The following is a 47,427-nucleotide window of genomic DNA, read 5'->3' as shown; positions in this document are numbered from 1 at the left end:
GCGTCCTACCTTACGGATCACATTAAAGGAGCGTCCAAATAACGGATGGCTCGGATCCAGCACCTCGATCTTGTCCGGTGATGATTCGTCAGACTCACAAGCAGGGATATTTCTGTAGGCCTTCGAGGGACTGCGCCACGGCCTCTCGTCCGGCTCTTCAGAGCGACCACGCCCGCTTCAATATCTGCCGAGGCCACTGTTCTGGGGACGCCCAGAAACTGCGCGGTACGCAAACCGCCTTTGGGGACCATGCCTTTCGCGATCGTGTTCGCGATATCGCTTGCGCCAGTAAAGTCGTCGGCGATCACTCCCAAAAGCACTTGCTACTCCCTTCTTTCCCTCGCCGAGCCAGGAGCCTGCTACCCTCGCTCCGCCGCCATCCTGCTTTCAACGCGTGTTAGGGTGGCCGCCTACCGGCCAGCCGTCTCTTTAACCGTTAACATTTCCTCGGCACCGGAGCGGGCATTCAAGGCAGAAGCGACGCGAAGCACACCGAGTTCGGGGCTGGTCAGTATCGGCACCCTGGTCTCGCTCATCTCATTCAGGGCATTTGCCATCGATGCCTGAGCAAGAACAACCACATCAACGCTGTCGACCAGAGAAGCAAGGCCTTCGCGGATCATTGCATCATGTGCCGCCCTGTCCCCGCTTCGCAATTTATCAAAGGCCCCCTCGCAAAGACGGTTGGTCAGCGAGACATGGAGGCCCATCCTCTCGGCATGGCGTTCAATCAAGCCGGTCGTGGGGCGCAGCGTGGTTGCCAGGGTCGCCAAGACGCCAATTCGGTTGCCGAGCTGCAGCGCCTCGATTGCCATCCCATCATCAACGCGGAAGAGCGGTACCGGACACAGGGGCAACGCGACGTCGACGGCGGGTCCGAGCGAGGAACACGTGACGAGCACTGCCGAAGCCCCTGCATCCACCGCAGACCAAATCTGAGTCGAAAGTCGCCGGATCGCCTGATGTGATAGCGCGCCTTCGCGGATCGTGTTTGCCAGCAAGCTCTCATCCACCATGTTGAACGAGCGCCAGTCCCGCAGATGCAGACCTACGAGTTCATTGAACACGGGAATAATACCGGGGACCGTATGGATCATCGCGAGCTTGGGGAGCTCATCATAGTCAGTGGTCATGGCGTTTAGACTCTGCTTCTGTTCGTGCTGCTCTTCAATCTGAATTCATGCAGACGGGAGTGAATGAGACTGATCGAACCTGCCCTGGTTGGCCCGGAATGGGCTCGAGGGACGCTGTCGACGATGTTCCGTAGCCTATCGTGCTCAGTGCAGTAGTTTTTGCCGTCGCCGCCACCGGAAACGGAATTTCCCGCTGTCTGTGCATCCCCACTCGATGCATTCTGCGCTCTGACCTCAGATAACTTTTAGCCTCATGCCAAGGTCACTTCAGGTCAGCGATGTCTCCACTTCTCAAACGAATCCACAGCGATCAAGGGCTCCCCGCCAAGGCGGACGTCGTCGTCATCGGCGGCGGCATTATCGGGGCAACGGCGGCATTCTTTCTCGCAGAGCGGGGCTTATCGGTTGCTTTGGTAGAAAAGGGTCAGGTCGGCTGCGAGCAGTCGAGCCGCAATTGGGGCTGGTGCCGCCAACAAAATCGGGATGAGCGGGAGCTGCCGCTATCAGGTGTCGCCTTGCAGCTGTGGAGCGAGTTTCAGTCCAAGATCGGCGAGGACGTTGGGTTTCGCCGATGTGGTTTGCTCTACGCCACAGACAACCCCAAGCAACTGGCGGAATGGGAAAGCTGGCGTGACTTGGCCCGGCGCTTCAACGTCAACACCAGGATGCTCAGCGCCCAACAGGCCGCTGCGGCGATCCCGGCAAACGGCCGGCGATGGCTCGGTGGAGTCCATTCTATCGATGATGGGAAAGCTGAGCCCGCAATCGCCGCGCCGACGATCGCTGAAGGTGCGCGCAAACTCGGCGCGACGATCCACCAGGAATGCGCTGCGCGAGGCCTTGATCTGACAAACGGCGCGGTGTCCGGGGTGATAACCGAAAAGGGCGTGATCCGAACAGAGGCGGTTCTCTGCGCGGGCGGTGCCTGGACGTCGATGTTTTGCCGCCAACACGGCGTGCTCTTTCCACAAGCGAGCGTGCGTCAGACGGCGCTTCGTACCCGGCCCACCTCCGATCTCGGTGAGGCAATCTATACGCCGGAAGTTGCGCTCACCCGCAGGTTGGACGGTAGCTACACGCTGGCGATCAGCGGCCGAGCGATGCTCGACATAACGCCACAAGGTCTTCGCTATGCGCGCTGGTTCATGCCTATGTTCGTGAAGCGTCTGAAGGCGGTCCAGTTCGGGATCGGCGAATCCTTTTTCAAGGGTCCGGAAGCGCTCGGAAGCTGGAAGGGGAACGGAACGTCGCCGTTCGAAAAGACGCGCGTACTTGATCCGTCCCCGAACCGTCGAACGGCCGCCGCCATCCTGAAGCGGGTAAGGGAGCAATTTCCGGCTTTGGCTGGAGTGGAAATCGCCGACAGCTGGGGAGCCTATGTGGATTTCACGCCCGATGCGGTGCCGGTCATCTCGCAGGCCGACGGCGTCACTGGTCTCTATTTGGCTGCGGGCTGCTCTGGTCATGGCTTCGGACTTGGGCCCGGCATCGGCCGGTTGGCCGCGGACTTGGTTGCCAACGATACGCCTTGCGTCGATCCTACGCCCTTCCGCCTGTCGCGCCTTGTCGACGGTTCGAAAGTCAAAGTGGGTGCTATCTGATTGGCAAGCCGATCCCAGGCCTTGAGATGATGTCTTAGGGACGAACCCGCCAATGGATTCTTACGTGATCGTCGTCGGCGGGCACTTTGACGTGCCCCCAGAAAACGCCAGGGCATAGACACCCTCTGATGGCCGCTTAGAGCCGACACCAGAATTTCCGGTCTGTCTCCACGAGCGACTGCAACGTGTCCGGAGCCGCTCCTCACGAGCTCTATGCACGGCTCGCTGCGAGGATGTTCACGTTCTAGGCCAAGAAGATCGCATAATGTATCGACTGCGATCGCGAGTGCTGGTGTTCGCGGCTGTATCCTAAGACAGCATTTCGAGACCGTGCTTCTGGACGATTGAAAGTAGCTTCAATGCTGGGCCGCTTGGCCGCTTGGCGCCGGTTTCCCACTTTTGCACCGTCGATTCACTGGTATTTAGATAGCGCGCGAACACTGGCTGGCTGACATGATTGTTCTCGCGCAGCGCCTTGATCTCGCTTGGCATCAGCTCCTGCGGGATGGACAGGCAAGTGTCATCGAAGGTTTTCATGGTCGCCTTGTCGATCCTGCCTGCCCTATACATGTCTTCGACGGCGCTATGGATCGCCTCAAAGGCATCGCTCTTGAACTTGCGCTTAGTTGCCATTGCAAATCTCCAATAGGGCGCCGGTCTTGATTTCGACATCAAGCTCGGCCTGCGTCTTGCGCCGATAAAGATCGGCGAGCTTCCGAAAAGCCAGGAGCTCGTCGTCATCGATGTTTGCGCCATCCTTTTTTGCAAACAGATATGTGAACACCCAGTACTCACCGGCTTTCGCCAGAACGACCGAACGATGCATGTTGTCGTTGGGCCGCTTCTTGAACACGCCGCCAACCGAGATCATCAGCCTCTCCGCGTGCGACTTGCGCAATCGCCTTGCAAAGGGCATTGTCGGAGATCCGCGGCTTTTTTCGCTGCTTTGGAAAACCGTTTTAAAAGTCCGTTCTGACATCGCTTTATATAGCACTTAGTGCTACGCCTATCAAGTTGTCGGGAAGAATCGTAGAGACTACGCCGCTTCCCATACCTGATTCAAAATCCGGGCGGCAAGCGCCGCCTTATCTTGGGGCAGGAACCGACCGTAGTGATTGGCGACCGTCTCCGGTGTGTCCTGGATTGCGTAGCTCGCCTGCTCATAGGATCCGGTCGGCTTGAGGATACCCGAAGGGTTGCGCGCCTTTGTTGTGGGTTCGCGTATCGTGCTGCGGGGCCCTTTGGATCAGTGGTGTGGGCGCGGGGTGATCATGCTCGATCGGTCGTTCCTGGTCGACCCAGCGGATGACCGCCTCGAGGCTGGATCGCAGGCCTCTCTTGAGCGCGGGCGTCATTTCGTCTTCCAGCCCGCAGGCGTCGTAAACGGATCGCCAGTCTATACGGCCCATCCGCGTCAGCGGATGTTTTCGATGAAGGATTAAGCTGGAGAGATAGGGCTTAATGTTCTCAAGAGCCCGCCGAGATACAAGCGGGGAGATGGGGACATCGCAGTCGGTCATCCAGGCATCGGCCCCGGCGCATATCGTCGAAAGCGACATTCCGACAGAAGCGCTGCTCGCCTATATCGCGGTTTCCAAATATGGCGACGGGTTGCCGCTTTATCGACAGGAGGCGATCTTCCTGCGCGAACATGTCGAAGTCGACCGCGGGATTATGGCGCGGTGGATGGGCAAGCTCGGGTGCGAACTCGAGATCCTCGCGGACTACATCTCAGCCAGAGAGGCGAACGAATATTCGCTGACGAGACGACATTGCTCACTTGTTCCCGGATCGGGGTCGGCAGAGACAGCGTATTTGTGGGCGTACGCGCGGGACGACCGACCGTTCGGTGGCAGTGGACCGCCTATGGTTGCCTATCGCTTTGAAGACAGTCGATCCGGTGATTGTGTTGCTCGGCATCTCGAAAGCTATCGCGGCATCCTGCAGATTGACGGATACACTGCCTATAACCGTGTTGCCCGACCTGACCGCGGAAACGACGGCGCTCTTTTGGCGGGGTGCTGGGCGCATAGTCGACGTCGGTTTGACGAGCTGCACGCAAACGACAGCTCAAAGGTCGCAACGGCGACAATCGAAAAGATGGGCGCACTTTGGTCGATTGAGGAAAAGGTGCGCGGACAAAGGCCCGATGTTCGCGTTGCCGCCCGTCAGGAGGCCTCCGTTGCAGTCGTTGCCGATCTCTACACACTCTGGCAGGACACGCTGCCCCGCATCTCTGGAAAATCAAAGCTCGCCGAGGCCATTCGCTATGCCCTTAATCGGCGGGAAGCCTTCGAACAGTTCCTCCATGACGGCGCATCGAGATAGACTCCAACATTGTTGAGCGTGCAATCGGGCCTCAAGCAATTGCTCGGGAGAATAGCCTATTTGCCGGAAATGCCGGCGGCGGAAGAACTTGGGCCACGCTCTCTACGCTCATCCAGTCCGCCAAGATGAACGAAGTCGATCCGCTGGCCTGGCTGACGCAGACGCTTCAGCGTATCGCCGCAGGTTGGCCATCGAGCGATCTCGACGCTCTGATGCCCTGGAACTTCAAGAAGTAACGGCCTCACGTCACCGCTTACGAGGCATACGGGGTCCTAAATGACGTTTTGGTTGGTGCCCTAGCATCGACCTCGACGGTGATGATCGCAGCACGACAGCTGGGAGTGTCCGAGCGAACGCTTCACCGGCATGTGCGCAAGCGAACCGGGGAAGCACCTTCGTTCTGGATAGAGCTCGCACGCGCACGGCGTGCTCTTCGCGCTCTTCGCGTCGGATTGCCTCTCGCGGAAGTCGCATTCGACGCGGGCTATGCGGATCAGGCGCACTTCACCAGAGCGTTCGGTGCACGCTTTGGCTGTTCGCCCGCAAAGTTCCGGCGAAATCCTCTCCTTATGCCCCTCGCCGGTCGGTCGGGCTTCGCTGGATGAACTGCCGGAATTCGTCGGACGGCGGTATTTCCTTGTGGCAGTAGACGATCACTCCGGCCGGGTCGAGCACGCCGAAGCCTCGATCTCCCCAAGGGTTGTCGGCTAGCGGAATGACCACTGTCTCGCCGGCCGCGGACATCCGCCTGTGATCTCGTCGACGTCCGCGACGATCAGATTGAGCATACCGCCTGTGCTGAAGCTCTGCGCTCCATCCCGCGGCTCCATGAAGCCGAGTTCCGGCGCATCGGGAGTTTTTCCCAGCCGCATAAGAACGTACCATCCGCAGTCGAATGGATACCAGGTATCGAAGAAGCGGTCATAGAAGCTGCGCACCGCCTCCACTTCGCTGGTGATGAAAGTCATAGAATAGCCCGAGATATTCATGAGGAGCTCCGTTGCTGTTAACGGCACCATATGCCGACGCTCGCGCCGCGTCTTGAACGAATCGGACAAGCGGCTGCAGCGCGAAACCGATCAGATCCGGGAAATGCTCTGAGGGGAGCCTCTCATCACGGAAAGCCCCGAAGCGGGCGAGCTCTCTGGCAGGCGTCTGGCAGTTCAAGCTTCATGATTGGCAGCCCGATTGAAGACGGCGGAATGTGTGTTCGGCTGGCAAAGAGTTCCCAAGCTTAGCCCGCGTGGTTGCTCTGACCATCAGAGAAGCAAGACGTCGGAACGCGCCCGATTCTGTTGGAACCCGATAAGCGGGAACTCCGCATTCCAAAATCGTCTGCTTTGACTAAAGTCGGCGCAAAAGCCGCCGTTCCGCTTCCCATTCCAGTGGCACGCGTTCCGCGTCATAACGCAGCTTGGTTGACGGACGATGGGCATTCGATCCCATTCCAGCCATTCGGAGCGAGATTGTCGGTCTGCTCGGCCATAGCGCCGGGGGGCCGACCGGGCGAGCGCCTGATGCGACGGCTCGGCGTGCCGGTCAGCGACGACACGATCCTGCTGCAGCTGAAGCGGGATGCCGCGCTCGTTTCCTGCGATGCCACGATCCGGGTCGTTGGCATAGATGATTGGAGCTGGCGACGATCGTGGCGCTTGCATCCTCGAAAGGGCAGTGCACATAAAAAACCCCAACGGCTACCTGCGTGATCTCACGCGAAGGGCGGCGCGCGGCGAGTTTTCGCTCGGGCCAATGCTGATGGCACTGATGCGGGCGAACCAGGACGCGGGCCGGAAAGCCGGATAGTGCGATCGCAAAGTGGCTGTTAAGCTTCGCTGCGTCGAGGAAAGGAAAGCGCGCCAATGGTGTCAGTCTTGCAGGATGCCTCATGTGCGACTATATTTCGCCTCAAGTGAACGGAGATGAGCAATGCTAGCTTTTGAAAATGTTGCCGATGTCTTGGGTTTGCCGGCGAAGGAAGCAGCAGCGCGTTCTCCGCTCGGGCTGATTACGCGCATAGAGGGAGGCTTGCCCGTTGCGGCATTGGAGCGCGTGGTCCACCTTCTGGCTCCAAATGACAGCCAGTTCAAGTATCGCTTGGTGCCGAAGGCGACCTATGAACGCCGAAAGACGACGCTTCGGCTCTCACCAGACGAGGGGATGCGCGTCGCGCGTGTCGCCAGGGTCTGGAATCTGGCCCTGGATGTTTGGCAAAGCGAGGAGGAGGCCCGTGACTTCCTGTTTCGGCCCCACCCCATGCTCGAGGACAAACGTCCGATTGATGTGGTCATTCAGAGTGAGATCGGCGCCGAACTCGTGCTGGAAACCCTCGCAAGCCTGAAATACGGCAGTGCTGCGTGAGCGCCCAGATTCTTGATCGCACGCTGTTGGCATTTCGAATAGGCGACCCGAAAGGGACCTATCCCATATTCCACGCAACCGGCTCAACCATAGCCCCGGGGCGCTGGAACACGCCGGCAAGCCCGATCATCTACAGCAGTGAGCACTATTCAACGGCGGTACTCGAAAAGCTGGTGCATGGCAGCGGTCGATTGCCACCAAACCAGCACTACGTGGAAATCACAATACCGCGCGGCTTGACTTACGAGGTCTTTTCGCCGCCGGGCCTGCCAGGCTGGGATACGATGCCGCCAACAGTGAGCAAGGGATTTGGCGAGCAATGGTGTCTCGAAAGGAGGAGCGCAATCTTGCTGGTCCCCAGTGTTGTCGCCCGGCTCGACCGCAATGTCTTGATAAATCCAACTCATCCCGAGTTCCCTGAAATTCAGTTCAGCCCTCATCAGCCGGTTTACTGGGATCGACGGCTCTTCGGACCGTAAACTGCGCAGTGCGTCTTGCCTGCTCGGTTCGGATAATCAACTTCGCCGCTCGGCCGTTTACGTGCAGCGTTACTGTAATAGCTTGCCGCCTGCGTGACCGACTTTGCTTTTGTCGTTTCCGCAGGAACTCTATCGCGATTCTGCCATTCTTATCGGTCAATTCCTAATGAGGAATTCCGAGGAGGAGGGATCGTGGAAGTTAGCGCCAGTGACCGCGAGCTCATCGCGGTGATGAGACATTATTTTGCGGCCAAAGCCGAGCTGGAGAGCTTGAAAGCACAACTGGAGGCGGCACGACAGGCAGCGGGCGAGGCGATCGGCGTATTCTACGATCCCCGCCAAAACGCTGAGCACGCCTCCGACCTGGAGCGCTCGCATCGCCTCAAGGGAGAAATGGTGGCGCTAATGCAGCGTGCTGAAGCATGGGGCAGGTCAGCATTGGCCGTTGACCAGAACGATGGATCGGAAGCGGAACCGGAAGAATGGCACTCGTTTGAGAAGCGAGCCGATTCACTCTTCGGCGCATAGCGTCGCTTAGACGATCAGCCGGGCCGCTCGTCCATTCTTTCGTTCCGCGTTGTTGTAATAGCTTGCTGCCTGCGTCACCGATTTGTGCAGCGACTGCTGCATCGCTTCGGCCAGCGGAATGCTACGGTTCGCCGCCTCGGTCAGATAGCCGGATCTCAACCCATGTGCCGAAAACAGCGCCGGATCAAGCCCCGCCTGTTTGCAACGACCTTTCGGGATCAGATTGACCGACTGCGGCGTCAGCGCCCGCCGGTCGACATTACCCCATTGATCGATGCGCCGGAAAAGGGGCCCGTCCGTGATTTGCGCGTCGGACAGCCATCGCTTCAACGCGGTCACCGGCCGACCGATCAATAGCACATGCGCGTTATCGTCGGCGGCGGTGGTCTTGGTGCGGCCGAGGCGGATCGACAGACAGGGCAGGGGAGGGAATTCTTGTCCGACGGATCGGCGCGGACCGGCTCCTCGTCGGCGAGATCCTCGACGCGCAACGCCGCTACCTCCGAGCGGCGGCGGCCGCCGGAGGCAAAGGTGGCCAAGAGCAGTGCGCGGTCGCGCACATCGACCAGCCGATCGCCTGCACAAGCCTGAAGCACCTTCGCCAGGACGTCGTCGGTCACTGCCCTCTTGCTCTTGCGCTGGCGCGGCCGGTTAATCGCCTTCACCGCCAGCCTCAGCGCGCTCTTCAGCGACGGCGCACCGAAGGCGCCGGTGAGACCGCGCCAACGGGTCAGGATCGACCAGGAGGTCAGCCGCCGCCGCACCGTGCCTGGCGTGTGCGGGCCGGGGGCTCTGAGCAGGCGCTCGTCGCGCAATCCGGCCTCAATGTCCGTCGGCATGCCGTGGGCCGGATCGTCAGCGCGCTTCACCGGATCCCAGAGGTGATGCGCGACAAATTTCAGCAGCAACGACTCTGGCGCCGGCCACGGGAGGGGGGAACCGCTCGCCAGCCGGCACCAAGCCTCGAGGTAGCCGAGGTCGGAGGCCAGCGCGCGTAGCGTATTCTCGCCCATGCCTTCGCTTGCGAGATGTTTCAGGGTCGCGACGTCGTCGTCGGTCAGCAGCGCGGCGAGATGGTCGCGTCCGTCGAACGGCAGGATGGCGTCGAGCGCGTCGAGCCCTTCGGCGCGGCGCAGGATTGCATCCGCGCCGATTGTCACAGGACAGTTTCCCTTTGCCACAAGAACGCCTTTCCGTTTGCACCTCCTAACGGTCTTCACGCGTATGCCAGAGCCGCAGCACGTAGATCGTCGACTGCCGGATCTCATACCGTATTTCGTAATGGCCAACGAGAATTCGCCGAACCTCTCGCGAGTCGAATTCCTCCAGCCGTTCGCCGATACGCGGTTGTTCGAGCAGGCGTGCTGGAGCGCTCGTCAACGATTGCACAGAACGAGCCGCAGCTTGCCGATTTACCGATGCCAGGAAATCATAGAGGCGCCCAAGATCGGCGACTGCCTTACTCGTCCACCCAAGCTTCATCACAGCGGCAAGGATAGCGGCTTGTCACTATCAAGACTGTCGGCCCAGGCCTGGACGGCCTGGTGATCGATAACGCGGCCAGCGTCGACGTCGGCAAGCGCTTCGAGCGTCAAGCGTCGGCGCTCCTCTTCCTGGTCGACCCAGGCGGTCAGCGCCTGCTTGACGATCCACCCGCGCGAGCGCTCAAGCCGGGCCGCGATCTGATCGACTTTCTCGGCGAGCGGCAGTGGTACGTGCGCCGTCAGCACCTTCGTTTCCATGTTTAGCTCCCGCCGATTCATTTTCAATCACAAAGATTATTATTGATTATCATTGAAGCGAAATCAAGGGTTGGGGCGCTGCCCGGACATCGCTTGGGACAGGCTCCATCCTCGCGTCGCCCTCATCGTGCCTGCGCGGGAGCGCCTTCCCCTGAGGCGGACGCTGGCGGTTGGCTGGCAGTGATCCGCCATACCGTATTCGCCAGATCGTCTGCGACGATCAGCGCGCCGCGCGGGTCCATCGTCACGCCCACGGGCGGGCTGCGATTCCAGCTTCCATGCTCGCCCACGAACACGCCATCCGCGAATTTTGCGCCCATCGCCGGCGTCGAGAATGACGCGCCAAGCGCTGCCACATGCGAGCCGAGGCTCTAGTCGGGGCGGATCGCGGAGGCCACCTCGTCGGGGTCCTGCGGCTGCACGCGGGGGTCAACGTTCTGGCCCCAGTAACTGTAGGGCCACCCGTAGAAGCCGCCCTCCTGAACCAAAGTTAGATAGTCCGGGACAAGGTTGGTCCCGATCTCGTCCCGCTCGTTCACCACGGCCCAGAGCTGGCCCGTTCCCGGCTGGATGGCGAGCGCGGTCGGATTGCGAAGACCGGTCGCATAGGGCTTGTGTGCTCCCGTCTGCACATCGCTCTGCCACCCCATTGCCCGGTCGACAGGGCAAGGTGCATCATCCCACCAGCGCTGACGATGCCGCAAGGTGGTGGTGCAAAGCAGCATCAGCGTCACAAGCATTCCGGCTTCTTGCAACCACCGGCTCAGGCCGGGTGGAACTTCCAGCCTCCAAGCTTGTTTTCTGAGTCACGCCCGTTGACACAGCCGCTGCCTAGGGAGGGTATATGAGGAAGCCAGAAGAAGCTGGTCAGCGTCCCGAGATGCCCGGCAGGACCAGTCTGACTCTCATCGGCGATCGTTGCGAACTGTCCAAAACCGCCGCCTGCAAGGGCGCGTCCGTTCGCTCCCATGCCAACGAGGCAAGTGTGTGATGGAGGCCCTGCAGGGAACCTTCTGCGGCCCCGCGCCGGTGCCGGCGGACATCTGGCTGCGCTGGAATCTCGACCCGTCGTTGCTTCTCGCGCTAGGTCTCCTGGCCCTCGCGGTTGGGAGGAGCAGAGCGGGGGCACTCGCCGTGGCGGTGCTGGCAACAGCCTTCGTTTCGCCGCTCTGCGCGCTCTCGGCGGCGCTGTTCTCGGCGCGGGTGATTCATCATGTCCTGATGGTGGCGGTGGCCGCTCCACTCCTCGCGCTCGCCTGGCCCGGACGCAGGCCGGGGTCCCCGTCCGTGTCGTTTCTCGTCTCTACGGCGGTGCTCTGGGCCTGGCATTGGCCTCCGGCGTACGACTTGGCGCTGTCGAACAAAGCGGCCTACTGGGCAATGCAAGTTACGCTCCTCGGTTCGGCCTTCGCCTTTTGGCGGGCGGTCCTCCACCGCGGGCAGGCGGCGGGCACGGGCCTCCTCTGGGTGCTGGTGGGCTACCTGCAGATGGCCCTCCTCGGGGCACTGCTCACCTTCGCGCCCGAGGCTCTCTACGCGATCCATGCGGTCGCGCCGCTGGACTGGAACTTCACGCCGCTCGGCGACCAGCAACTGGGCGGGCTTATCATGTGGGTTCCGGCAGGCCTGCCCTTTGCCGTCTGGGGAGGCTTTGTCGCGCGCCGGGGATGGCAGGCGGTGACGAAAGGGCTCGCATGATCCCTTGGCTCGAGGGCGCGATTCCCTATCTGAAGGCACTCCATATCGCCGCCCTGGTGATCTGGTGCGCAGGGCTGTTCGCGCTGCCCTTGATGCTGGCCCGTCACGACCCGGCGATCGGGCAGGCGGACTACAGCAAGATCAGGCTGGCGACCCATTATGCCTACACGGCCGTGGTCACCCCCGCCGCCCTGCTCGCCATCGCCGCGGGAACTCTCCTGATTTTCCTACGCGACGTTTTCGTCGTCTGGATGTTCGCGAAGCTTGTCTTCGTGGCGATTCTCATTGGCTTTCATGCCTGGGTGGGCGGCACGATTGTCGCCGTCGCGGACTCCGAGGGCGAGCACCAGACGTCCGAGCCGCTGGTCCCGATGCTGATCCTGCTGATCCCGGTCGTCGCGATCCTGGTCCTGGTGTTGTCCAAGCCCCCGCTTGAGGCAATTCCGCTGCCAGACTGGCTGACGACGCCGAGGGGCGGTCAGCTTCCGTTCGACGTGCCTCCTAAGTTGTAATCGAAGACGAGCTTGCCGCCATGCCACCCGGTCACCCCTACCATGAGGACGCAGAGGCCCGACAGCAGGATGCCGTAGGGCAGAACGGCCGTCTCGTAGCCGTGAAGCCGGAAGCCCCAGTTCGCACCCAGAAGCGACAGGAGCACCGTCGCCACGGCGGCGTGGGTCCAGGCGGAGGCCCTCGCACGGATGCCTGGGACCAACAAAAGCTCTGGCAAACCCGTGGCGGCTGCGCCGAGGCCGAAGAGGAAGGCCGTGCCGGCGGCCCATGCGCCGGCCCGCGCCCAGAACACGTCGCCGGTCCACCAGTAGAGCGCGTCCGCCCCGAAGTTGCAGAAGGTCAGCGCAATAGGGAAGGCTACGGCCATGGCATGGATCGGATGGCCCGCGACCGCGATCTTCGACGCGGTCTCTTCGAAGCCGGGAGTTTGGGCGATCGGATCGATCGGCGTCTCGTCGTTCGGTTGCCTCTGGGCCTCGGTCATCGGTGCTGTCTCCTGTGGGGTGTGGTCGGGACCCTAACGCTCATCGTCCTGACTGGTTGCGAGCAGAGGCTATCGACCGTGCATCCGGCGGGCCCGGCTGCGGCAGCGATCGCTACGCTGTGGTGGGTCATGCTGATCGGGGCGACCGCAATCTTCGTGCTCGTCATGGCGCTTCTCATACTGGGGCTACGCCGCCGCGAAGCCCCGGACACACCCGAGGCGGAATCCCGGCGCGAACGGGTCTTTATCCACGGACTTGGCCTCGGCTTCTCGCTCACCATTCTCGCTGCACTCACCGTCTATGGGCTCGTGATCGGCGAGCGGCTGTTGCCGAGGCCCGAGCCCGGCCTCGTGACCGTCCGCGCCGAGGGGGCGCAATGGATGTGGCGCTTCTCCTATGCCGACGTGCCCGGCCGCGTGACGGAGGGCGTCCTCCACATTCCCGCCGGCCGCCCCGTGGACGTGCAGATCACGACGACCGACGTGATCCACAGCTTCTGGGCGCCGCGTCTTGCGGGCAAGCTCGACGCAATTCCCGGCCATGTGAACGTCTTGCGGATCGAGGCCGATACCCCCGGCGACTATGCCGGCGTCAGTGCCGAATTCAGCGGCCCTGGGTACACCGCGCACCGCTTCACCGTGCGGGCGCATGACGAGGCCGCCTGGGACACCTTCCTCCGCGGAGAGACTGAATGAATGCCCTGCGCCGCCACCGCGAACTCGAGCGGATCTGGGCGTCCCGTCCGGGCTGGCGCGGCAAGCTCACGACCGTGAACAACAACGATATCGGGCTGATGTTTCTGGGCCTTGCGGTGACGTTCTTCGTCATCGCGGGCATCCTCGCGATGATGATCCGGGCACAACTCGCCACCCCGGGCTCGGTCTTCATGGGACCTGAGATCTACAACCAGGTCTTCACGATGCACGGGACCATCATGATGTTCCTGTTCGCAATCCCGCTCTTCGAGGGGCTGACAATCTATCTCCTGCCCAAGATGCTCGGCACGCGTGACCTGGCCTTTCCCCGGCTCAGCGCCTTCGGCTTCTGGTGCTACGCCTTCGGCGGCTCTCTCCTGATCTTCTCTCTCATCGCAGGGATAGCGCCGAAGAGCGGCTGGTTCATGTATCCGCCGCTCTCCTCGACCCTCGGGTCGCCGGGCATCAATCCCGACTTCTGGCTCCTCGGCATAACCTTCGTGGAGATCTCCGCCATCTCGGCGGCTGTCGAGATCATCGTAACAGTTCTCCTCTACCGCGCGCCGGGCATGTCGCTCGACAAGTTGCCGATCTTCGCCTGGTACATGCTGGTGGTGGCGGTGATGATCCTGACCGGGTTTCCGCCGCTGATCCTGGGCTCGATCTTGCTCGAGCTCGAGCGCGCCTTCGGGATGCCCTTTTTCCAGGTCGAAGCTGGGGGGGACAGCTTGCTTTGGCAGCACCTCTTCTGGCTCTTTGGCCACCCAGAGGTCTACATCATCTTCCTGCCGGCCGCGGGGGTGGTCTCCACGGTCCTGCCGGTGATGGCGCGCACGACGCTCCTAGGCTACGGCTGGGTGGTGGCGGCGGCGGCATCGCTCGGCGTGCTGAGCTTCGGGCTCTGGGTGCATCACATGTATGCGACCGGCATCCCCCATATGGGGCTGGCCTTCTTTTCGGCGGCTTCGACGCTGGTGGCGGTGCCCACGGGGGTGCAGATCTTCGCCTGGATCGGGACGATCTGGAAAGGCCGGCCCGAGATGCACCTGCCGATGCTCTGGATTCTCGCTTTCTTCGCGACCTTCGTCATGGGTGGGCTCACCGGCGTCATGGTGGCGATGGTGCCGTTCGACTGGCAGTCGCACGACACCTACTTCGTCGTGGCGCATTTCCACTATGTGCTGGTCGGCGGCTTCGTGTTTCCCATGCTCGCAGGGCTCTATTACTGGCTGCCGCATTTCACAGGGCGCAAGCGCTATTTTAAGCTGGGCGAGACGGCGTTCTGGCTCATCGTCCTGGGCTTCCACGGAACCTTCCTGCTCCTGCACTGGGCCGGACTTCTCGGGATGCGGCGGCGGATCGATCATGTCGACGCCGGGCAGGGGTGGGAGCTCATCAACCTTCTCGCGTCAATCGGCGGCTTCGTCATGGCGATCGGCTTTGCGCTCGTGCTGATCGACGTGGGGGTCAACGTGGCCGTCGCAGCTCGTGGGCGGCGCAATCCCTGGCGGGCCGGAACGCTGGAATGGACCATGCCCGCGCCGTCGCCCTCCTACAACCTCGCCTCGATTCCCGAGGTTCGCAGTCGCTATCCCCTCCATGATGACCCCGATCTGCCCCTGCGGATCGCGCGTGGCGAGGGATACCTCGGCACTCCCCCGAGCAGCGGTCTGCGTGAGATCCTAACGGTGGAAATTACCAGCGGACGGCCGAACTACCTCGTAATCTTCCCGTCCAACTCGGCGCTGCCCATCATCATGGCCCTCGTCACGGGAGGTTTCTTCGTCGGGATGCTCCTCAAGGCCTACTGGCTCCTACCGCTCTCGGGGCTGGGCGTGACGGCGCTTGCGGTCTGGTGGGCCTGGGGCCTGGGGAGCCTCGAGGACCAGGTCCCGCAGAATGTCGGAAAGGGGGTTGCCTTACCGCCCGCCTCCGAGGTCGACGACCCGCCCGGCTGGTGGGGATCGCTGTTCCTGCTCCTCGCCAACGGGGTGTTCTTCGGCTCGCTCCTCTTCGGCTATGCCTTTCTCTGGACCGTGGCCCCGAACTGGCCGCCGCCGGCGTATCTCGAGCCTGGCCGTCTGGGCCCGGCACTGGCGCTGGGCGGCGCGGTCTTGGCCCTGGCTGGCATCCGCATGGCCATCCGCGCGCTCCGCCGCAGTGCAGGGCCCTGGCTTGGCCTTTTCCCGTGCTTCGCAGGCACAGCCGCGCTCGGGGCCGCCGCGGTCACGGTGCTAACGGGAATGCGACACAACGCCCACGCTTACGACGCCACGCTCTGGGTCGTAGCCGGCTACGTCCTGTTCCACGCGGCCGTCGCGGGGCTCATGACGGCGTTCCTCGGGCTGCGGGCGGCCGCCGGCTACCTCTCGGCTCGGCGCGTCGGCGAGGCGCGGGTCGTGCAGCTCTGGTCAGACTACGCGGCCATCACGGCGCTGCTCGGTCTCGGGGCTGCCTGGTTGCCGGGAGCATTAGTGTGATAGATATCCTCCGCATCTCGGTCCCGCTCACGGCCTGGCTCGCCGCCTTCAGCGCCCTCTATGGCTTGCAGGGTCTCGTCTGCTCGGAACGTTGGACGGAAGCGGGTCTCGACCTCGCCATGGGCCGAGCAGCCATGACAGGGGTCTGGGCCGTTGCGGTAACGCTTCAGCTTGCTTTCCTGCTCGCCTTGCGCTCGCCTCACTTCGTCGCGCGTTCGGCCTTCGTGCGGGCTCTGAGCCTGATGCTGGCCACCGCTGCCCTGGTCGCCACGCTCTGGACCCTCTTGCCGGTCGTCACGACCTCGGCCTGCCTGTGATGCTAGCTCCGCTCACTTAGATCTCACACCGAAGCTGCCAGTCCGCCTGCGTGAAGGGTTTCGGGCGCCGGGAGGGGTACGACGCTGCCGTCGCCGGGTAATGTCGTGCGAATGGGATCGATGGTAGTATGAAAAGCCCGGGCTAGCAGTAAAGATTGGATTAGCGTAAATCGCGTTCGGCGTGCCGACATGATGCAGCACCACCATGCTTCGGACACGTTTCTGGCAACCGTTCGCCGGGCAATGCGTTTTGCGCGAACGCACGGGCGAGATTTTGATCGAGAGCACGGATGGCGCAAAGCGATGCCGCGTCGAAGATTGGCTCGGAGAGCCGTCAGGCAGAAAAAGCTGAGCCGAGCCGAGATCACCCGGGTCGCGCGGACGGCGCCGCATTCGTAAAAACTCGAAGGGCACTTGCCGGCGTGGGCCGAGCGCTGGTGAGGCTTGGCCGGGCGTTGCGCGCAGAAGTGCCCGTTGCAGCACGTCAGGCCTGGGAAAAACTGCGCACGGCAGCGCTTGGCGGGTTGGAGCGGCTGAGACGGGCCTCGAGCGGCAAGGCCGCGTTCTCCGCTTTGATGGAGGGCTTGCCAATCCACTGGTCGTTTCCGCGCCGACGCGCAAGGGCCGCAGACCACCAGGTCGAACGAAGTGGCCCGAGCGACAGGCGCTCGATCCTGCTGCGGAGTGCAGCGGCGACGGTCTTGGCTGGCTCCGTGCTGCTGGCCGTCGTCTTTGCCTGGGCCCTGCGCGATGTTCCCTGGGACGAAATCGCCGACGGCTCGCTGAAGCCAGTTGTCCTGCTAGAAACGGGCGCCGGTAAGCCTCTCTTGAACCAGGGGCCGTTTCAGGGTTCCTATGCGGCACGGACGGACTTTCCGCAGCATCTTATTGAGGCTGTGCTCGCCCGAGAGGATCGCCGCTTCTACGAGCACCTCGGCATCGATTTGAGGGGCATTGCCCGTGCGACGTACAGGAATTTCGGGGCGGGTGAAGTCGTGCAGGGAGGTAGCACGATCACGCAGCAACTGATCAAGATCCTCTACCTCGAGCGCGAGCGCACCTGGAAGCGGAAGATACAGGAAGCGGTGATCGCCTTTTGGCTGGAGCGGAAGCTCGGCAAGGACGAGATCCTCACCCGTTATCTGAACAACATCTATCTCGGAGCGGGCGCCACGGGCGTGCCGGCCGCCGCCCGGATCTATTTCGACAAGGACGTCAAGGAGCTCGACATCGGTGAGTCGGCGATGCTCGCCGGCATTATTCGCGCCCCCTCGCAACTCAATCCGCTGACCAATCCGGAAAGCGCGCGCCAGCAGGCGGAGGTGGTCATCGATGCGATGCTCTCGGGCGAGAAGATCACCCCCGAACAGGCCAAGGTCGCGAAAGCGGACTTCGTCAAACTCCAGCCGACCCAACCGGCGACGAGGTCGGGAAGCTGGTTCGCCGACTGGATCATACAGGATGCGCGCGAGTTGGCTGGCCCGTATCGCGGGACGATCAAGGTCAGAACGACCATGGTGCCGCGGCTGCAGGCCATTGCCGAAAAGGTTGTCTCCGACGCGCTGAAGCGAGAAGGCGGCAAGGCTGGCGCTTCGCAGGCCGCCCTGGTGGCGATGACCCCGGAGGGCGCCGTCGTCGCGATGGTCGGTGGTCGCGACTATTCGAAGAGCACCTTCAACCGCGCCGTCTCGGCCATGCGCCAGCCCGGCTCCGCATTCAAACTGTTCGTCTACTACGCCGCCCTGAAGCGGGGCCTGACGCCGTTCGATCCGATAGAGGATGCACCGATCGAGATCAACGGCTGGACGCCGGAAAATTTCGGCGGCGGCTATAGCGGCATGGTCAGCATAGCGGAAGCCTTCGCGCGCTCGCTGAACACGGCCACCGTTGCGCTGGCAATGGAGGTCGGTATCAAGGAGGTTATTGCCGCGGCGCGCGAACTCGGTATCGACACCAGTCTTGCCGAGACACCAAGCCTTGCGCTCGGCTCGTCGGAGGTGAACCTGCTCGATCTGACCGGAGCGTATGCCTCGGTCCGGGCGGGCCGGGCACCAATTGAACCCTGGGGCATCGAGTCACTGCATGCGGAGGGCCAGCCGCGGGCCTTCCGCGTCGGCCCCTCCAAGCAGGCGACAACCGATATCAGCCGGTACCAGCGGGACCTCGTGGCGTTGCTGCGGCTCGTCGTCGAACGCGGAACCGGCCGTGAAGCCGATATCGGCAAGCTTGCCGCGGGCAAGACCGGCACCAGCCAGAACCACCGCGACGCCTGGTTCGTCGGCTTCACCGAAGCGCTGGTCGTCGGCGTCTGGGTCGGCAACGACGATGAGACGCCGATGAAAGAGGTGACCGGCGGCAAGCTGCCGGCGCAGATATGGCGGAACTTCATGACCGCTGCGGTCGCCGAAGGCACTCCGCGGGGCGACGTGCAAGCGCCAGGCTCTGCCCCCGCCTGCAACTTCAGGGCCTGCGCGCGGGCCTATCGGTCCTTCCGGCCGGATGACTGTACGTTTCAGCCGTACTACGGGCACAGGCGTTTATGTGAGAAGTAGGGTTAATGCGGAGTTTGCGAGAAAGAAGCAGGGCAGGCGGAAAGATGCGAAAAGTACATGCAGCGAGGGAGTTCGATACCATGTAGACGGCCCCCATAGCTTCGACGGCCCAAAGCAGCGCGTACTGCTCCGACTCGAATCCTGACATCCCGTCGAACCTGTCCTGGAATCTCTTTCTGCAGCTGCGGCCATCACGATTGCTGTAATTCTAACAACGAATGCTGGAGCCCACCAAAGGGCAAAGCTGGCGAGTATTCTGACCGTCGTACATCGAGGGTCCCGTATCCATTCTTTCCTCTTGTCGGTGCGAGGCTAGGAAAGGATCTTTTTCGGGAGGGCCATCCACTCGGCAAAGACGATTGGCTGCTGCTGGATCTCTATGGGACGACCCATGACGCACGTCTCTTCCCTCGGCCGGCAGTCTTCAATCCCAAGCGGGAAATCATCGTGGCGCAATAGGGACTTCCGCTTCATTCCACAAGGAGGAGGTCGGCCCGGAACCAGCCATTGAACCCCCATGTCTGCTCCGGTTCGATCTCCAGACCAACGATTTGCCGCGGACCTCCGTCCAGTTCGTCGCGTCGGCGGGTGACAACGTCGGCAACAAACGCTTCTATACCGGGCTCATCAAGCAGACGTTCGTCTGCGCCCATGCCGCTCCATAAGGGCTGAGACGCGTCGACGCCGTAAAGGCGGTACCGCTCTGATCAAAGTCCTGCAGGACATCGCGAACGCTCTGCTCAAGCGTCAATTTCTGTTCTTCAGTCAACATGTTGCCTCCAGGGGCCGGCCCTTGCCTAATATCGGATCAGCTTCAAACCGTCACCCGGCCATCACGCCAAGCGCCATCACCGCCCCGGCCAGATGAATCGAGGTTCCCGAGGTGATGCTCTCATAGGACCTTAGTCCATTGCGGGAGCGCACGGCCGAAGCACATACTCACTGTCCGAGGGAACGGCGATTCCATTTCCACAGATCTTTCGGAGTCTTCCATTATGTCAGCTAGCAAAGGATGGAGAGGTCGAGCAGCCGCGTTCGTTTGGCGCACGGTCACAAGCCCCTTCTCAATTGGCGTCTACATCGCAATTGCGACATGGATCTCGTTTCTTGTGAGCGCCAAAACGGGTATCCCGGCCTATGTGCTCATGGCTGCCCAGTTTTTGCTCGTGATATTTATCGACCCTCCGAAAAGACTGGCTCGGTTCACCGAACGAGGCTGCGGCCGGTCGGCACGTTCGCCGAACTCTCGCGTGGCTCGCGGCAGCAAACACCGATAGTCGCCCGGAAGACTTCGCCGGCGCGAAGTCCCGCCTCTTGCCGGCGGCCGCTCGACTCCTGTCCTTCATCGAGGCTGAGGGAGAAAAGGCATGGCAGATGATCAAAAGAAGAGAGGTCAAGGCAAAGACGCCATTTCTACTGAAGGGCACACATCCAAAACCAGCGGAATACCGCCGCCCAGACGCGAAAGAATGTGCAAGAAGCAACCCGACGAGGAAATTCTGCTCAGGCGAAGGCCGCTGAATATCTCGATAGAAGATGGCTATGCCATCGCTAGGTCGAAGCTAGGGACAATCTGGATGAGGTGCGCCAGGCCAAGCTGGCGCGTTCCGGCCGGTGCGAGTCCGGTCCGGGTAAGGGGTAGCGACCGCCCGGTAGCAAGTGTTGCGGCGTGGGAGGTGACGACCACGGCGAAGCGTACGCAGCAATCATGCGGGGTGTGGGAGTGAGCCACGATAGTGATAAGATTGCAGGGGCCGAGACGTTCTCATCCGTCGAAGGCAACATGTGCGGAGCCGAAAAGCGAGGCACCGTCGCCCTGCCGGGGTCTAGGGCCACATCACGCATGAAAGGAACGCGTCGGAACCTGGGAGATCTCTTGTCTGGCCGGGTGGCGTTCGCCATGCCGGTCCGCATCGGGAAGGCGAGGAGCCGTAGCCGATGATGAACGGACAGGAGAAGTCTGACTCCGGCATAGTAGCTGTGAAGCCGACGAACAAAACCGGGCAACCGGTGGCGGAGCCGGTGGAGCCAAGGCCGGCGACCAAGGGGAACGTGGGCCAGCAAAGCACGCACCGGGCACAGGACCGGGCTCGCGTGACCCAGGCGCTGGACCGCGTACGGAAAGCCGCAAGGCTGAGGAAGAAGGAACGGTTCACCGCGCTCTTCCACCATATCAATGTCGATACGCTTCGGACGGCGTTCTACGCGCTCAAGCGCAAGGCCGCTCCCGGGGTGGATGGCATGACGTGGCAGGACTACGAGGCAGACCTTGAGCCTCGGCTCAGGGACTTGCACAAACGGGTCCACAATGGGGCGTACCGACCGCAACCGTCTCGCCGGACGTACATACCGAAGGCAGATGGAAAGCAGCGGCCGCTGGCGATTGCCGCTCTGGAAGACAAGGTCGTCCAGGGTGCAACGGTCATGGTACTCAACGCCATCTATGAAGGTGACTTCTGTGGTTTCTCCTACGGGTTTCGGCCCGGACGAGGACCGCATGATGCGTTGGACGCCCTGTGCGTGGCGATCGATAAGCGGAAGGTGAACTGGATTTTGGACGCCGACATCCAGAACTTTTCGGGAGCGTCAGCCAGGATTGGCTCGTACGCTTCCTGGAACACAGGATCGGCGACAAGCGCATCATCCGCCTGATCCGGAAATGGCTGAAGGCGGGCATCCTCGAAGACGGGATCGTGACGGTGGATGGCAGGGGAACGGGTCAAGGGTCGGTGATTTCGCCGCTTCTGGCCAATATCTACCTGCACTACGTCTTCGACCTGTGGGCGGAGCGCTGGCGACAGCGTGGGGCCACCGGCGATATGATCATCGTGCGTTATGCCGATGATGTGATCGTTGGTTTCGAGCACGAGGACGACGTCTGTCGCTTCCTCGATGCGATGCGAGTGAGGCTTGAGGAGTTTGCGCTGTCGCTTCATCCGGACAAGACCCGCCTGATTGAGTTCGGCCGCTTTGCGGCGGTCGACCGCAAAGCGACGCGGGCTCGGCAAACCGGAAACCTTTGCATTCCTGGGCTTTACCTTTATCTGCGGGAAATCGCGCAAGGGGCGCTTTCAGCTTAGACGGAAGACCCGAGGCGACCGCATGCGGGCGAAGCTCAAGGACATCAAGGTGGAGCTACGGCGGCGCATGCATTGGCCGATCCCCAAACAGGGGAAATGGCTGGAGCAACTCGTAAAAGGACACTTCGGCTACTTTGCGGTTCCAACGAATATCCGGGCGCTCACGGCGTTCAGGTATCGCGTGATCGACCTCTGGCGACGATCGCTACGGCGGCGTAGCCAGAAGGACGATGCAACGTGGGAACGGATCGCAGAGCTAGCCAACGACTACCTTCCCAAGCCTTGCAACCTTCATCCATGGCCGAGCGTCCGCTTCGCTGTCAGCCACCCAAGGTAGGAGCCACGTGCGGGAAAGCCGCCCGCGTGGATCTGTGCGGGGGGCGTCCAGTAATGGGCGTCCCTACCGCGAAATCACCGTCTTTTACGGTGTCGCTACCATGTTCGCGATCCTCGCTTATGCGGCCGTCTCAGCCTGTTTGTCGCGCTGCAGGCTGCGTCGTAACGCTTTAAGCAAAGCAGCGGCGGCTTGTAGAGAGAAGCTTTAGGTTACCCGCCACGCGCCAGCCGGCATGCGCGGCAATCTGTCTGACCTGTGTGGCGCCACGCTGCGCCACACAGGACGATACCGCGTTACTTTCCAGCCGCTTGTGCAGCATACACGTAACTGTCATAGCTGTATTCGGCGACGCGGAACCACTCGAAGGACTCGTCGCGGAACTTCTTCCAGGCCGGATAGATCTTCGCCCAAGCAGGGTGCTTGTCGCTGTATTCGGCATAGAGCTCGAAGGTCGCCTTATAGGCGGCGTCCATCACGTCGCGCGGCATCGGGCGAAGGTTGACGCCGTTGCCAACCAGCGAGCGGATCGCCGTCGTGTTCTTGACATCATAGAGTGCCTGCATGTTGATGTTGGCGGCCTTGCAGGCCGTGTCGAGCGCGACCTTGTAGGCCGCGGGCAGCATTTCGTACTGCGTCTTGTTGATGAAGAAGTGGATGGTGAGCCCGCCCTCCCAGTAGGCCGGGTAGTAGTAGTACGGAGCGATCTGGTAGAAGCCGAGGCGCTCGTCGTCATAGGGGCCGACCCATTCGGCGGCATCGATCGTGCCGCGTTCCAGCGCCGGATAGATATCGCCGCCCGGAAGCTGCTGCGGCACGACGCCAAGGCGCGACATGACCTCGCCGGCGACGCCGGCAATGCGCATCTTGATGCCCTTGAGGTCGTCCAGCGTCTTGATCTCGTTGCGGAACCAGCCGCCCATCTGGGCGCCGGTGCCGCCGCCAGGCTTGCCTACGATGCCGTAGTCCTTCAGGAACTCGTCGTAAAGCTCGTTGCCGCCGCCGTGGTAGAGCCAGGCATTCTGCTGGCGGGCGTTGAGGCCGAAGGGAATGGTCGAGCCGATCGCGAAGGTCGGGTTTTTTCCGGTGAAGTAGTAGCCGCAGGTATGGGCGATTTCCACGGTGTTGCTCTGTACCGCGTCGATTGCCTGGGGCCCCGGCACCAGTTCGCCGGCCTGGAAGACCTGGATCTGGAACTTGCCCTCGGTCATCTTCGACAGCGCGTCCGCCATGACGACGGCGCCGCCATAGATGGTGTCGAGATTGTTCGGGAAGCCGGACGTCAGGCGCCATTTCAGGGTCGGGAGTTCCTGGGCGATTGCAGGTGCCGCGAGCGATGCCCCGGCGACCGCTGCCGCGCCGCCGAGCGCGCCCTTGGCCAGAAAGTTGCGGCGGTTCAAAATGTCAGTCATCGTATCCTCCTCAGGTGGCTGCGTGTCCGGCCGGCGCGGATGTCCAACCGGGACCGTTGGTTGTGGTTAGTTGGACTGGGCGGGCTGGCCGAAGCGTGGCTGCGGCGAACCGAATTGCGGTGTTTGCGCTCCGAAGGACGGCATCGACCTGTCATTAGACGATTCCGGGGCGCCGAAGGGCTGCGTCGGCGTGCCGAACGGGTTTTCTCCCTCGACACCAGGCATCGGCACATTCAGCTGGATCGTTGCCGGATCGACCGCCGCCTGACCGGACTTGTAGTGAGTGACGAGACCCGGGAATGCCACCACCATGGCGACCATAAATAGTTGGATCCCGAGGAACGGCAGGGCGCCCATGTAGATCTGGGCCGAGGTCACTGGCTGGATCGTCGCGCCAGTCATCCTGTCCTTATAGGCCCGGTTGGGTGCAACAGAACGCAGGTAGAACAGCGAGAAGCCGAAGGGCGGGTGCATGAACGAAGTCTGCATGTTGATCGCCAGCATCACGCCGAACCAGATCAGGTCGATGCCGAGCGCATCGGCCACCGGCGCTAGTAGCGGGATGATGATGAAGGCCAGCTCGAAATAGTCGAGGAAGAAGGCCAGGAAGAACACCAGCAGGTTCGCAACGATGAGGAAGCCGATTTCCCCGCCGGGGATCGAGGTCATCAGGTGCTCGACCCAGATATGGCCGTCGACGCCGTAGAAGGTCAGTGAGAAGACGCGCGCGCCGAGCAGGATAAAAATCACGAAGGACGACAGTTTTGCCGTGGCATAGAGCGCCGACCTCATCATCGAGAGATCCAGGCGGCGGTTGGATGCGGCCAAAACGAGCGCGCCGACGGCTCCCATCGCGCCGCCCTCGGTGGGCGTCGCAAGGCCGATGAAGATCGTGCCGAGCACCAGGAAGATCAGAACGAGCGGCGGCACTAGCGAGGTCACCACCTTGCGGCCAAGCTTCCATCCACGCAGTGTTCGGGCCCCCGGCGGCAACGCCGGAACGCTGGCAGGCTGTAGGCAGGACATGAGAATGATGTAACCGGCATAGATGGCAACGAGCAGCAGGCCCGGCACCAGCGCGCCCTTGTACATGTCGCCGACCGAGCGGCCGAGCTGGTCAGCGAGGATGATCAGCACGAGCGACGGTGGAATGATCTGCGCGAGCGTTCCCGACGCGGCGATCGTGCCGGCCGCCACGCGCCGGTCGTAGCCGTAACGCAGCATAATCGGCAGCGAAATCAGGCCCATCGAGATGACCGAGGCCGCGACGACGCCAGTGGTCGCCGCAAGGATCGCGCCGACGAAGATGACCGCGAAGGCAAGCCCGCCGCGGACCGAACCGAACAGCTGGCCGATCGTATCGAGCAGGTCCTCCGCCATGCCACTTCGTTCCAGGATCAGCCCCATGAAGGTGAAGAACGGAATGGCAAGCAGGGTTTCGTTCGACATTTGCCCGAAGATGCGGTCGGGCACGGCGCCGAACAGGTTGATCGGCAGCAGGCCCATTTCGATGCCGATGAAGCCGAAGACAAAGCCGACGAAGGCGAGTGCGAAGGCGACGGGATAGCCCATCAGCAGCACGACGACCAGCGACAGGAACATGATGGGCGCGAGATTTTCTGCGAAGAAAGCAAACATGGGGTCGGTTCCCGGCGTTAGAGCGTCTGGGCTTCGGCGTCGGCGAGTGCCGTTGCGTCGGGCATTTCGCCTCGCAAAATCGCTATGCGCTTGATGAGCTCGGAGACACCTTGCAGGGCCAGCAGGCCGAAGCCGATGGGAATCAGCGCCCAGACCGGCCAGAGAAGCAGGCCGCCGGTGTTGTTCGACACCTCGCCGCTTAGGAACTTCGACACGACTATCGGCCAGGAGAGATAGATGGTGATGAGGCAGAAAGGGAACAGGAAGAAGATCGTGCCGAGAATCTCGACCAAGAGCTGGGCCTTGCGCGGCATGTGGGCGTAGACAAGGTCGACCTTCACATGTTCGCTGCCAAGTAGGGTATAGGCAGCCGCGACTAGGAAGACCGCGGAAAACAGGTACCACTGCGCTTCGAGCCACGCGTTGGAGCTCAGGTTGAAGAGCTTGCGCGTGACGGCGTTGACGGCACTAATCAGCACCGCGGCAAGCAGCAGCCACGATACCGATTTTCCAATAAACGTGTTGAGCGCGTCGATGGCGCGCGACAGCGACAAAAGGCCGGACATGATGAATTCCTCCCCGGGCCGGCACCCTCCGCCGGCCGTCATCGGAACTCGTATGGCGTCCTTATTGTGTGAACAAGACAGCTGGGATCACCAATTAAAACCTCCTACCCAGTAGTGGGTAGGCCTACCGGTCAGCCGTCCGTGAGGCTAAAACCGCTGTCGATCGCGTAGCGAATAAGGCCAGCGGTGCTCGAAATTCCAAGCTTCTTTTTGATGTTCTTGCGATGTGTTTCGACCGTCGCCTCAGAAAGGGCCAGCGACTGGGCAATGGCGCGGTTGCTCTTGCCGGATGCCAGCAGCATCAGCACGTCCTGCTCGCGGGTGGTCAGCGGATTTGCGGGCTCACTCGGCCGGCGATCGAGAAGAACTTCGGAGACGCCGGTGGAGAAATAGGTCCGCCCCGCAGCAACGGTCTCGATCGCCGTGACGATCTCGTCAGTCGAAACATCCTTGAGGACATAACCGGACGCGCCATGCAGGACAGATGCGGAGATGTATTCTCGGCTGTCATGCATGGACAGCATCACGATGCGACAGTCGGGCAACTTTGCCTTGAACAGCTCGATTGCCTCGATTCCGCTGAGCTTCGGCATGTTAATGTCGATTAGCACGACCGCTGGGTTCGTCTGAATCGCGACTTCCAAGCCGGTCAGCGCCAGGCCCGCCGTGCCGACCACCTCTACATGCGAAAACGTCTCCAGCACGGCCCGAAGGCCGTCGAGAACCAGCGGGTGATTGTCGATGAGGACGACCTTGATTGGCTTGACAACACTCATGCAGCTTCCGTCCGGTTCTCCAGGCTGACATTGGCCGAAAGAGGAAGAATCGCGGTTAGCACAGTTCCTTCCGGCTTGCTCCGGACGAGGAGAACACCGCCGAAATGCGCCATGCGCTCCTGCATGTTGCGAAGGCCAAGGCCGCTCTGCTGCCCGGTCCGGCCAAGGCGAGCGCTCTCTTCGAAACCGTTGCCATTATCCGAAACCGTCATACGCATCCGGCCACGATTACTCCAGAGCTTGATCCGCACCTCGCTGGCGCCCGAATGGCGCTCGATGTTGTTTAACGCCTCCTGGGCAACCCTGTAGAGCGCCGTGCTCGCTTCGGTCTTCAGCCTGTCCTTGCCGGCGTCGGCCTCCAGTACCGTGCGGATGCCGGTCCGTTCGGAGAAATGGTTGCTCAGTGCTGTCAGCGCAGCGGTCAGACCGAGGTCGTCGAGCGCGGGCGGCCTCAGATCGTGCGACAGTCGGCGGACCTCCTTGATGGCGACGTTGAGCGCCTCGACGGCCTTATCGATGGCGCCGGAGGCGTCATCGGTGTGGTTCCGGACCTTTCGGCCGGCAAGGTCGATTGCATAGCGCACGCCGACAAGGTTTTGCGATATGCCGTCGTGCAATTCGCGGGCAAGGCGTGCGCGCTCTTCCTCCTGGGTGTCGATGATGCGCTGTGTGAGGGCCTTGAGCTTGTTATCTGCCATGCGCCGTTCACGCAGCGTGACGAGCATGCAGGTGGCAAAGACGATCATAACGGCGGGCACAGCTATCAACGCCACCACGAGGAAGGTATGGCCGATCTTTTCGCGCAGGTCCGCTTTCGCTGCCGCCGTCTGGGCGAAGACGTCATCAAGATAAACCCCGGTTCCCAGCATCCACTGCCACTTGTCCAGTCCCATGGCGAAGGAGAGCTTGTCGGCCATCGTGCCGGATGAGGGTTTCTCCCACTTGTACTGATACAGACCGCCGCCTTCCTTGGCCTTCTGGATTAGGTTGGCGATCACTTGGTTGCCGTCAGGGTCGGTCAGATCCAACCAGTTGTGGCCCGGCCGGAAGGTCTGCCGCGGGTGCACGACATTGTTGCCACCGTAGTCATAGACGAAGAAATAGCCGTCCCGGCCGTAGTCGAGAGACGTAAGAATGCTGCGCACGCGATCCTTGGCCGCTTCATCGTTCGCATCCGCCGCGGCATAAACGTCCTCGATCGCCGACCGGGCGAGGTTGGTGAGGTTGAGCAGCTCAGTCTCCTTCGCTTTTAGCATATTGCGTTCGAACGTGTCGATGCTGCTCTGCGCGAGGCTCGTAGCCTGCCACGTGATAAAGGTGGTAATGGTGAGGATCGCAATGACGAGCGGCACGACCGCAAGAGCGACGATCTGATGGCGAAGGTTCACGGCACTCCCCGGATGCATCTATTGAGACGATAAAGGTAAAGCGAGCCACGGCTCCGCGCCAGACCCCTCGTCTCACGTAGTCAAAAATGCTCCTCAGGAGCGTGTTCGCTTGGCTTGGTGGGCGGCACCGTTTCTACGAATCCGAGCATCTGGACAGCGATACTGACATGGTGGCGACGATCCGCGCACTGCTGACCGAAGAGGCACTGCGCAAAGCCGAGGGGCGTGCCGACTGGCAGATCCCGATGCGGCCCGACCATGGGCCATCGCCGCTTTCTGACCTCGACCGCCCGGTGATGCCGGGCTATCCGTTGATCGGACGCCTCAGGGGGTTGGCCGAGCTGCGCGGCGTCATGGCGGCGCCCGAGGGCTGATAACCGGTTGCTCTCGATAGGGGCATTCTGCGCGCCGGCGAGCTTCATCCCAAAGCGCTTCGTCGACCTCGTCCGGAAATGGGTCACGCATTGCAGAACACGGTCGATTACGTCGCCTAGTTCTCACATTAAGTGACAAAATCCAAAGTGGATTCTGGTGGTTGGGAGGGACGAGTTCCGACCCATCTGAGACGTTCGACGGAGTGAGGTTTGACGACTGGAATGGTGAAGATGGGGTGGATGCCAGCCTCCCCGACGGCATCGCAATGTGCCAAGTTTGTGGTGTTAGCGCCACGTAAAGGAGAGGCAGGCATCCATGAAAAAGGTTACCATCATCGGGGTCGATTTAGCAAAGAACGTCTTTCAGCTGCACGGGGCGGCGGCTGACGGATCAGTCGTATTTCGCAAGAAGCTGTCGCGCCCGCAGGTCCGGAAGTTCATGGCGGCCCAGCCGGCCTGTATCGTGGCGATGGAGGCGTGCGGGAGTGCTCACTACTGGGCCCGCGAGATTGCCCGGCTTGGTCATGAGCCGAGACTGATTGCCCCTCGCTACGTGAAGCCGTTCATCAAGCGGCAGAAGAATGATGCAGCGGATGCGGAGGCGATTGTCGAGGCGGCGCAGCGGCCGACAATGCGCTTCGTCGAACCGAAGACCGAAAGGCAGCAGGCCCGGGCAATCTGTTTCGTATCCGTGAGCAGTTGGTCAATCAGCGCACCGAATTGGTCAATGCGCTGCGCGCGCACCTGTATGAGTTCGGCTATGTTGCCCCGCAAGGCGTTGGCTATCTGAACCATCTGTCAGAGATCGTTGAGGATGAAGACACCGAGCTACCGGGTCTGGTCCGCGATACCTGCTGCGATCTGCTGAACCTGATCGTCCAGCTGACCGGTCGGATTGACATGCTGGAGAGGAAGATCGCTGCATTGTCGAAGCATGGCACGATGACCAGGCGCTTACGGACCATTGCCCGGTGTGGGGCCCATCGGCGCCCTCGCTGTGGAAACCTTCGCGCCCCCCATGGAAACGTTCAAATGCGGCCGGGATTTTGCCGCCTGGCTCGGATTGGTGCCGCTGCAGAAGTCGACCGGCGGCAAGAAACGGTTAGGGAAAACGTCGAAGATGGGCCAATGCGATATTCGACGTCTGCTCATCATCGGGGCCATGGCGGTGATACGATGGGCATGCCGCAAGGGTGCACCCGAAGGCTCCTGGCTTGCCCGCATGATGGCGAAGAAGCCGCGCATGCTGGTCGCGATCGCGCTGGCCAACAAGATGGTACGGGGCATCTGGGCGATGCTGACGAAACAGGAGGGTTACCGGGGTCCGGCGATGGTGGCTGCATGATCAGCAGCAGCGCACCTGAAGCCGGTCCGTCGGGGATGTGAGGAAGGCATGAACCGCATGGGCAAATGATCGATCAGATCGGGGTCAGGAGAACCAGTAAAAACCACAGAGCTTCAAGCTCGCCGTGAAGATTTGGACCTGATCCGCGCATCACCATACCGGCCCGCGGCATGTGAATGGCCGCAACGGAGAGGCCTGACACAAGACCGCAACTCGATCACATGCTCAAAAGTTCAAAATCTTCCTTGCAACACGGCTGGCATCCACACAAGGTTTTTCGATGCGGGCCGCGGCGCAACGGTGGCGGCTGGGCCTGTGTGGCCCGCGTTGAAAAACCTCCCAAGAAGAGGCCGCGGGGGCTGGGTGGAGCGACTATGGGGAAAGCGTGCGCCGGCGGTTGCTCAAGGTGGCCATCGGTGGGAGCGTCAGGCACAGAAGGATAACCGCGAAGGCTTACAATAAGACGGTCGGGATCGGGATCGCAGGTCTTTCGTAGGCTGGCCTCGGCGGTTTTGCGGGGGGCCGGCTTGCCTGACGCAGACCGGCGCCACCCCGGAACGCATTGGAGATCCCGGCCGGCCTTTGCTGATGTGACATGCGTTTCGTCATGCGGCGTCCTTTCGGGTGGCGCACGGGATCTGGGGGTCTGGCCGCGTCGGAAGATCTCGATGATGCGCATCGGGCCGCCGCAGTCGGGGCATGGCTCTCTCAGGGTGAGCGGGGTTCTCGGAAACCTTTTCGACGCTCAAGCCCACGGGCAACGTCCCGGCTGCCGCCGGAACTGCATATGCCGCTTCATCTCCTCACGGCCGCAGGTAGTGGCGAAAAAGAACCGCAGCGCCACGATGCGGGCGTTGAAGGTCGTCGGCGTGACGCCGGCATTGGTCATGTGCAGTTGGTAGGCGCGCAGGTCGTCGGGTGTCGCCGTATCGGGTGATCGCTTCAGAAACCCTGCGAAATCCTTGATCGCCCGAATATGCGCCTGCTGGGCTTTGTCGCCCAGCCCACGGATGCGCATGTCTTCGAGCATCCGCTCGCGCAGCAGGGTGGTCCTCTCCTCCGTCATGGCAACCTCCTGTCTGAAGATTGAGAACACCCCAATCGTCAGCCAGAACGGCAAACCCGCAAATGCACGTTCAGATCATTGCTGCACCCTCACCACGGGCACCAGTGCCGCGCGAGCGGCTTCGTCCATGGGGCCGACTGCGGACTGTCCGGTCCTGGAATATGCCCAGCCGGTAGCTGCCGTTCGGCAAGCGACCCCTTCCAAGACATTCATTGGACTTGATCGCGCAACTACAAACCGGATATTCTGCACTGAACAAACCGTGTCGCAGGTTTCGGGAATTTTGCGACATGTCGGCAAGCTCTGCGGATAATTCCGTGCTACCCTTGGGCGAGCCGTTTCAGGACAGCCGCTACGATAACCTCGGGCCGATCTTCCTGAACAAGATGCCCGGAATCCGGTATGGCGATGCACTTGGCATCGGAGATCGCCGTCGCTAGGGCCACACCTTTCTCGAAGGGTATCCATTCGTCATTCTGGCCCCAAAGGACTGTCACCGGGCATTCCATCCGCTCGTAACGTCCTTCGACCTCATCGGTGTATTTCTGATCCATCTGCGCGATTTGGCGATAGAACGCGGGCTGGCCTACTGCCCCGAGCCACGGTGCGCTGTAGATTTCCAATGCCTGTTCTGACAGCGGATTATAGGCGGCGGTCTGCAAGTAGGCTCGTAGAATCGCCCGGTGCATATAGTCCGGCATCCCCGAGAAGGCAGCTTCATGCTTGCGCACATGCTGGACCAAAGCGGACCCCCAAGGAGCAAGGGCAACGGCGTCGAAGATCGTCAGGGAACGATAACGCAAACCGTTCAGGTAATAGGCGCGCAGCGCCGTGGCCCCACCAAAGTCATGTGCCAGCACATCGGGACGGTCGAGGTTCCATTCTGCGAACAGAGCGGCGAGGGTCTTGTTCTGGACAGCCAGAGACACGTCTTGCCCCTCGCGCATCTCCGATAGCCCGTAGCCGACCAGATCGAAATAGTAGATGGTCCTGCGGTCGGCGAGCTGCGGCACGATTCTACGCCAGACCTGCGAGGAAAAGGGCGTCCCATGAAGCGCCACCAGCGGCGGCCCGTTCCCGATCTTACCCCAACGAACGGCGTTTCCTTCAATGATCGTGGTATGGCGCAGGTCCAGCATGGTGACGACTCACATTGCAACTTAGCTAAATGACAATATGATAAGGGCCATGGACAGATCAACCCAAATCAAAGCCATGGCGAGCGAGCAGCGCCTAACGGTCCTGCGACTGTTGGCGGAACCGCAAAAGCATTTCGGCCACCAATGGTCCGCCGATCCGGTCGAGTTCGGCGTCTGCATGACATTGATTGCCGAGGCCCTAGCCGTTGCGCAGCCTACGGCAAGTCGGCATCTGGAAATTCTCAAGCAAGCGGGATTTATCACGGTGCGGAAGCACCTGAAATGGTCGTATTGCAGGCGGGATGAGGCTGCGATCAGGGACTATCTGGACTGGTTGGCCAGCGAGCTTTCCTCAACGGGATAGCTCTGCCATCTGCCGGTGTCGCAGAAATCCTAAAGCTCGCTACGTTACAGGTTTCGGGATTTTTGCGACGAAGGAGTGTATTTGAATTTCGTATACGGATTACTTGAAGACTCTCGTGCATGGGTTCCCATCAGAAGCGGGGAATCCGGCGATTTCGTCTATCGCCGTCACGATGATCTTGCCTACGCAAAGATTGCCTCGCGCGCCCGGATTGCTGACCTTGCAGGCGAGCGCGACCGCCTCGCTTGGCGGCACGGCCGAGGCGTGGCCTGCCCCGTGATAATCGATTGGCGGAGACGCAGGAAGGGGCTTGCTTGACGATGACGACAATCCCCGGCAAGCTTGGCCGACGGCTGGCGGATGTGGTGAAAAGCTGCGGTGTAAGATTCGCCTGTCTTTGCCGCGCGAGCGCGTACACGACGTTTGAAATTTCCGTTTAGGGTCATTGTGAGGCCTTTCACGTTCCGGACGTAGTTCCCCAGCAACCCGCCGAAACGTTCGGACCAAGACAATCGACCCGAGACGACAGTCCCTTTGCCTCTGTTCAAGACCATGCTGGGGGAGGTCTAGGAGGTTAGGCGTAGGCCACGCCGAGCGAATGATGCGCCGCCCCGCACTGATTCGTCAATCAGCATTGATCACTCGCGAAGAACGCTTCTGGCGCGCTCCGGCCAAGGCGGTAGTCGGCCCTGGTCACCGCGTCTCTCTTTGGGCCGCGCGGACTATTTCGGAGATGAAGGCACTCGTTCCCGACGTATAACGATCCCCATCATACGGAAACTGCGCCGCAAGTTGGCTTTTCGGGGCCAGGTATGCAGCAGCCACGTCGTCATGTTGACGAAGATGATTTCGGAAAAGCATCCGCTGTTCGTGGGTCTGGTTTGAGGGCGGGCAGAGGTAGGCCCTGATCTGAGGCGCAGGGCGTTCCAAAAGGAAAGCCCAAACATTGTCATCGTAGCGATTGCCACGCGGCTCGAATCCAGCGTTGATGAGGTTCGCGCTTGCGTCGGGAATGTCGGCCAACCCGGATAGGGTTACATCAATGTCGAGCTTCGGCTTTGCGGCCAAACCCGGTACAGCCGTGCTGCCTATGTGGTCGACAGCCAAGACGCATTTGCCAAGCGTTGTTCTTAGCAAAGCTTCAGCCGCTGAAAAATCTTTCAACCAATTCGCATCGTAAGGGACGAGTTCGACTAAGCTCGGCATGTGCGCATCCGTCAGATATGGCGAACAACCGATGTTAGCCGATCCGGCCAGTGCAAGTCTTCTATCGGCACTCAGCGACATGGCCGCTGTCGGTCCTTGGCCGTCATTGCTAGTCGACCAACCTTTTCCGATATCGGTGAGTGGAGACGACGAACTTCTGACTGATGCCAGGCGGAACCCAGAGAGCACCGTCGAATGTGTCGATGAAGCACCAACCCTGTCGGATGTAAAAACGTTCGGCTCGGATGTTGCCCGCTGTGCAAAAAAGCTCCGCCTGAGATACCCCGTCTTGCCGCAAAGCGTGTTCTGCGAAACCCAACAAGGCGGACGCCACGCCGGTGCCCCGAGCGCCTACACCAACGTAGAGTTTGACGACTTCGATCCCCATCAAGGAAACGAAACCAATCAGGTTGTCGCCTGATCGAGCAACGTAGAAAGTATCTGGCGCTTCCTTCAACCAGATACGGAAGTGACTCTTCGTCCGGTAAACTAGAGCCTCTGGAGGAACCAGTTCGGCATGAGCGTCATGCCATCCCTGATGCCAAAGGCGAATTATCGCCTCCTCGTCTTCGGGGGCTGCTGGTTGAATGTCCATATGGCTTCGCTGTCGTTCTGAAGGATATCCAGGAAAATTGGAGCTTACGTAAAGCCCCATGGATGACAACCCCTAGGACGGGGCCGCTCATGGCGCACAGGCGGCGTGACGCCGCTTTCAGAATCTTGATATGGAGGCGCAGTGCTGCCGTTCACAGTTCTTAACCGCGGACGTCGCTTTAGGGTCGGAGCGAACCACGAGCCCAGTGCATAGCTTTTTGAGAGGATGGTCCACGTTCTGGTCCAAAAAGATCGCATTAATACATCAACAGGAACGGCGACCGCCTCTCATCAGTCCAGATTACCTCGACTTCACGATGGCCGCAGATTGCGGTTACGCTCTACCGCTCCGACCTCTTGCTTTGGGCATTTTTCACCGCGATTCGGACAGAAGCGTCTTCCAAGCCGCCACCATCATAAGCAGGAGAAGAAGGGCGAAGGGGAAGCCGGTGGCGATGGCGCTCGCCTGAAGTGCGGCAAGCCCGCCACCGAGCAGCAGCGCTATGGCGACGAGGCCCTCGAAAGTGGCCCAGAAGACGCGTTGCGCCACGGGAGCGTCAACCTTGCCGCCGGCGGTGATGGTGTCGATGACCAGCGAGCCCGAATCGGACGATGTGACGAAGAACACGATCACCAGTACGATACCGATTAGGGAGGTCAGTCCCGCCAGCGGCATTGGCTCCAGCATCCGGAACAGTGACAGTTCAGGCGTGTAGGCCGCGACAGTCTCCTGTACACCTTGATAACCATCGTTCAGGAACTGCGAAAGCGCGGTGCCCCCGAAGGCTGACATCCAGAAGATCGACGCGATCGTCGGGATGAGCAGCACGCAGACGATGAATTCGCGTACGGTGCGGCCTCTCGATATGCGGGCGATAAACATTCCGACAAAGGGCGACCAGGAAATCCACCAAGCCCAATAAAAAGCGGTCCAGCCATGCACGAACTCGTCATCTGTGCGCCCGAAGGGATTGGACAGCGCCGGCAGATGAGTCACGTAGGACCAGGTGTTGGTGAAGAAGCCGGCGGCGATTTCCATGGTCGGTCCCAGGGCGAAGACGAAAGAAACCAGCAGCACGGCGAGAACCATGTTGATCTCGGACAGGCGTTTGACGCCTGCGTCGAGCCCCGCGACGACCGAGACAAGTGCAATCGCCGTAATCCCGGTAATGAGGAGAACCTTCATCATATCTGTCACCGGAACGCCGTAGAGGAAGTTGAGGCCGGCCAGCGCCTGTTCGGCGCCGAAGCCGAGAGATGTCGCGAGCCCGAAAAGTGTCGCGAAGACGGCCATGATGTCGATGATGTGGCCGATCCAACCACGTACGCGTTCGCCGAAAATCGGGTAAAAGGCGGAGCGCACCGACATAGGCATGCCCTTGTTGTAGGCGGCCAAAGCCAGCGAGAGGCCGACGACGGCATAGATTGCCCACGGATGCAAACCCCAGTGATAGATGGTGGCTGCCATGGCGGCTTCGCGCGCAGCCTCGACCGTTTCAGCATTCACCACGCCCGCGGGCATCGGGCTGGCGATTCCCAGAGGCGGGTTGTTGAAATGGTACATCGGCTCCAGCACCCCGAAGAACATCAGTCCGATGCCCATGCCAGCGGCGAAAAGCATCGAGAACCAGCCGGCATACCCAAAGTCTGGCATGGCTTCGGCCCCGCCGATGCGCACTCGACCCAGCGGCGACAGTACGATGGCGAGGCAAAACAGGACGAACAGATTGCCTGCTATGATGAACAGCCAATCGAAGGTCGAGGTGAGCCACACGCGCAGTTCGCCAAGCGCCGGGCCTACAGAGTCCCTGAAGATCAGCGTGAAGATGACAAAGCCGACGATGATAGCCGCCGAGACGAAGAAAACCGGATTGTGAATGTCCAACCCTAGAATCCGGACGTTGTCCTGGCCGGCCTCGAGGCCATGTTCCTCGGTTGCTGTCTTTTCAACAGATGACATGCTCCCCTCCATAAACTTTCACCGTGCGTCGGTTCGGCCATCGTACATATGACCGTTTGCAACTTGACTCGGTTATACCGGGATCGTGGTCCTGATTGCGACATTGCGGCGGCAATTGTGACCTACGTGGGACCCTCACGCCGCAAGCTGCTGCAGGACCGTGTCGTCGCTGACCGGCATGCCGAGCCGTCGCATCAAGCGCTCGCCGGGACTGCCGCCGGCGCTGTGGCCGAGCAGATCGGCAAATTTCGAAGAGCCTCCTTGTCCGGCGCGCATAAGCGGAAGCAATCGTCGGCAGTCGATCGGTGAATGTTGGTCGTTCACAGTTCTGATGCGCACACCGCCAGCGTCCGGCAGATCTTGAAGGCTTCGATTGGACCAGCCATGCCGACTTCGGGTCCGCCCGCAATCAGGGCAGATGCCGAACGCGGGTCCGGAAGCGGAGACAACCCAATCATCTGTAAGCGCGACACCCAGAACTTTTGCCCCGGGTTCCCGACGAGCGAATGCAGGCGGCGGGCCGTCCGTGCAGAGCAGTCGTTCTCCATCCCCCAATTCGAGCCGCATGGGCGCTGTATCGGGCGAACTGGCGTTCATCTGGCAAGACGATCTGACGGATGACGAGCGGGCCTTGATCGAAAGCCTTGAGGTTCTCCCGATCGATGGGCCGAGCAGAATCCCTGTTCCAGCACAAGCTAGCGACGCCAGGGTAGTCCGTGGGCACGATTTCCTCTGTCATGTCCCTAATCCTTGCCGAGTTCTTCCGGTTTCACGCCAAGGGCGTCTGCAAGAGCTTCCTTCCCATCATCAGGCATCAGGGCGAGGCCAGCCGCAAGCCCTTCCTGCCACGACGGCTCGCGATCCCATGCCTCCTGGTATGCGTCCGCCAGAGCGACGCCCTGCCGAGTTTGCAGCATGGCCTCGAAGAGCGTTGCCGCCTGCAAGAGGTCCTTTGCCCGCTTCGCCCTCCCGAGTGCGTCTGGGAGCCGCCTAGAGGCCACGATAAGCTTGTGGACTGCATACCTCTCGGGAGCCGGGACATTCACGCTCACGCCTTCCCTATGCAGCAGCACGGTCCTGACAGGCTCGTAGATCAGGTAGTCGAGGAACCGGAGGTTTTCCACCGATGCGCCACCGAGGGCAGGCATGGGCGAGGGCCTGCCCGTGTATTCATCCGATCCCCGGTTGCTCGTCAGGAATTCCACCCGGTAGTTGTTCCGGTTGACGAACGCAGTCACCCGCGCCTTGTCGGCCTGATGTGGGACCGCCCGAAAGGACGGATCAACCCCGTGCAGGATGTCCAAGATTGGCGGCAGGCTGTCATCGACCTCCTGCGAAATGGCGAAATCCATTGCCAGGTCGGCACCACCAGTCTGCATCGCCGTCGTCGGCAGTCGCACGCCAAGCACGCCCGAATAGCAGCCATAGGCGACCGATCCGACGAGGACGCCGATGACGGCATGGGAGTCCATGTCGAATATCCTTCGAGGACTTGGCGAGAACTTGTCATAAGCATTTTCGGTTCGCCGACGGATGCTGGGTCTAGCTACCCGGCCTGTGTTCCATGACGCCAGGCGACTGCTTTATGCGCACATTGCGCGATCGTAGGATATGGCGGATCATTGGAAACGCAAGCTCCCGCTCCCCGGCGATTTACCCACAGCGTCGCTCAAAACTGCGCTCTGTTATAATGTTTATGCGAACAAATTATAACTCCGGCGAGTTCCTGCAAACGTGGGCTTTCTTTACGGTTGTTTCACTTTGAATCAATGCCGCCGCAACATCACCCTGTGGCAGGTCGGACATCCGCAACAGCGCGTCGCAAAATGCACGTGCCGCGGGACCGAGATGCTCATCGGTGCTGTGCATCAGGAAGGCGGGTGTCAGCGTTTCGCCTTGCAGGCCGAATTCAGCGGCGGGTACCCGCACGAGCCGACCTTCCGCCAGGTCTCGCTCCGCCAGCCAGAGCGGCAGGTTTCCCCAGCCGATGCCGGCGCGGATCAGCGCATGCTTCGTCATGTTGTCACCGACCCGCCAGGTTCCCGGGGAGAGGACATTGAAGTCACGGCCCTGCGTAAGTGGGGAGGGGTCTTCTGCGACGATCTGCACATGATCGGCCAAGTCCGCTGCCGTGATCGGATCACCTGCCGCAGCCCGAAGCCCAAGCGGGTGGTTCGGGGAGACGACTGCCGCGCGCGTGACAAATGCGAGTGACCGTCGCTGGATACGTGGATCAGGAATGTCGATGCCACTGATCGCCAACACGCAACGACGTTCCCTGAGCGCATGCACCGCTTCTCCGAGCGATGCAGTAAGCACCCGCACCGCAACGGAGGGATAAGCCTCATGAAGTTCCCTCAGCGCCGCACCAGCGAGCCAGAGCGGGAACTGTGGATCGAGCGCGATTGTCAAGCCAAGTTCCACTCCTTCACCAAGGCCCCGCGCCCGCGCCCGCATCGTATCGGCCTTGAGGAGGATCGCGCGTGCGTCACTGAGCAACGAACGGCCCTCTGGCGTCAGCACCGGGCGATGTCCGGAGCGGTCGAAGAGACTGAGCCCGAGCTCCGCCTCCAGATTCGCTATAGCGTGGCTTACCGCCGACTGGACGCGGGAAAGGCGCGCAGCGGCCGCGCGGAAACTGCCCGTCTCCGCGATGGCGACGAAGATACGCATTTGGTCGAGCGTAAGAGCATCCAGCATGATCTATTCCATCGATCGACTTGAACGATCCTTTCTCAATTATCCTGATCGATTTCCCATGTCATCTATTCGTTGAAAAAACAACCAGCGCTGACCGGCACCGCGGCAACGCCCCCGCGTTCGTGTCACCCAGTGCAAAGCAAGGATCAGGACAGATGACCAAGGTGCTCGTGCTCTACTATTCCTCTTACGGCCACGTCGAAGCGATGGCGAAGGCTGTCGCGGAAGGCGCCGGACAGGCGGGCGCCACCGTGGCGCTCAAGCGCGTGCCGGAGCTCGTGCCGGAGGCGGTTGCCAGGAGGTCAGGGTACCGGCTCGACCAGGACGCCCCTGTTGCGACCGTCGCCGAGCTTGCCGATTACGATGCGATCATCATCGGCACGCCAACCCGCTACGGCAACATGGCGAGCCAGATGAAGAACTTTCTCGACCAGACCGGCGGCCTTTGGGCCGAGGACAAGCTCGTCGGTAAAGTGGGCAGCGTCTTCACCTCGACGGGCAGCCAGCACGGCGGGCAGGAGTCGACGATCCTGTCTACGCACATCGTCATGCTGCATCTCGGCATGGTTATCGTGGGCTTGCCGTACAGCTTCAAAGGCCAGATGCGCATGGACGAGATCACCGGCGGTTCGCCCTACGGCGCTTCCACGCTGGCAGAGGACGAAAACCACGGCGATAGAAGCCCCAGCGCCAACGAACTGGACGGCGCCCGGTTTCAAGGCAGACATGTGGCCGAGATCGCGGCTGCCATCACGCTGGGTCACAGACAGCGCCTGCCGGAGCTGGTCCGTTGAACATGCCCCCGTTCGCAGCGGTCGGATCAGCCTGGCCCAGGATCGTCCTTGTCGTAGGCGCGGGCGTGGTGTCCGCCTTCCAGGTCGGCAAGGCACCGATGGCGCTTGCGGCTGTGCAGGCGGACCTGGCACTCAGCCTCGCCACGGCATCGTGGCTCATCTCGATCTTCGCTGTTACTGGCGCCTTGGTCGGTGCACCGATCGGACTGGCTGTCGACCGCATCGGCGCCAAACGAATGGCCGTCGCCGGCCTCCTTCTGCAGGCGGCGGGTTCGGCGCTCGGAGCAGTATCGGCGAGCGCCGTCACGCTGCTCGCGACAAGGGTTGTCGAAGGCCTAGGCTTCCTCTGCGTAGTCGTTGCGGCACCCGCTCTGATCACCGCAGCAGCACCAAATCATATCCGCGACAGGGCCATGGCTCTCTGGGCAACCTTCATGCCGATCGGCATCACGGTGATCATGCTGGCCGCGCCTCTGCTGAGCCTCCTAACCTGGCGTGGTTTCTGGCTCTTGAACGCTGCAACCCTCGTCGGGTTTGCGTTGCTTCTCGGGTGGAGCCTGCGCCTGCCGGACACCCATTCTCGACCACACCGGAATATCCGTCAGGATATCGGCGAGGCACTTGTTTCGAAGGGGCCTTGGGTATTGGGAGGGTTGTTTGCGGCGTTCTCAGCCGCCTACTTCGCCGTATTCGGCTTTCTGCCGTCGCTCCTTTCTCAGCGCCTCGGGATCAGCAACGAGGCGGCGAGCATGCTCAGCGCGCTGGCAATAGCGGCGGGCGGCGTTGGTAATCTCGTGTGCGGGCAGTTGCTCGCCCGCGGCTTCCCGGCGGCACAACTGCTGCTCTTCAGCTTCTGCACCATGGCCCTTTGCGGGGTCGGTGTCTTCAGCCAAGTTCTTTGGGCCGTTGCTGCCTATGCTCTCTGCGTCGTCTTCTCCTTGGTCGGCGGGCTGATTCCCGTCGTGATCTTTGATAGCGCGCCGCGCAAAGCTCCACGTCCAGAACTCGTCGGGGTCACTATTGGCTTCGCTATGCAGGGCAATAACCTTGGTCTGATCATCGGCCCAGCCACCGCCGCCGGCATTGCCGGCGCATTCGGCTGGCCAATGGTTTCCGCCCTTGTCACAGCGATCGCCATCGCGGCAGCGCTGCTGGCGCTCACCTTCAACGGCAGACAATAAACTGGAATCGGCCGCGATGATGCGCCTCACTAAAACAGCCGCAGGTCCTTGGCGCTACCACCGCTGGACGCCTCAGCATGCTCCCAATCCACCGGACTGCTTCTACGCCGCTGGCTGAGGTGGTGACAGTCGCCCAGTTACCTGGGCGAAGGTCGACTTGGAGCCCAACCCGGTTCCTTCAGGTGTCGCCGTCAGCGGCACAGGTGGCGCACTTGATGCCGAATCGGGAGACGAAAGGTAGCGGTTGAGGCACGACATTAGCGGCTACATATTGGGGCTCCCGGACACGGCGCGGCCGGGGCCTTCTTCATCGGCGGCATTGCCGCCCGCACTTCAAGGCGAGGGATAGGAGTCGACGTCCGGACGGGGCATGATGCCGACTGCTGATCGTCTGAGGGAACGACGTCAGGTCACTAGCTGTCCAACGGCACGTGTGCGCCATGTGCGGACAAGAGGCCCACCCTTGCTTTCCCTAAGAGTGGACAGCTCAACCGGATTTCGCCACCCCTGCGTATAGTCTCCGCAACATGGCAGCGCTAACCCTTAAATCCCTGATCCGTCGAGCTCTCTCTCGTCTTCGCCTTCCCAGGGTGAGGGCATCGAGGTGCGATCGAGATTGGCCGAGGGCATCGGCATCCAACACTTCAATTCCGGCTCGGCGTATTCGATGATGCGGCCGGGCGAGGAATCAGAGGCGCGCCAGCCATCTGCACCGAACTGATCGCCATTCGACCAATATACGAGGTCAACTTCTGCCGCCCCCTGCTCGGACGGGCGGATCGTGACCAGAATCCGACTGCCGTCTTTCGGCGCGCTTGCCATGTGTCGCCAGGGGTTTGGTTCGGCCATTATTTTCTCCTCCTGCCTCGCTGCAGGAACGGCGCTGCTGTTCGTGCCCCCGGGGCAATTTGTCGGGTTAAGCGTTGCTCAGTTGTTCTTGATTTGCTCGACTGCAGCCGCCAGCAGTTCATCCATGATGCTGCGGATCTGAGTATCTGAGAGGACTACGCCGGCCACATCGAAATCGGTGCGCACCTTGCGGAACACATCATTGTCTCCTACCTCTTCGAAATCTGCCTGCACCACCTCCTTGGCATAGGTGTCGGCATCCGTGCCCGTTTTGCCGAGCTTTTCGGCGGCCCACAGGCCGAACAATTTGTTGCGCCGGGCCATCGCCTTGAACTTGGTTTCCTCGTCCATCGCGAACTTTTTTTCGAAGCCTTCCTGGCGATCTCTTATGCTCACGGCTTAACCTCCCGGTTCCGGTACGATTTCCGACGTGCCCGATATCCACCGGATCACGGAGCTCGTCGGAATCTAGCATGGCGCGGTTGGACGACACTCGCAAGTCCTGATCGTGTCAGCCGGTGGACGCAAGCTCGTGGCAATCCTTGCGGGGCGACTGCGAAGTGGGCGCGACCCAGAGCACTCAACTCGTCAGACCGAAGAGGACCTTTTCGAAGAACTCCCAGCTTTCATCCATGGCAAAGGCTGCAGAAATGTAAGGAAGGCCGATGTGACCGTAGCGGACCGACAGCTGCCGCTCCGCGATCTCTTCATCAATGCCGGCGATCTGCTGAAGGTAGAGCATCGCGGCCAACCCCGTTCTATCAGCGCCGGCTTGGCAATGGATGAGTATCGGCTTAGGTGCGGTTTGCAGCAACGCGATCAGCTGCCGCGCCTGCCGCAGCGACACCCGTTTCGAAGCCGACAATCGGAAATCAAAATGAGCGATGCCGTCTCGGTTGGCGGCATCGACCTCCCGCAGATACCAGTCTTCGCTGCTCTCGCCCCGGAGATTCACGATGGATTTGATGCCGTATTGCCGTGCATAGCTCGCGACGTCCGCGGCCGAAGGCTGTGCCGAGCGGTAGAGCTCCGCCGGCAGCACCTCGTGGAAATTGCCGGTGAGTTGGAGAACACCCAGATAAGCGCCAAAAATCAGCGCGGTTGCGCCGGCCGAGCCTGCGACTGCCTTCAAGAATCTGTTCATATTCAACCCTGTTGTTGCACACGAAAGTGGGCGAAGTCAGCACACCTGGCTTTCCGCCTGGAGCGCCAGGCGCGTTTTCTGCCGCCGTAACGGCGAGTTCCGGTCGGCCTCTTATCATCCGTGATTGCCGTCGGATTCATGATTGGGGGAGCAATATCTCCTGGGACCTGTCCAAATACTGACAAGTCTGTGGGACTTGGCTTGGCAGCGCCCTCCATCGTCTGGTGTTACATGCTCACAGTAAGCATCACCGGCAGCCCGGCGCTTCACCCCCTGTGCGTCATACGAGAACTGCGGGTTCGGAGCACGGAATAGGCGATGGCCCCCCCGATCACGAGCAGGGTCACAAGCAATGCCCACTGTGGCGCGAGGTAAGGCACCCAGCCGAGTTCTTTCGAGAGGCCAAAATTCCAGATGATCTTTGCTCCGATCAAAACGAGCACGAGTGAGAGGCCGTACTTCAGGTATTTGAAATGCGCCGCCGCTGCGGCGAGCATGAAGTACATGGAACGCAAGCCCAGGATGGCGAATACGTTGGAGGTGTAGACGATGAAGGGATCACGCGTGACCGCAAAGATTGCCGGGACAGAATCGACGGCGAACACGACATCGGCGGTTTCCACCATCGCCAGCGCTAGAAAGAGCGGTGTCGCGTAGAGCGTCGCGTGTCCGGTCGCGGGATGCGGGAGGCGCAGGAAGAAATGGTGGCCGTACAGTTGGTCTGTCACCCGCAGGTGTTGACGGGCGAAGGCCAGAATTCTGTTGTCCTCAAGCGTGAACTCCGCATCGCGTCCGGTGATCATCTTCCAGCCAGTGTAGATAAGGAAAACCCCGAAGACGTAGAGCACCCACGTCCACGAATTCACGACCGCGGCGCCAAGCGAGATGAAAATCCCGCGAAACACGATCGCTCCTATGATCCCCCAGAACAGCACACGGTGCTGATATTCGCGAGGGATGCAAAAGTGGGTGAAGATCAACGAAATGACGAAGATGTTGTCGAACGCCAGCGCCGTTTCGAGGAGATAGCCGGTGAAGTATTGGATGACCGCCTGGCGGTTTAGATCGGCGGGAATCTCGTAATACTGCGGATCTGGCTCATAGAGGAGACCGACATACAGTCCGAACAGCACGGCCAATGTGGCAAAACTGGCCCACATCAGCGCGCTCTTTTTAGGCGAGATGATTTGGTCCCTTCGGTTGACGATGCCGAGATCAATCCACAATAGGCAGCCAATAAGGCTTAGGAAGCCAAGCCAGAGCCAAACCGTCTGTCCCGCAAACTCAATGGAAAGGGAGTTCAAAGGGCCGCTCCTTTCACCGCCGAGATTTAATCGCGTGCTATGAAAGGATTGCGGGTGGAGAAGCACCACCGCCTAAGCGGGGGCAAAATGTGCGCTCACGCCCACAATCCTCCAGTCCGACATCGCGATCGCTCTAGGACCGCCAGAGGGGCCCGGTCTGGCACCGATAGGATAGGATTTCCGGTAAGCTAGTCAATTCCTCCGATAAGTGTACGGGCGCGTATCGGCGTCAGCTGGTCTTCCTGTTTGCCCCTCGCAGAGGGATTGGACCTTGTCGCGACGACAGCCCGACCAATTCCAGAGCTGTGCAGGGTCAAAATCATCGAACCATCATCACGGGCACAACCTGTGCGTCGATCATCGCTTGAGTAACGCCGCCGAAGACCTTCTCGCGAACACGCGAATGCCCGTACGCGCCCATGACGATCAGATCGGCCGACGTTTCGACCGCATGCTGGTTGAGGACGTCTTCGACCCGACGTCCGGCACCTCGAAGCCGATCGATCGTCACCGTGATGCCCTGGCGAGCCAGATAGGAAGCGATGTGATCGCCCGATTCTTCGGTTGCCGCCGTGACCGCTCGAGACTCGACCAGGACAACGTTCACGCCGTCGGCACCTCTCATCATCTCCAGCCCTTCTCGTGCGGCCCGCACGGCTTCGACGCTGGAGTTCCACGCCAGAAGAATCTTCCTCGGTTTCAAGTTGGCTGATCGGAGATCGGGCGCAAGGAGGATCGGGCGCGCCGAATGGAAGAGGGCACCTTCTATCATGAGGCGCCGCAGACGTTTATCCGCTCTCAGGCTTGGACCGATTAAAGTGATGTCGGAATATCGAGCACATTCTCCGAGATCGTGTTCTATCCGCATCGAATCTGCGTATCTTCCGAGGACATCGAAAGAAATGCCGGTGTTGTTAAGAGTGTCCCGAGCTCGCTCGATCGCCTGCCCGAGTTCCTCTACGTGACTGGTCCTGTCGTAGTCCCATGAAACAGCCGCAAAGTCTCTGATCGGAGGCAGCGTTGCCATTGCCGCGGGCATAACTGTGAGGTGCACATTGTGCGCAGAGCAAAGATCCGCAGCTGCCCGAAGATCACCTTCGAACTGGTTGACACCAACCACAAGGAGAAGGGTTTTGTAGGTCATCATCTGATCTCCCGAAACCGGAGGGTGGAAGACAGTTTGCGCTCACCTAATGACGGGCACAAGAACCTCGCTCGGAATGGACGCACAGCTCTTTGGACTTCAGGTTTACCGAGTGCTTGAAGACCGACCGATATTGGCGCTGCCGGCGGCGGGATGGTTCAAATGGCTGTACCGCGCGTCCCTTGAATATTTTGGCCCTGAAACAGTCGTCACGCATCATGTCGCGGACATGAGGAAACAGCGCCGGACGTCACCGCTTTGGGCTGCCGAGCAGGAATTTCCCGCAATACCGATTTCCTCCTGCCGCGGATCCGCAATTCGGAAGTGATGTTGTGCCTGCTCGCCAGACAACAAAAAAGGCCGGGCAAACCCGACCTTCCTCACATCGCTTCAATTCCAGTGCCAGTACATCCGTGGTCAAAGTCTCAAGCGACTTGCGGCCCCGGGAACATCCTCAGACGCTCGCCAGCAAGGCCGATGGGCAGACATATAGGGGCAGATTGTGTTCGCAACAAGCCCATCATGCTCCTTGCGGCTATCTTCTTACCGCATCAGACCCGCGGCCCGAAGCGCATCGTTTATGACCTTGGCGATCCTGCCGTCCGAAGCGGTCCCAGCGGCGTTCGATCGCGACCTTGCGTAGTGCAATGCCTTCTTTATCGTGGATGACGCCGAATTGGGTTCTTCTCGGCGGACGAGACTGCCGGCTGCCTCAGCCTCCTCTACATCTGCCACCGTGGCCAGACCCCATGAATGGGCGATACGCACAGTCGAGGAAATCCCAGTCTCAAGCATGTGCGGACCGGCTCTCCCGATCGGTACATCGCTGCTCGTCGCCAGAGGAACGCCGTGGGCCATGCCTTTGACGGAGTAGGCCTCGACGACCTGCCTGCCTTTCGCGTCGAGCCAAAGTTTGCGGGTATGGCCGTGTATCAACTCGCTCCGAGTTGGCTCCGTGGCGAGGCCGTGAACGCCGGACCATTGCTTGACGATCTGGTCCGCGTTCCCGGGTCGGACCGTCTGGTCATGCGTCCCGTGCCAGATCGAAATCGAAGGCCAGAGCCCCTTGTGGTTCGATGCGCTCTTGAGTACGGACTGAAGCCTGGAGACAGTCGGCGGATTGCGGCCTTGCATTCGCTCGAACGCCTCAGCGACCGTGCCTGCCACACCATAAGGCAGCCCGCTGATGATTGCGCCGCCCGCAAATATGTCGGGATAGGTCGACAGCATGACGTTCGCCATTGCGCCGCCTGCTGACAGGCCTGTGACAAAGATGCGCTTGGGATCGATGCCTTGCGACTGGACGAGATGGCCGATCATCTGCCGGATGGACAACGCCTCTCCCGCATCCCGCCTGATGTCGCCTGGCTCGAACCAGTTGAAGCAGAGGTTGGCATTGTTCGATCGCTGCTGCTCGGGATAGAGCACCGCAAATCCGCGTCGCTCTGCGAGTTGAGACCAGCCGGATCCAGTTGCATAGCCCTCTGCCGTCTGTGTGCAGCCATGCAGCGCAACCACAAGCGGGGCGTCGGGGGCCATGATCGACGGCAGAAACAGCCACGCCTTCAATGTTCCAGGATTTGAGCCAAACCCGGCGATTTCGACCAAGCGGTGATTTTGTGGGGGCTTGTTGAGCAATGCCGTCTCCTCGGCCGCCAATTGGGCCTGAACTGTTGATGTGGGGACGATTGCTGCGTCGCACAATGGGAGTCTCAGGTTAATTCGCGTGCACATTTTTCTGAGGGCTTACTGGCGGTGCAAATTCCAATCGAACAGCAGAGCCGCCGACACAACAGGGGCAGGGATGCCATGCGCCCCGCGGATTATCTCACGACGCCAGTAATGCGTTCCCGGACAGCCTCCACGGCCACAAGGCATGGAGACCGCGCAGCGAAGAAGGGGCAGCACCTGGTCGCGCCGCAGTTCCCCGCGAAAGATGACCGGAACGCCTGAGATCATCTGCTAGTGTGGTTCACGATCCTGACCTACCGCGATGGCGGCTGCAACATCGCAAGATTACTCCCTGCAGCGTTGCCAAGCACCTTTGAGAGGCGGTGGTTGCCTCGATCTGGCGTGAGCCAAGGTGGGCGTAGCTCCGCCTAAGAGCTATGCCCCCTCGCATGTAAGGCCAGTCGACCGACGCTCATCTCCGGCTTCTTC

Annotated in this window: 43 protein-coding genes and 13 pseudogenes (1 of these 56 only partly in view); 23 read left to right on the top strand and 33 right to left on the bottom strand. The window is 61.1% G+C overall.

Translation table 11 applies throughout. The features are described from left to right. Positions 1-146: 146 nt before the first annotated feature. Together CN933_RS32620 and CN933_RS28375 are read right to left on the bottom strand one after the other, a co-directional pair. Positions 147-320, bottom strand: a pseudogene (locus CN933_RS32620) (four-carbon acid sugar kinase family protein); the annotation flags it as partial. A 90-nt stretch (positions 321-410) separates the two neighbouring features. Then, positions 411-1,133, bottom strand: coding sequence for an aspartate/glutamate racemase family protein (locus CN933_RS28375; RefSeq protein ID WP_102763047.1), 723 nt, complete (start codon positions 1,131-1,133; stop codon positions 411-413). A 278-nt stretch (positions 1,134-1,411) separates the two neighbouring features. On the opposite strand from CN933_RS28375, the gene CN933_RS28370 reads away from it, so the two are divergent. Next, on the top strand, positions 1,412-2,734 hold the full coding sequence (locus CN933_RS28370; protein ID WP_102763046.1) for an NAD(P)/FAD-dependent oxidoreductase: 1,323 nt from the start codon (positions 1,412-1,414) through the stop codon (positions 2,732-2,734). Between the two features lie 309 nt (positions 2,735-3,043). On the opposite strand, the gene relB is transcribed toward CN933_RS28370, so the two are convergent. Together relB and CN933_RS28360 are read right to left on the bottom strand one after the other, a co-directional pair. Continuing rightward, the gene (gene relB, locus CN933_RS28365; protein ID WP_102763045.1) at positions 3,044-3,367 is read right to left on the bottom strand and encodes a type II toxin-antitoxin system RelB family anti-toxin transcriptional regulator; all 324 of its coding nucleotides are present in this window, start codon (positions 3,365-3,367) and stop codon (positions 3,044-3,046) included. Then, positions 3,357-3,713: pseudogene (locus tag CN933_RS28360) on the bottom strand (type II toxin-antitoxin system RelE/ParE family toxin). The gene relB and the pseudogene CN933_RS28360 overlap by 11 nt, the downstream one beginning before the upstream one ends. 482 nt (positions 3,714-4,195) lie before the next feature. Between CN933_RS28360 and tnpC the strand changes: the two are divergent. The 3 genes and pseudogenes from tnpC to CN933_RS32615 form a co-directional block, all read left to right on the top strand. Continuing rightward, positions 4,196-5,088, top strand: a pseudogene (gene tnpC / locus CN933_RS28350) (IS66 family transposase); the annotation flags it as partial. A 99-nt stretch (positions 5,089-5,187) separates the two neighbouring features. After that, on the top strand, positions 5,188-5,298 hold the full coding sequence (locus CN933_RS32100; protein WP_245425195.1) for a transposase domain-containing protein: 111 nt from the start codon (positions 5,188-5,190) through the stop codon (positions 5,296-5,298). Between the two features lie 81 nt (positions 5,299-5,379). Then, positions 5,380-5,667 carry a helix-turn-helix domain-containing protein gene (locus tag CN933_RS32615; RefSeq protein ID WP_102763044.1) on the top strand — a complete coding sequence of 96 codons (288 nt, stop codon included), beginning with the start codon at positions 5,380-5,382 and terminating at the stop codon, positions 5,665-5,667. Here the strand turns inward: CN933_RS32615 and CN933_RS31730 are convergent. Next, positions 5,630-5,785 (bottom strand): VOC family protein, encoded by a 156-nt coding sequence (locus CN933_RS31730; protein ID WP_210204026.1) that lies wholly within the window; start codon positions 5,783-5,785, stop codon positions 5,630-5,632. The genes CN933_RS32615 and CN933_RS31730 overlap by 38 nt on opposite strands. Beyond that, entirely contained in the window at positions 5,770-6,051 is a 282-nt protein-coding gene (locus CN933_RS31725; RefSeq protein WP_210204025.1) for a VOC family protein, read from the bottom strand. The genes CN933_RS31730 and CN933_RS31725 overlap by 16 nt, the downstream gene beginning before the upstream one ends. Before the next feature lie 473 nt (positions 6,052-6,524). Here CN933_RS31725 and CN933_RS28335 point away from each other — a divergent pair. The 5 genes and pseudogenes from CN933_RS28335 to CN933_RS28315 all read left to right on the top strand — a co-directional run. Further along, a pseudogene (locus tag CN933_RS28335) lies at positions 6,525-6,708 on the top strand (ISL3 family transposase); the annotation flags it as partial. A gap of 4 nt (positions 6,709-6,712) precedes the next feature. Then, positions 6,713-6,865 (top strand): annotated as a pseudogene (gene repC / locus CN933_RS28330) (replication initiation protein RepC); the annotation flags it as partial. Between the two features lie 123 nt (positions 6,866-6,988). Next, positions 6,989-7,420 (top strand): Xre family toxin-antitoxin system antitoxin, encoded by a 432-nt coding sequence (locus CN933_RS28325; RefSeq protein ID WP_102763043.1) that lies wholly within the window; start codon positions 6,989-6,991, stop codon positions 7,418-7,420. Continuing rightward, the gene (locus CN933_RS28320) at positions 7,417-7,899 is read left to right on the top strand and encodes an RES family NAD+ phosphorylase (protein ID WP_102763042.1); all 483 of its coding nucleotides are present in this window, start codon (positions 7,417-7,419) and stop codon (positions 7,897-7,899) included. Before CN933_RS28325 ends, CN933_RS28320 begins: the two co-directional genes overlap by 4 nt. Before the next feature lie 192 nt (positions 7,900-8,091). Further along, positions 8,092-8,427: a hypothetical protein gene (locus tag CN933_RS28315; protein ID WP_180980835.1), complete on the top strand. Its 336-nt coding sequence runs from the start codon at positions 8,092-8,094 to the stop codon at positions 8,425-8,427. A gap of 6 nt (positions 8,428-8,433) precedes the next feature. On the opposite strand, the pseudogene CN933_RS28310 reads toward CN933_RS28315, so the two are convergent. The 4 genes and pseudogenes from CN933_RS28310 to CN933_RS28295 all read right to left on the bottom strand — a co-directional run. Beyond that, a pseudogene (locus CN933_RS28310) lies at positions 8,434-9,608 on the bottom strand (site-specific integrase). Positions 9,609-9,633: 25 nt separating this feature from the next. Continuing rightward, entirely contained in the window at positions 9,634-9,909 is a 276-nt protein-coding gene (locus tag CN933_RS28305; RefSeq protein ID WP_102763041.1) for a type II toxin-antitoxin system RelE/ParE family toxin, read from the bottom strand. Continuing rightward, on the bottom strand, positions 9,909-10,169 hold the full coding sequence (locus tag CN933_RS28300; RefSeq protein ID WP_013845222.1) for a CopG family ribbon-helix-helix protein: 261 nt from the start codon (positions 10,167-10,169) through the stop codon (positions 9,909-9,911). Before CN933_RS28300 ends, CN933_RS28305 begins: the two co-directional genes overlap by 1 nt. A 122-nt stretch (positions 10,170-10,291) precedes the next feature. Next, positions 10,292-10,828: pseudogene (locus CN933_RS28295) on the bottom strand (PQQ-dependent sugar dehydrogenase); the annotation flags it as partial. Positions 10,829-11,159: 331 nt separating this feature from the next. On the opposite strand from CN933_RS28295, the gene CN933_RS28290 reads away from it, so the two are divergent. Then, positions 11,160-11,867, top strand: a complete 708-nt coding sequence (locus CN933_RS28290) for a cytochrome c oxidase assembly protein (RefSeq protein WP_180980834.1) — start codon at positions 11,160-11,162, stop codon at positions 11,865-11,867. Continuing rightward, entirely contained in the window at positions 11,864-12,379 is a 516-nt protein-coding gene (locus CN933_RS28285) for a CopD family protein (RefSeq protein ID WP_102763039.1), read from the top strand. The genes CN933_RS28290 and CN933_RS28285 overlap by 4 nt, the downstream gene beginning before the upstream one ends. Here the strand turns inward: CN933_RS28285 and CN933_RS28280 are convergent. Beyond that, the gene (locus tag CN933_RS28280; protein ID WP_102763038.1) at positions 12,346-12,864 is read right to left on the bottom strand and encodes a DUF2231 domain-containing protein; all 519 of its coding nucleotides are present in this window, start codon (positions 12,862-12,864) and stop codon (positions 12,346-12,348) included. The two genes, CN933_RS28285 and CN933_RS28280, sit on opposite strands and share 34 nt — an antisense overlap. Positions 12,865-12,942: 78 nt before the next feature. Here CN933_RS28280 and CN933_RS28275 point away from each other — a divergent pair, with 78 nt between their 5' ends. The 4 genes from CN933_RS28275 to CN933_RS28260 all read left to right on the top strand — a co-directional run bounded on the left by CN933_RS28275 (position 12,943) and on the right by CN933_RS28260 (position 18,909). Continuing rightward, positions 12,943-13,560 carry a cytochrome c oxidase subunit II gene (locus CN933_RS28275; protein WP_234705385.1) on the top strand — a complete coding sequence of 206 codons (618 nt, stop codon included), beginning with the start codon at positions 12,943-12,945 and terminating at the stop codon, positions 13,558-13,560. Beyond that, positions 13,557-16,040: a cytochrome c oxidase subunit I gene (ctaD, locus tag CN933_RS28270; protein WP_102763036.1), complete on the top strand. Its 2,484-nt coding sequence runs from the start codon at positions 13,557-13,559 to the stop codon at positions 16,038-16,040. Before CN933_RS28275 ends, ctaD begins: the two co-directional genes overlap by 4 nt. After that, the gene (locus tag CN933_RS28265; protein WP_102763035.1) at positions 16,037-16,357 is read left to right on the top strand and encodes a hypothetical protein; all 321 of its coding nucleotides are present in this window, start codon (positions 16,037-16,039) and stop codon (positions 16,355-16,357) included. Before ctaD ends, CN933_RS28265 begins: the two co-directional genes overlap by 4 nt. 290 nt (positions 16,358-16,647) lie before the next feature. Continuing rightward, positions 16,648-18,909, top strand: coding sequence for a PBP1A family penicillin-binding protein (locus CN933_RS28260; protein WP_102763034.1), 2,262 nt, complete (start codon positions 16,648-16,650; stop codon positions 18,907-18,909). Between the two features lie 470 nt (positions 18,910-19,379). On the opposite strand, the gene CN933_RS32095 is transcribed toward CN933_RS28260, so the two are convergent. Beyond that, positions 19,380-19,562: a hypothetical protein gene (locus CN933_RS32095; protein ID WP_245425193.1), complete on the bottom strand. Its 183-nt coding sequence runs from the start codon at positions 19,560-19,562 to the stop codon at positions 19,380-19,382. Positions 19,563-20,847: 1,285 nt separating this feature from the next. Between CN933_RS32095 and CN933_RS32610 the strand changes: the two genes are divergently transcribed. The 3 genes from CN933_RS32610 to CN933_RS32470 are packed head-to-tail and all read left to right on the top strand — an operon-like array spanning position 20,848 to position 22,326. Further along, complete coding sequence (locus tag CN933_RS32610) at positions 20,848-21,561, top strand: hypothetical protein (protein WP_522954419.1); 714 nt, start codon at positions 20,848-20,850, stop codon at positions 21,559-21,561. Continuing rightward, positions 21,456-21,989 (top strand): reverse transcriptase domain-containing protein, encoded by a 534-nt coding sequence (locus CN933_RS32605; RefSeq protein WP_522954420.1) that lies wholly within the window; start codon positions 21,456-21,458, stop codon positions 21,987-21,989. The genes CN933_RS32610 and CN933_RS32605 overlap by 106 nt, the downstream gene beginning before the upstream one ends. 22 nt (positions 21,990-22,011) lie before the next feature. Then, positions 22,012-22,326: a retA reverse transcriptase gene (locus tag CN933_RS32470; protein WP_348627626.1), complete on the top strand. Its 315-nt coding sequence runs from the start codon at positions 22,012-22,014 to the stop codon at positions 22,324-22,326. 293 nt (positions 22,327-22,619) lie between these two features. Here the strand turns inward: CN933_RS32470 and CN933_RS28235 are convergent, their stop codons facing one another. The 5 genes from CN933_RS28235 to mctS form a co-directional block, all read right to left on the bottom strand. Further along, complete coding sequence (locus CN933_RS28235) at positions 22,620-23,735, bottom strand: TRAP transporter substrate-binding protein (RefSeq protein WP_102763031.1); 1,116 nt, start codon at positions 23,733-23,735, stop codon at positions 22,620-22,622. Between the two features lie 66 nt (positions 23,736-23,801). Then, positions 23,802-25,373, bottom strand: a complete 1,572-nt coding sequence (locus CN933_RS28230) for a TRAP transporter large permease (protein WP_102763030.1) — start codon at positions 25,371-25,373, stop codon at positions 23,802-23,804. 17 nt (positions 25,374-25,390) lie between these two features. Beyond that, positions 25,391-25,939 carry a TRAP transporter small permease subunit gene (locus CN933_RS28225; RefSeq protein WP_102763029.1) on the bottom strand — a complete coding sequence of 183 codons (549 nt, stop codon included), beginning with the start codon at positions 25,937-25,939 and terminating at the stop codon, positions 25,391-25,393. Between the two features lie 131 nt (positions 25,940-26,070). After that, the gene (gene mctR / locus CN933_RS28220; RefSeq protein ID WP_018098213.1) at positions 26,071-26,715 is read right to left on the bottom strand and encodes a two-component system response regulator MctR; all 645 of its coding nucleotides are present in this window, start codon (positions 26,713-26,715) and stop codon (positions 26,071-26,073) included. Beyond that, positions 26,712-28,103, bottom strand: a complete 1,392-nt coding sequence (mctS, locus tag CN933_RS28215) for a two-component system sensor histidine kinase MctS (RefSeq protein ID WP_102763058.1) — start codon at positions 28,101-28,103, stop codon at positions 26,712-26,714. Before mctS ends, mctR begins: the two co-directional genes overlap by 4 nt. A 131-nt stretch (positions 28,104-28,234) precedes the next feature. On the opposite strand from mctS, the pseudogene CN933_RS28210 reads away from it, so the two are divergent. Then, positions 28,235-28,477 (top strand): annotated as a pseudogene (locus CN933_RS28210) (mannonate dehydratase); the annotation flags it as partial. Between the two features lie 316 nt (positions 28,478-28,793). Next, positions 28,794-29,822 (top strand): annotated as a pseudogene (locus CN933_RS28205) (IS110 family RNA-guided transposase). Between the two features lie 745 nt (positions 29,823-30,567). Here the strand turns inward: CN933_RS28205 and CN933_RS28195 are convergent. Both CN933_RS28195 and CN933_RS28190 read right to left on the bottom strand, forming a co-directional pair. Further along, positions 30,568-30,888: a site-specific integrase gene (locus CN933_RS28195; RefSeq protein ID WP_102763027.1), complete on the bottom strand. Its 321-nt coding sequence runs from the start codon at positions 30,886-30,888 to the stop codon at positions 30,568-30,570. A 320-nt stretch (positions 30,889-31,208) separates the two neighbouring features. Further along, on the bottom strand, positions 31,209-32,027 hold the full coding sequence (locus tag CN933_RS28190; protein ID WP_102763026.1) for an alpha/beta fold hydrolase: 819 nt from the start codon (positions 32,025-32,027) through the stop codon (positions 31,209-31,211). Between the two features lie 49 nt (positions 32,028-32,076). On the opposite strand from CN933_RS28190, the gene CN933_RS28185 reads away from it, so the two are divergent. Next, positions 32,077-32,391, top strand: coding sequence for an ArsR/SmtB family transcription factor (locus CN933_RS28185; protein WP_210204024.1), 315 nt, complete (start codon positions 32,077-32,079; stop codon positions 32,389-32,391). Between the two features lie 361 nt (positions 32,392-32,752). Here CN933_RS28185 and CN933_RS32085 read toward each other — a convergent pair. The 7 genes and pseudogenes from CN933_RS32085 to CN933_RS28150 form a co-directional block, all read right to left on the bottom strand. Next, positions 32,753-32,945 (bottom strand): annotated as a pseudogene (locus CN933_RS32085) (carbon-nitrogen hydrolase family protein); the annotation flags it as partial. 139 nt (positions 32,946-33,084) lie between these two features. After that, complete coding sequence (locus CN933_RS28175) at positions 33,085-33,597, bottom strand: GrpB family protein (RefSeq protein WP_102763023.1); 513 nt, start codon at positions 33,595-33,597, stop codon at positions 33,085-33,087. Positions 33,598-33,706: 109 nt separating this feature from the next. Continuing rightward, positions 33,707-34,192, bottom strand: a complete 486-nt coding sequence (locus CN933_RS28170) for a GNAT family N-acetyltransferase (protein ID WP_102763022.1) — start codon at positions 34,190-34,192, stop codon at positions 33,707-33,709. Between the two features lie 372 nt (positions 34,193-34,564). Beyond that, entirely contained in the window at positions 34,565-36,151 is a 1,587-nt protein-coding gene (locus CN933_RS28165; RefSeq protein WP_102763021.1) for a BCCT family transporter, read from the bottom strand. A gap of 144 nt (positions 36,152-36,295) precedes the next feature. Further along, a pseudogene (locus tag CN933_RS28160) lies at positions 36,296-36,688 on the bottom strand (hypothetical protein); the annotation flags it as partial. Positions 36,689-36,894: 206 nt separating this feature from the next. Beyond that, a pseudogene (locus tag CN933_RS28155) lies at positions 36,895-37,599 on the bottom strand (GSU2403 family nucleotidyltransferase fold protein); the annotation flags it as partial. Between the two features lie 259 nt (positions 37,600-37,858). Then, a complete protein-coding gene (locus CN933_RS28150; protein ID WP_245425191.1) occupies positions 37,859-38,851 on the bottom strand; it encodes a LysR family transcriptional regulator in 993 nt (330 codons plus the stop codon). Positions 38,852-39,006: 155 nt separating this feature from the next. On the opposite strand from CN933_RS28150, the gene wrbA reads away from it, so the two are divergent. Further along, a complete protein-coding gene (gene wrbA, locus CN933_RS28145; protein WP_102763019.1) occupies positions 39,007-39,645 on the top strand; it encodes an NAD(P)H:quinone oxidoreductase in 639 nt (212 codons plus the stop codon). Between the two features lie 2 nt (positions 39,646-39,647). Then, entirely contained in the window at positions 39,648-40,826 is a 1,179-nt protein-coding gene (locus tag CN933_RS28140; RefSeq protein WP_102763018.1) for an MFS transporter, read from the top strand. A gap of 543 nt (positions 40,827-41,369) precedes the next feature. Here CN933_RS28140 and CN933_RS28135 read toward each other — a convergent pair. The 7 genes and pseudogenes from CN933_RS28135 to CN933_RS28105 form a co-directional block, all read right to left on the bottom strand. Then, the gene (locus tag CN933_RS28135) at positions 41,370-41,675 is read right to left on the bottom strand and encodes a hypothetical protein (RefSeq protein WP_102763017.1); all 306 of its coding nucleotides are present in this window, start codon (positions 41,673-41,675) and stop codon (positions 41,370-41,372) included. 78 nt (positions 41,676-41,753) lie between these two features. Next, positions 41,754-42,071: a DUF1476 domain-containing protein gene (locus CN933_RS28130; RefSeq protein WP_102763016.1), complete on the bottom strand. Its 318-nt coding sequence runs from the start codon at positions 42,069-42,071 to the stop codon at positions 41,754-41,756. Between the two features lie 184 nt (positions 42,072-42,255). After that, positions 42,256-42,819 carry a dual specificity protein phosphatase family protein gene (locus CN933_RS28125; RefSeq protein WP_102763015.1) on the bottom strand — a complete coding sequence of 188 codons (564 nt, stop codon included), beginning with the start codon at positions 42,817-42,819 and terminating at the stop codon, positions 42,256-42,258. 266 nt (positions 42,820-43,085) lie between these two features. Further along, a complete protein-coding gene (locus tag CN933_RS28120; protein WP_102763014.1) occupies positions 43,086-44,123 on the bottom strand; it encodes a TerC family protein in 1,038 nt (345 codons plus the stop codon). 319 nt (positions 44,124-44,442) lie between these two features. Further along, positions 44,443-45,267, bottom strand: a complete 825-nt coding sequence (locus CN933_RS28115) for a universal stress protein (protein ID WP_180980833.1) — start codon at positions 45,265-45,267, stop codon at positions 44,443-44,445. 543 nt (positions 45,268-45,810) lie between these two features. Further along, complete coding sequence (locus CN933_RS28110) at positions 45,811-47,001, bottom strand: extracellular catalytic domain type 1 short-chain-length polyhydroxyalkanoate depolymerase (protein WP_102763012.1); 1,191 nt, start codon at positions 46,999-47,001, stop codon at positions 45,811-45,813. Positions 47,002-47,425: 424 nt separating this feature from the next. Beyond that, positions 47,426-47,427 (bottom strand): annotated as a pseudogene (locus CN933_RS28105) (CorA family divalent cation transporter); its annotated part runs 192 nt beyond the window's last position; the annotation flags it as partial.

The sequence above is a fragment of the Sinorhizobium sp. M4_45 genome (assembly GCF_002885915.1).
Classification (GTDB): domain Bacteria; phylum Pseudomonadota; class Alphaproteobacteria; order Rhizobiales; family Rhizobiaceae; genus Sinorhizobium; species Sinorhizobium meliloti_A.
This window is presented reverse-complemented; position numbering and strand designations above follow the sequence as displayed.

Coding starts and splice junctions, on each gene's coding strand:
- CN933_RS28375 (WP_102763047.1), bottom strand. CDS start 1,133: ATGACCACTGACTATGATGAGCTCCCCAAGCTCGCGATGATCCATACG.
- CN933_RS28370 (WP_102763046.1), top strand. CDS start 1,412: ATGTCTCCACTTCTCAAACGAATCCACAGCGATCAAGGGCTCCCCGCC.
- relB (WP_102763045.1), bottom strand. CDS start 3,367: ATGGCAACTAAGCGCAAGTTCAAGAGCGATGCCTTTGAGGCGATCCAT.
- CN933_RS32100 (WP_245425195.1), top strand. CDS start 5,188: ATGAACGAAGTCGATCCGCTGGCCTGGCTGACGCAGACGCTTCAGCGT.
- CN933_RS32615 (WP_102763044.1), top strand. CDS start 5,380: ATGATCGCAGCACGACAGCTGGGAGTGTCCGAGCGAACGCTTCACCGG.
- CN933_RS31725 (WP_210204025.1), bottom strand. CDS start 6,051: ATGAATATCTCGGGCTATTCTATGACTTTCATCACCAGCGAAGTGGAG.
- CN933_RS28325 (WP_102763043.1), top strand. CDS start 6,989: ATGCTAGCTTTTGAAAATGTTGCCGATGTCTTGGGTTTGCCGGCGAAG.
- CN933_RS28305 (WP_102763041.1), bottom strand. CDS start 9,909: ATGAAGCTTGGGTGGACGAGTAAGGCAGTCGCCGATCTTGGGCGCCTC.
- CN933_RS28300 (WP_013845222.1), bottom strand. CDS start 10,169: ATGGAAACGAAGGTGCTGACGGCGCACGTACCACTGCCGCTCGCCGAG.
- CN933_RS28290 (WP_180980834.1), top strand. CDS start 11,160: ATGGAGGCCCTGCAGGGAACCTTCTGCGGCCCCGCGCCGGTGCCGGCG.
- CN933_RS28285 (WP_102763039.1), top strand. CDS start 11,864: ATGATCCCTTGGCTCGAGGGCGCGATTCCCTATCTGAAGGCACTCCAT.
- CN933_RS28280 (WP_102763038.1), bottom strand. CDS start 12,864: ATGACCGAGGCCCAGAGGCAACCGAACGACGAGACGCCGATCGATCCG.
- ctaD (WP_102763036.1), top strand. CDS start 13,557: ATGAATGCCCTGCGCCGCCACCGCGAACTCGAGCGGATCTGGGCGTCC.
- CN933_RS28260 (WP_102763034.1), top strand. CDS start 16,648: ATGGCGCAAAGCGATGCCGCGTCGAAGATTGGCTCGGAGAGCCGTCAG.
- CN933_RS32095 (WP_245425193.1), bottom strand. CDS start 19,562: ATGGGCGCAGACGAACGTCTGCTTGATGAGCCCGGTATAGAAGCGTTT.
- CN933_RS32610 (WP_522954419.1), top strand. CDS start 20,848: ATGATGAACGGACAGGAGAAGTCTGACTCCGGCATAGTAGCTGTGAAG.
- CN933_RS32470 (WP_348627626.1), top strand. CDS start 22,012: ATGCGGGCGAAGCTCAAGGACATCAAGGTGGAGCTACGGCGGCGCATG.
- CN933_RS28235 (WP_102763031.1), bottom strand. CDS start 23,735: ATGACTGACATTTTGAACCGCCGCAACTTTCTGGCCAAGGGCGCGCTC.
- CN933_RS28230 (WP_102763030.1), bottom strand. CDS start 25,373: ATGTTTGCTTTCTTCGCAGAAAATCTCGCGCCCATCATGTTCCTGTCG.
- CN933_RS28225 (WP_102763029.1), bottom strand. CDS start 25,939: ATGTCCGGCCTTTTGTCGCTGTCGCGCGCCATCGACGCGCTCAACACG.
- mctR (WP_018098213.1), bottom strand. CDS start 26,715: ATGAGTGTTGTCAAGCCAATCAAGGTCGTCCTCATCGACAATCACCCG.
- CN933_RS28195 (WP_102763027.1), bottom strand. CDS start 30,888: ATGACGGAGGAGAGGACCACCCTGCTGCGCGAGCGGATGCTCGAAGAC.
- CN933_RS28190 (WP_102763026.1), bottom strand. CDS start 32,027: ATGCTGGACCTGCGCCATACCACGATCATTGAAGGAAACGCCGTTCGT.
- CN933_RS28185 (WP_210204024.1), top strand. CDS start 32,077: ATGGACAGATCAACCCAAATCAAAGCCATGGCGAGCGAGCAGCGCCTA.
- CN933_RS28175 (WP_102763023.1), bottom strand. CDS start 33,597: ATGCCGAGCTTAGTCGAACTCGTCCCTTACGATGCGAATTGGTTGAAA.
- CN933_RS28170 (WP_102763022.1), bottom strand. CDS start 34,192: ATGGACATTCAACCAGCAGCCCCCGAAGACGAGGAGGCGATAATTCGC.
- CN933_RS28165 (WP_102763021.1), bottom strand. CDS start 36,151: ATGTCATCTGTTGAAAAGACAGCAACCGAGGAACATGGCCTCGAGGCC.
- CN933_RS28150 (WP_245425191.1), bottom strand. CDS start 38,851: ATGCTGGATGCTCTTACGCTCGACCAAATGCGTATCTTCGTCGCCATC.
- wrbA (WP_102763019.1), top strand. CDS start 39,007: ATGACCAAGGTGCTCGTGCTCTACTATTCCTCTTACGGCCACGTCGAA.
- CN933_RS28140 (WP_102763018.1), top strand. CDS start 39,648: ATGCCCCCGTTCGCAGCGGTCGGATCAGCCTGGCCCAGGATCGTCCTT.
- CN933_RS28135 (WP_102763017.1), bottom strand. CDS start 41,675: ATGGCCGAACCAAACCCCTGGCGACACATGGCAAGCGCGCCGAAAGAC.
- CN933_RS28125 (WP_102763015.1), bottom strand. CDS start 42,819: ATGAACAGATTCTTGAAGGCAGTCGCAGGCTCGGCCGGCGCAACCGCG.
- CN933_RS28115 (WP_180980833.1), bottom strand. CDS start 45,267: ATGACCTACAAAACCCTTCTCCTTGTGGTTGGTGTCAACCAGTTCGAA.
- CN933_RS28110 (WP_102763012.1), bottom strand. CDS start 47,001: ATGTGCACGCGAATTAACCTGAGACTCCCATTGTGCGACGCAGCAATC.